37 protein-coding genes, 2 tRNA genes, 2 pseudogenes and 1 riboswitch are annotated in these 43,777 nt (G+C 29.6%); of the genes and pseudogenes, 18 read left to right on the top strand and 23 right to left on the bottom strand.

Annotated features, from left to right (window positions below; translation table 11 throughout):
• On the bottom strand, window positions 1–553 hold a 553-nt coding region (locus tag ACRC28_RS08315; protein WP_438542990.1), incomplete at its 3' end, for a TIGR01212 family radical SAM protein.
• Window positions 554–623: 70 nt separating this feature from the next.
• Window positions 624–1,685 carry a hypothetical protein gene (locus tag ACRC28_RS08310; RefSeq protein ID WP_438542989.1) on the bottom strand — a complete coding sequence of 354 codons (1,062 nt, stop codon included), beginning with the start codon at window positions 1,683–1,685 and terminating at the stop codon, window positions 624–626.
• A 132-nt stretch (window positions 1,686–1,817) separates the two neighbouring features.
• On the opposite strand from ACRC28_RS08310, the gene ACRC28_RS08305 reads away from it, so the two are divergent.
• A complete protein-coding gene (locus ACRC28_RS08305) occupies window positions 1,818–2,876 on the top strand; it encodes a YkvI family membrane protein (RefSeq protein ID WP_438542988.1) in 1,059 nt (352 codons plus the stop codon).
• Between the two features lie 22 nt (window positions 2,877–2,898).
• Here the strand turns inward: ACRC28_RS08305 and ACRC28_RS08300 are convergent, their stop codons facing one another.
• Together ACRC28_RS08300 and ACRC28_RS08295 are read right to left on the bottom strand one after the other, a co-directional pair.
• Window positions 2,899–4,137 carry a peptidoglycan-binding protein gene (locus ACRC28_RS08300; protein ID WP_438542987.1) on the bottom strand — a complete coding sequence of 413 codons (1,239 nt, stop codon included), beginning with the start codon at window positions 4,135–4,137 and terminating at the stop codon, window positions 2,899–2,901.
• 41 nt (window positions 4,138–4,178) lie between these two features.
• Window positions 4,179–7,658 (bottom strand): S8 family serine peptidase, encoded by a 3,480-nt coding sequence (locus ACRC28_RS08295; RefSeq protein ID WP_438542986.1) that lies wholly within the window; start codon window positions 7,656–7,658, stop codon window positions 4,179–4,181.
• A 136-nt stretch (window positions 7,659–7,794) separates the two neighbouring features.
• Here ACRC28_RS08295 and ACRC28_RS08290 point away from each other — a divergent pair.
• Window positions 7,795–7,870, top strand: a tRNA-Met gene (locus tag ACRC28_RS08290).
• A gap of 152 nt (window positions 7,871–8,022) precedes the next feature.
• Window positions 8,023–8,098 (top strand) — tRNA-Met (locus tag ACRC28_RS08285).
• Window positions 8,099–8,185: 87 nt separating this feature from the next.
• Here ACRC28_RS08285 and ACRC28_RS08280 read toward each other — a convergent pair.
• Window positions 8,186–9,217 (bottom strand): TRM11 family SAM-dependent methyltransferase, encoded by a 1,032-nt coding sequence (locus ACRC28_RS08280; RefSeq protein WP_438542985.1) that lies wholly within the window; start codon window positions 9,215–9,217, stop codon window positions 8,186–8,188.
• A gap of 145 nt (window positions 9,218–9,362) precedes the next feature.
• On the opposite strand from ACRC28_RS08280, the gene ACRC28_RS08275 reads away from it, so the two are divergent.
• Together ACRC28_RS08275 and ACRC28_RS08270 are read left to right on the top strand one after the other, a co-directional pair.
• Window positions 9,363–9,644 carry a hypothetical protein gene (locus ACRC28_RS08275; protein ID WP_438542984.1) on the top strand — a complete coding sequence of 94 codons (282 nt, stop codon included), beginning with the start codon at window positions 9,363–9,365 and terminating at the stop codon, window positions 9,642–9,644.
• A complete protein-coding gene (locus ACRC28_RS08270; protein ID WP_438542983.1) occupies window positions 9,637–9,963 on the top strand; it encodes a hypothetical protein in 327 nt (108 codons plus the stop codon). Before ACRC28_RS08275 ends, ACRC28_RS08270 begins: the two co-directional genes overlap by 8 nt.
• A gap of 37 nt (window positions 9,964–10,000) precedes the next feature.
• On the opposite strand, the gene ACRC28_RS08265 is transcribed toward ACRC28_RS08270, so the two are convergent.
• The 4 genes and pseudogenes from ACRC28_RS08265 to ACRC28_RS08250 form a co-directional block, all read right to left on the bottom strand.
• A complete protein-coding gene (locus ACRC28_RS08265) occupies window positions 10,001–10,813 on the bottom strand; it encodes a GNAT family N-acetyltransferase (protein ID WP_438542982.1) in 813 nt (270 codons plus the stop codon).
• A 233-nt stretch (window positions 10,814–11,046) separates the two neighbouring features.
• Complete coding sequence (locus tag ACRC28_RS08260) at window positions 11,047–11,385, bottom strand: zinc ribbon domain-containing protein YjdM (protein WP_438542981.1); 339 nt, start codon at window positions 11,383–11,385, stop codon at window positions 11,047–11,049.
• Window positions 11,386–11,587: 202 nt separating this feature from the next.
• Window positions 11,588–12,301: pseudogene (locus ACRC28_RS08255) on the bottom strand (FAD-binding oxidoreductase); the annotation flags it as partial.
• A 60-nt stretch (window positions 12,302–12,361) separates the two neighbouring features.
• Window positions 12,362–12,898, bottom strand: a pseudogene (locus tag ACRC28_RS08250) (NADH peroxidase); the annotation flags it as partial.
• A 259-nt stretch (window positions 12,899–13,157) separates the two neighbouring features.
• On the opposite strand from ACRC28_RS08250, the gene ACRC28_RS08245 reads away from it, so the two are divergent.
• Window positions 13,158–14,702, top strand: coding sequence for a DUF6056 family protein (locus ACRC28_RS08245; protein WP_438542980.1), 1,545 nt, complete (start codon window positions 13,158–13,160; stop codon window positions 14,700–14,702).
• 50 nt (window positions 14,703–14,752) lie between these two features.
• Here ACRC28_RS08245 and ACRC28_RS08240 read toward each other — a convergent pair whose 3' ends face one another.
• The 5 genes from ACRC28_RS08240 to ACRC28_RS08220 form a co-directional block, all read right to left on the bottom strand.
• A complete protein-coding gene (locus tag ACRC28_RS08240; protein ID WP_438542979.1) occupies window positions 14,753–15,508 on the bottom strand; it encodes an ABC transporter ATP-binding protein in 756 nt (251 codons plus the stop codon).
• Window positions 15,509–16,543: a FecCD family ABC transporter permease gene (locus tag ACRC28_RS08235; protein WP_438542978.1), complete on the bottom strand. Its 1,035-nt coding sequence runs from the start codon at window positions 16,541–16,543 to the stop codon at window positions 15,509–15,511.
• Window positions 16,527–17,447: an ABC transporter substrate-binding protein gene (locus ACRC28_RS08230; protein ID WP_438542977.1), complete on the bottom strand. Its 921-nt coding sequence runs from the start codon at window positions 17,445–17,447 to the stop codon at window positions 16,527–16,529. The genes ACRC28_RS08235 and ACRC28_RS08230 overlap by 17 nt, the downstream gene beginning before the upstream one ends.
• A 126-nt stretch (window positions 17,448–17,573) precedes the next feature.
• A riboswitch (cobalamin riboswitch) is annotated at window positions 17,574–17,757 on the bottom strand.
• Window positions 17,758–17,921: 164 nt separating this feature from the next.
• Window positions 17,922–19,367: an MFS transporter gene (locus ACRC28_RS08225; RefSeq protein ID WP_438542976.1), complete on the bottom strand. Its 1,446-nt coding sequence runs from the start codon at window positions 19,365–19,367 to the stop codon at window positions 17,922–17,924.
• A gap of 17 nt (window positions 19,368–19,384) precedes the next feature.
• On the bottom strand, window positions 19,385–19,816 hold the full coding sequence (locus ACRC28_RS08220) for a MarR family winged helix-turn-helix transcriptional regulator (RefSeq protein WP_438542975.1): 432 nt from the start codon (window positions 19,814–19,816) through the stop codon (window positions 19,385–19,387).
• A gap of 216 nt (window positions 19,817–20,032) precedes the next feature.
• Here ACRC28_RS08220 and ACRC28_RS08215 point away from each other — a divergent pair, with 216 nt between their 5' ends.
• Complete coding sequence (locus ACRC28_RS08215; RefSeq protein WP_438542974.1) at window positions 20,033–21,892, top strand: LTA synthase family protein; 1,860 nt, start codon at window positions 20,033–20,035, stop codon at window positions 21,890–21,892.
• A gap of 41 nt (window positions 21,893–21,933) precedes the next feature.
• On the opposite strand, the gene ACRC28_RS08210 is transcribed toward ACRC28_RS08215, so the two are convergent.
• From ACRC28_RS08210 to murI, 5 genes are all read right to left on the bottom strand, one after another.
• Window positions 21,934–22,608: a helix-turn-helix domain-containing protein gene (locus ACRC28_RS08210; protein WP_438542973.1), complete on the bottom strand. Its 675-nt coding sequence runs from the start codon at window positions 22,606–22,608 to the stop codon at window positions 21,934–21,936.
• A gap of 5 nt (window positions 22,609–22,613) precedes the next feature.
• Window positions 22,614–22,976 (bottom strand): DUF3783 domain-containing protein, encoded by a 363-nt coding sequence (locus tag ACRC28_RS08205; protein ID WP_438542972.1) that lies wholly within the window; start codon window positions 22,974–22,976, stop codon window positions 22,614–22,616.
• Between the two features lie 11 nt (window positions 22,977–22,987).
• Window positions 22,988–23,506: a peptidylprolyl isomerase gene (locus tag ACRC28_RS08200; RefSeq protein WP_438542971.1), complete on the bottom strand. Its 519-nt coding sequence runs from the start codon at window positions 23,504–23,506 to the stop codon at window positions 22,988–22,990.
• Window positions 23,507–23,788: 282 nt separating this feature from the next.
• The gene (locus ACRC28_RS08195; protein WP_438542970.1) at window positions 23,789–24,058 is read right to left on the bottom strand and encodes an STAS-like domain-containing protein; all 270 of its coding nucleotides are present in this window, start codon (window positions 24,056–24,058) and stop codon (window positions 23,789–23,791) included.
• Window positions 24,059–24,263: 205 nt separating this feature from the next.
• The gene (murI, locus tag ACRC28_RS08190) at window positions 24,264–25,034 is read right to left on the bottom strand and encodes a glutamate racemase (protein WP_438542969.1); all 771 of its coding nucleotides are present in this window, start codon (window positions 25,032–25,034) and stop codon (window positions 24,264–24,266) included.
• A gap of 320 nt (window positions 25,035–25,354) precedes the next feature.
• On the opposite strand from murI, the gene ACRC28_RS08185 reads away from it, so the two are divergent.
• The 7 genes from ACRC28_RS08185 (at window position 25,355) to ACRC28_RS08155 (ending at window position 33,137) form a co-directional block, all read left to right on the top strand.
• Window positions 25,355–27,256, top strand: coding sequence for a glutamine synthetase (locus tag ACRC28_RS08185; protein ID WP_438542968.1), 1,902 nt, complete (start codon window positions 25,355–25,357; stop codon window positions 27,254–27,256).
• Between the two features lie 128 nt (window positions 27,257–27,384).
• Window positions 27,385–28,470, top strand: a complete 1,086-nt coding sequence (locus ACRC28_RS08180; protein WP_438542967.1) for an HD-GYP domain-containing protein — start codon at window positions 27,385–27,387, stop codon at window positions 28,468–28,470.
• 14 nt (window positions 28,471–28,484) lie between these two features.
• Window positions 28,485–29,549 carry an HD-GYP domain-containing protein gene (locus tag ACRC28_RS08175; RefSeq protein ID WP_438542966.1) on the top strand — a complete coding sequence of 355 codons (1,065 nt, stop codon included), beginning with the start codon at window positions 28,485–28,487 and terminating at the stop codon, window positions 29,547–29,549.
• 188 nt (window positions 29,550–29,737) lie between these two features.
• Complete coding sequence (locus ACRC28_RS08170) at window positions 29,738–30,121, top strand: hypothetical protein (RefSeq protein WP_438542965.1); 384 nt, start codon at window positions 29,738–29,740, stop codon at window positions 30,119–30,121.
• 139 nt (window positions 30,122–30,260) lie between these two features.
• Window positions 30,261–31,232, top strand: a complete 972-nt coding sequence (locus ACRC28_RS08165) for an ABC transporter permease (protein WP_438542964.1) — start codon at window positions 30,261–30,263, stop codon at window positions 31,230–31,232.
• Window positions 31,233–31,237: 5 nt separating this feature from the next.
• Window positions 31,238–32,452, top strand: a complete 1,215-nt coding sequence (locus ACRC28_RS08160; protein WP_438542963.1) for an ABC transporter permease — start codon at window positions 31,238–31,240, stop codon at window positions 32,450–32,452.
• Window position 32,453: 1 nt separating this feature from the next.
• Window positions 32,454–33,137: an ABC transporter ATP-binding protein gene (locus ACRC28_RS08155; RefSeq protein ID WP_438542962.1), complete on the top strand. Its 684-nt coding sequence runs from the start codon at window positions 32,454–32,456 to the stop codon at window positions 33,135–33,137.
• A gap of 37 nt (window positions 33,138–33,174) precedes the next feature.
• Here the strand turns inward: ACRC28_RS08155 and ACRC28_RS08150 are convergent, their stop codons facing one another.
• From ACRC28_RS08150 to carA, 4 genes are all read right to left on the bottom strand, one after another.
• Window positions 33,175–33,420, bottom strand: coding sequence for a hypothetical protein (locus ACRC28_RS08150; protein ID WP_438542961.1), 246 nt, complete (start codon window positions 33,418–33,420; stop codon window positions 33,175–33,177).
• A 142-nt stretch (window positions 33,421–33,562) separates the two neighbouring features.
• Window positions 33,563–34,354 carry a methyltransferase domain-containing protein gene (locus tag ACRC28_RS08145; protein ID WP_438542960.1) on the bottom strand — a complete coding sequence of 264 codons (792 nt, stop codon included), beginning with the start codon at window positions 34,352–34,354 and terminating at the stop codon, window positions 33,563–33,565.
• A gap of 86 nt (window positions 34,355–34,440) precedes the next feature.
• Window positions 34,441–37,656 (bottom strand): carbamoyl-phosphate synthase large subunit, encoded by a 3,216-nt coding sequence (gene carB / locus ACRC28_RS08140; RefSeq protein WP_438542959.1) that lies wholly within the window; start codon window positions 37,654–37,656, stop codon window positions 34,441–34,443.
• 21 nt (window positions 37,657–37,677) lie between these two features.
• Window positions 37,678–38,727, bottom strand: a complete 1,050-nt coding sequence (gene carA / locus ACRC28_RS08135) for a glutamine-hydrolyzing carbamoyl-phosphate synthase small subunit (RefSeq protein WP_438542958.1) — start codon at window positions 38,725–38,727, stop codon at window positions 37,678–37,680.
• 429 nt (window positions 38,728–39,156) lie between these two features.
• On the opposite strand from carA, the gene ACRC28_RS08130 reads away from it, so the two are divergent.
• The 4 genes from ACRC28_RS08130 to ACRC28_RS08115 form a co-directional block, all read left to right on the top strand.
• Window positions 39,157–39,888 (top strand): ABC transporter ATP-binding protein, encoded by a 732-nt coding sequence (locus ACRC28_RS08130; protein ID WP_438542957.1) that lies wholly within the window; start codon window positions 39,157–39,159, stop codon window positions 39,886–39,888.
• Window positions 39,881–41,092: an ABC transporter permease gene (locus ACRC28_RS08125; RefSeq protein ID WP_438542956.1), complete on the top strand. Its 1,212-nt coding sequence runs from the start codon at window positions 39,881–39,883 to the stop codon at window positions 41,090–41,092. Before ACRC28_RS08130 ends, ACRC28_RS08125 begins: the two co-directional genes overlap by 8 nt.
• 147 nt (window positions 41,093–41,239) lie before the next feature.
• On the top strand, window positions 41,240–42,376 hold the full coding sequence (locus ACRC28_RS08120) for a betaine/proline/choline family ABC transporter ATP-binding protein (protein ID WP_438542955.1): 1,137 nt from the start codon (window positions 41,240–41,242) through the stop codon (window positions 42,374–42,376).
• Window positions 42,369–43,777, top strand: a 1,409-nt coding sequence (locus ACRC28_RS08115; protein ID WP_438542954.1) for an ABC transporter permease/substrate-binding protein, incomplete at its 3' end; no start/stop codon positions are given. The genes ACRC28_RS08120 and ACRC28_RS08115, both read left to right, overlap by 8 nt.

Raw genomic sequence — 43,777 nt, 5'->3', positions numbered from 1 at the left:
CAATATTTCTTTTCTTTACTCTCTCAATTGCATCACTATAAACAACTGTATCATATCCTCTGTTTATTTTTCTTCCTGTTTTATCAGAAACTGTTTGAAGCCCTATCTCTATCCACACATATAACTTCTTATTCATTTCCTCAATCAAATCTAAAACTTCTTCATCTAAACAATCTGGTCTTGTTGCTATAGCAAGTGCAACAACACCTTCTTGATTTATTGCCTCTTCATACTTTCTTTTAAGTTCATCAATAGGTGCATATGTATTTGTGTAAGCTTGGAAATATGCTATATACTTTCCTTCTTTCCACTTTTTATTCATCATATCTTTAACATCTATAAATTGCTTTGATATAGATATTTCTCTATCTCCAGCAAAATCACCAGAACCTCTTTCACTACAAAAAGTACAACCACCCTTTGCAACTTTTCCATCTCTATTAGGACATGTAAATCCACCATCTAATGAAATTTTAAATACTTTTTCACCAAATTTTTGTCTTAAAAAATGGTTTAGATTATTATATCTTTTACCATTCCACTCTTTAATCATTTTTCTCCTCCATGTTATAAGTAATTTTTACTTTATCATATCACAGTTGCTCCTTTTGTTAAAATTCCTATTAAACTTTATCTATAGATTTTTCTTTTAAATCAATAGTGTATTCTCCTAATAATTCCTGATAAATTCCATTAACATTCTCTCGCTTCTTTACATTTATTATTACATTTGATTTAACTGACGCTAAGTATTCTACTGTATATCTATCATCTGGAAATAATTTTTGTAAATCTATTGGTAACAATCCTCCATCAGGAATACCATATATATTTATGCCAGATGTATTATTGCTTCTTTCATATCCTACAATTAATGCATCATTTTCTTCAGAAAATATAAATTCCTTTACTTTTGCATTAGAAATAATATCGCAATATACTATTTTCCCTGCTATAGGTTTTTCAAATATCTTTTTCATATCATCTGATGTTAGCCCTTCTGCAAGGTTTGCAACTCTTGCCATAGCAGGTCTTGCATTTTCAAGTATAGCAACTCCAATAAACGTATCTTTCCCATCTGTTGTACTAAAAGCTACATAATTTCCATCAAAACTTACTCCTAATGTCTGAAACTCCTTTTTAGGGATACTGTCTTTATTTAACATAACCTCTTCATTCCTTGGATATAAAGCATTTGGGATTACTTCTAAATTTGTTACTACATCTATGTTAGACGCCCCACTATCTATCATTTTAATAGCACCCTTTGTTGCAAAAATTTCTTTATTTATTCTACTCTTCACTTCTGCTATTTTATACTCATCATTTGAATCTCTTAAAACTTTAATTATCCACATGTCTAAATCACATTTTTTATCCCCCATTTTACTCTTAACAACTGCTGTTTCTAAATAAACACCATCACTTACCTCAGTTGCTCTAATTATTTTATAAGAAACTATGGGTAAAGCCTCTTTATTTAATATAGTTTTTGAAGCAAGTTCCTTTGTTGCTATTTCATTTGCTCCTATTACATCACCCTTTTGAATTCTATAGACATATTCTATAGCTTTTAATTTTGCTGTTTCTACATTAAAAATATTGACATCATCTGACTCTATTTTCTCACAACCTATACAAAAAAATAAAACAAGTAGTACTATAACTACATACTTTTTCCTCACTCTAAAATCCTCCCTAATCTTTAACTTTTCTTAGTTTTTCATTTTAAAATCTCTATTATTCACTTTTATTAGAATATTTTTTAAGCTTTACCTATATATTGTTAAGAATACTAATTTTAAAAGGAGTTTTTTATGAGAAATTTATCTAAAATTTTTCAAATAGCAGCGGTATTTATTGGAACTATAGTTGGTGCCGGTCTTGCATCAGGTCAAGAGATAACCAACTTTTTTACATCCTTTGGACCTAAAAGCTTTATATTTATAATCTTCTGTGGGATTTTTTATATAATAATTGGTTCAATTATAAGTAAAATAAGTAGCAATAAAAATCTTCATTCTTATAATGATTTTATTAATGTTATCAGCCCCAATTTCTTTGGGAAAATAACTGGACTTACAACCACTTTTTATCTTATCTCAAGCGCTTCAATAATTCTTGCAGGTAGTGGTGCTTTAATTCATCAATTTTCAGGAATTCCAAAGCTTGTAGGTACTTTTTTGATGATAGGTGTATCTCTCTTCTTTTTATATAGAGGAACAGAAGGACTTATTGAAGTAAACTCATTTATAGTGCCAACATTAATTTTTACAATCACTGTTATAACAGGACTTTATTTATTTTTTTGTATGGACAACATAAGCATATCTTCAATTATTCAAAGCTTTCCTAAAAAAGAAGGAAGTCTTACTATCTCAACTATCCTTTACGCAGGATATAATGTACTTTGTTGCTGTGGTGTTTTAGTTCCTTTATGTACATCAGTTAAAGACCATAAAATAATGAAAAAAGGGGTTATAGTTGGAGCAGTAGGACTTACATTATTATCATTAATGATAAACTTCCTACTTTTTATAAACGTTCCTTACACCTTCCAATATGAAGTACCACTTCTTTTCGTAGCTAAAAGATTTGGAACAGTAATACAAGCTTTATTGCTTATAGTAATCCTTATGGAGATGTTCTCAACAGAAGTATCAGATGTTTATTCCATCGGAAAAACTCTAGAACAAACCCTCAAAATCCCATTTAAGAAAGCTGTTATATTAGTTTTATTAATAGCCTTTCCAATATCTCTTATAGGCTTTGGTAACTTAATTAAAACTTTGTATCCTATGTTTGGATGTCTTAGTTTAATATTTGTTTTCTTTTGCATTAAATACTATATTAAAAATGAATTCAAACGTAAATAAAGGACTGCTTTTAAGCGGTCCTTTATCCATTTAATTCTGCAATTTTAGTAACTCCTGTGTATATTTCTGATATTTTATACCAGGTTGCATAATCTACAACTCCTGTTTGATTTAATCCAAACACTCCTTGAAAAACCTTTACCTGATCCGCAACTGCCTTTCCATAGCTTCCATCTACAGCTACCTTAGGTATCAATGGATAGTTTACAGCTATTCTATTTAAAAATTGCTGTACTGTTCTTACCGGCTCTCCACTTGCTCCAATATTTAATGAATATCCTGGGTAAGATTTTGGGCTTCCCTTTACCTTTTCTGCAGTTTGCAAAACTATATTATTTCCATAGTAATATTTTAAAATTTCAAATGGTGTTTTACCTTGGTCACCTAAAGTTTTGCTCCCCCATTGGCTAAACCATGCAGGACATTTTACTGTCGTTCCATTACAATATTGTGTTAAAAGAGGTTGCTTTCTCCCTGTTCTTTTAACAAATGTAGAAAAGATTTCATCTACTGCAACACTAATGCTTTCATAAATAGTTCTTCCATAAACAAATGCATGGTCATATGCCGTAGAATTTGTTATATCAAAAGGATATCCCTTTGCTCTATACCACTCTGTGTATATTCTATTTAAAGTAAATGAAATTATACAAAATATGTTTGCTTGAATAGTAGTCTTAGGCCAAGTAGAATATATCTCACTTGATGCTACATTTTTTATATAATCTTTATAAAGTAGTTTATAATTTTTCCCTCCTTGGCTTGGATTTCCTTCATGCACCACAATATATTCAGGTACTACTGGCTTTGGAAGTACAACTCCACTTGATGGTGGTGGAAGCTTTTTCATTTCTGCTTCTGGAATTTTTTCTGGAAAATTTCCATACAACCTATTATCTAATACTGTTATTATACTTGGATTCGCAGCTCCTTTTTTAGGCTTTAAATTACACTTTTGATATGCAGTTTCTCCTGAATAAATTTGACATCCATTTACTATAAAATCTTCAAATCCATCCTTTTGAATTTTAATATCATATTGGCTATATGGAATTTTTCCTGTTGGTGTTTCACTATTTTTCTTTGGTGGTGCATCTAATTCTATAATTTCTGTAAGTCCTGATGAATCTGTACTTAACATAACTTCTCTTGCACGCTTTTTTGAGCGTCTTCCAGTAGTTATTATTGCTTTACATCCATCTAGTGGGATATAGTCCTCTCCTTTAAAACATTGTATCTTTAACCTTCCTTTTTCAGGCATAAATATACTCCTTAGTATTACTCTTATAATTAATTTATTCCTTACTCCCTTTTTGGTTCATTGTTTTTAGGAATTCTTATAAATAACTCTCCTACATCATAAGTTCTAAACATACTTTCCTCTTGTTTTTTCCTCATATTATCAAATACACCTTTCATATCTATCATTCCATATCCCCACTCTTTATTAGGATAAGAATCTCCGGGTCTCATTTTAGCTCCTCTTATTAAATAAGTTTTCATTTTAACAGAATACATAGTCGTATCATTTCCATCAATTACTCCCCATTGCATCATAAGCGCTGCACACCCTGCTACAACAGCTCCTGCAATAGATGCTCCACTTGATACTTGTGTTCCTCCTCCTGGAAGTAATGTTATTGCATCCACTCCTCCTGCTACAACATCTGGCTTTATTCTTTCATCTCTTGTATTTCCTCTTCCTGACTTACTCACTGTTGCATTATTATTTTGATTATAATACCCTACTGATATTATATTTTCTGCTGTAGATGGCATTTCTAAAGTACAATATTGGCTTGAATTTAAAAATTTTGTTCCATCTCCAATCAAGCTTCTTTGTGGTATCCATGCATCATACCTTCCATCAACAATATAGTCTCCTATAAGCTTAAACTGCCATATCCCTTCCTTTAAGTCAGTAGCTTTTATACGTATAACTTCATCTCCTGTTACTTCCTCCGGAATAAGGTATTGTATAAAAATACTTGTTTTTTCAAAAACAAATCTTATCTCTTCAATTTGTTTTAGTTTTGCTTGTATCTTTTCAATTACTTCTCCTGAAGGGGATACTATTCCTAATGAAACTTTATCTGGTTTTCTACACCAAATCTCAAAATTAAGATTACCTTGATTTTTATCTACTAATAATTCTATAGTCTTTGTATCTCCTGACTTTCTAAGCATTCCCTCTGTATGAGAATCTTCATTCCCCTCATTACCAGTGTTTGCAACAACAACAACACCTTTCTTCTTTGATAAATCATCTATATATCTCTCAATTATAGTGTTTCCATCATGAGAGCCTAAATTTGTTCCAAGTGGTACATATATAACTATTGGCATTAACCTTTCCTTTGCTATACCTAATAAATGTCTTATTCCAAGAAGTATATCTGAATTTTCATATCTTCCTATTCCTTCTTTTGTTACTCCAGCTTCTTTTAAATAATTTTCAGATGCATTTTTAAGCTTAACTATAACAAACTTACAATCTGGTGCTGCACCTATAATCTCTGGATTTTTTCCCCTGGCTCCAATTATTCCTGCCACCATAGTTCCATGTCCATTCTCATCCTTACTTTCAACAATAGTATATGGGTCTCCACCTGAAGCCTTTAAACTTAAGCTTTTATTTATATCAGCATCATCATATACCTTTCCATAATGATGCCATACTACAGGAGGTCCTTTTACAGTTTGATCCCATATTGATAGTATTCTTGTTGTATTATCTTCATTTATAAATTCTGGATTCAAATAATCAATTCCCGTATCAACTATTCCAACTAACACGCCCTTACCTGTAAGTGATAAATATGGATTATTATTAAAAAGATATGTCCCTGCAGACTCAGTTGGTGATATTTTATTTAAAGTATAAACTGGTGACGCTTCCACAAATACAATTTGCTTAATTTCCTCTAACATTTTAGCCATAATATCAAACGGTGCTTCTAATACAGCTATTCTATCATCTAAAATTATAAGTTCAGCTCCATTATATTTACTTACTTCTTTTTCTATGTCACCAAAGTATTCTACAATTTTTCTAGCTCTATCCATTCTCATCCCCCTCATTTTTTCATTATTTAAAATTTCAAACGTATTTTGAAGACATGCTACTCCATACCCCCAAATTGAATTTGGATATAATTCATCTGGTCTATTTCTTTTTGCACCTTTTACAAGATAACTTTTAAGCCTTTCCCCAAACAAAGATTTGTCATTCTTTTGAACTATTCCCCATTCCATTAACAATGCTGCTATCCCTGTAATATGAGGTGCTGCCATTGAAGTTCCCGTTTTTGTATCAAACCCATCGGGAATTAAAGACATTATATTTTCACCTGGTGCTATAACTTCTGGCTTTATTACATCATTTGAATATATAGCTCCTCTTCCACTAAATGCTGATATGTTATTCGTTACGCTATTATAGCTTCCAACTGATATAACATTTCTAACAGTTGCTGGAATTCCTATTGTAAAAAATGGGTCTGCATTTAAAAATTTTGTTTCTGGGTTTAAGCCTTCTTGTATTGGAAGCCATATATTAAACCTTCCTCTCTTTCCATCAATTGAGTTTATTTTAATTCTCCATCTTCCTTCTTGAATAAATTCTGCATTAGATACAATTGTTATTAAAATTTCCCCCATCAAATCAAATGGCTTTGGCCCTGACATATAAAAAAGAACACTGTCATTCCCCACACTAATTTTATTAAATCCTTTTTTAAGCTCCATTGTTCCTGAACTTAAATCAGATGAGTTTAACACCTCAACAGTAATTCTACTTAAAACATCTAAAAACATTGAAAATGTAATTGAACCTTCTCCTGATCCAACATTAAAATCAATTTTTTCTTCTACCCTTAAATCTCCAAATACATGATGAGATATTGAACCTTCATTTCCAGCTGCAACCACCATCGTTACTCTCTCTAAATCACAAACTGTTTCTATATATTTTTCTAACAATGAATTTCCATTATGTGCACCATCATTTGTACTTAAGCTTAAATTTATAACTAATGGCATATCTAGTTCTTTAGACTTATCTACTAAAAATTTTATTCCTCTCATTATTTGTGTACTTATACTAAACTTCCCTCTAGTCGCTTTAACCATTGCAATTGAAGCCTTTGGTGCAACTCCATATTTATCCTTTGGAATATTACCACCAGCACAAGCGATTCCTACAACATGGGTTCCATGCTCTATCAAATCATAAGATGGAACTATCTCTTCAGGATTATTTGATTTTAAAGCCATATTTATTTCTGCTTTCGTAAAAACTTTTTCAAGCTCTAAATCCCAAATATACTCAATCCTTGTTTCTCCATTTTCTTTTCTAAATCCTATATTTTTATAATCTATACCAGTATCTATAAATCCAACTAAAATACCTTCTCCATATAACTTATATGCATTTTGGACTTCAGGAACACAAATATCTCTATTACTATAAAAATCACTTGTGTACACAGTCTTTGGTAATTCTAAATATTGAAACTGACTTAAACTATTAAGTTCTTGTATTTTATCCACAGGAATAGTAATTATTCCGTACCCATATCCTAGTTTTTCATACTTTCCGCCTAAGTTTTCCACAGATTGTGAAATTTTATCCACATTATCCCCACTTATACCCACAACTTCTATGGATTGTTTCTTATCTTTCTTATTTCCTCCATTAATAAATTCAACCTTATCTGCTAAATCTCGATTACCGATTGAATTATATAATCTAATTTTTGAATCTAACCTTTCCTCCCTCATAAATCTCTCCTACATAAATTTCTTATTCTTATAATATGAAACTTATACAAAACTGCTATCATAGTAAGTTTTTGTTGACTTATATAAATATAAAGACTATACTTAGTCCATAGTCAAAAAAGAGACACCTTAATATCGCGGGGTGGAGCAGTTGGTAGCTCGTCGGGCTCATAACCCGAAGGTCGTAGGTTCAAGTCCTGCCCCCGCAACCATAAAGACTTTCTAAAAGTCTTTTTTTTATGAAAACAGTATTTTTATTCAAAATACTAAAATTTCAAACTTTTAAAATATATTCCTTGACTTCTACTGATATAAGGACTATACTTACAACAGTCGGTAAGGAAGAAATTAAAACATTTAATATCGCGGGATGGAGCAGTTGGTAGCTCGTCGGGCTCATAACCCGAAGGTCGTAGGTTCAAGTCCTGCTCCCGCAACCACAAAAGACTTTTTTATAAAAGTCTTTTTTTTATGCAAAAAAAACCACCAGTTAAAACTGATGGTTAAACTAAAAATAATTTTATTCTCTACTTTTTCACTGCAACTATAAGATTTCTGTTTATTGCTTGATCCACTCTGTGTATATATCCGTTAAATGGCTCTTCATCTAAAACTGTAAAGTTATTTTCTTCTAAAACTTCTTTTACATCCTCATACTTTAAAGTAAATTCATTAAATGAAATACATAATGCACCCTTTACTTTTAATACGTTTTGCCATGCTGGAATACAATTTTTTAAAAGCTCTAATGGACTTCTATCCATTGTAGAATCTCCTTCTGCCTTGCTTCCATGTTGCACACCATAAGGTAAATCTGATACTAATATATCGCATGAATTTCTTTTTAATAAAAGATTTGCATTTCTTGTATCTGATAAGAACAGATTAAAGTTTTGTGTATTTCCACAAGTAAAATCTTCTTTTGTACTTGCCATATCTACTATAAAGCAGTCTGCTATTTTCTTTCCTTTTATTCCTGATCTTTTTTCTTTTTGTGCTTTATGCTTATATTTTCCAAGCTTTAAATATCTAATGATATAGTTTTGAATTTCTTGTGTCCACTGTGCATTTATCTCTATTCCTGCTACATCAAACCCTCTTATAAGCCCTTCATAAAGAGTTGTTCCTTTTCCGCACATCGGGTCTATTAATTTAATTTTTTTACTTCCTGTTTTACATGCACTTAATGCTAAATTTACCATTAGTCTTGTAAATTGCTCATTTGTTTTTCCTGTGTACTTTAATATTTGAACCATACTTTCTGGGAATGTTCTAAAATCTTTTACTATAATTGGCTTTAATAAATTTCCTTCAACAATCTCAAACATTGCATAGTATATTGATGCTGTACCTATAGCCTCAAAATCTTCTTCCTTTAATTCTTCCTTTGTATTAAAGCAAATACTTGCAGGTAATCCTAAATCACCTTCAAACATTTCTTCTATATGTACTTCCCTTGCTCCTAAAATAGCCTTAAGTTCAGAGTATGCTATATTTAAAGCCGTATCAAAATATATTCTATTGTGTCCTGGATTTGCTAAAATTACGTATCTATTCATAGTTTTATCCTACCTTCTTCTTTTTGATAAGCTTAATTTTACAATACTTGATAACTAATTTCTATATCTTTTATAAAATATACGTATTTCTTCTATATCCTTTAATCATGCTATACTTATTTATAGAAAGGTTGTGATTTTATTTATGGTAGATTTAAGCAACTTCATAGATTTTACTTTTATTAAGTTAAGAAGATTAGAAATAAATCAAGGTGTTTCTATTTTAACCTTTAAAAAAGATAGAAAGGTCTCTGTTATAAAGCGTACAGATTCCTATGATGTAATTGAAGATGGTTTTTTCAAAGAAACCTTTAAAGCTTTAGATGAAAGAGGCGTTAGAAAACTTTTAAAATCTATGGTAAAAAAAGAATTTCCAAGAAGTAATAGACTTCATTTAGCAGTAATAGAAGGTGACATAAATGTTTAATATTAAAATTGACGATAATCATATATTAAAGAAATTTTTCAAAAAATTCTCTACTCATGAGGAAGCAATAATAAAAAATATCCATACTGTTCTTCCTGTTTTTATTACAGAAAAGCCTTATAAAATAAAAACTGCTCATGGTTTAAAATATAAAGGTGATATTATTTATGAATATAAGGTTGTAATTAATAAATTCACTAACTTTAGAGCAGCCTATACATTAAAAGATAATGATATCTTAATAATCTTTATCTCAGACACTACGATAAAGAGAGACTTTGTAAATTTATTATCTTCATTAAATGATGTAAGTAAGTAAAATTAAACCCACTAGCGCTTTGCTAATGGGTTTAATTTTATATTTTAAATTTCAAAAATCTTGCCTTCATACTCATTCCAGCTTTTATCTGAGCCTTTAGTGAATTATGATTATAAGCCCAACAGCCTGAAATAGGTTCTTTTCCAACCATATATGCAAGTTCTTTAAGTCTTATAAGAATTTCAGTTCCATAACCAAGTCCTCTATATTTAGAATTAACATACATTCCTATGTTAACTTGATTATTAAATAATATTCCATTTACAAAGTGACCTACCCCTATTACCTCTTCTCCATCTATGGCTAAATACACTTGCCCACTTTTTATTTCTTCCTCTAAATTCGAGTAATATCCTTCAGTTACATTTTCAATATTTCTCAAATCTTCTATCATTGCAAGCTTTAATTCTAGTCTTTCTAAATCTATAATCTTTCTTTTAGAATCTATAGAATAATAAGAATCCTTTTCCATATCCTTTGAATACTCAAGTGCAAGCCCCATAAACATTTCATCACTTGTAGTTACTGCTGCATACTGAACATTTTCAAGTCTTTTTACTTCCTCAAATATTTTATACTGTAAATGTCTATACTCTAATTCTATAGCTAAAACCATAATCATATTACTTTCAAAAATACCACAAACCCCTGAAAACTTTCCATCTACTTGTATTTCATAGAAGCTTGATTTCATAACCCTCTCTTCCCAAAATACATCTATAAAGATAGAATTTTCATTATAATATTTTTTCAAATAATCTAAAATATTTTCCTTGCTTCTTTTTAAAAATCTTATATTCATCATTCTTCCTCCACTCATAAAATCTACTAATTTTACTCTAACATACACCTATCTAAATTCAAATCTTTTTCCATTATTATCTTATGGCTAGTAAATCTTCTAAATGCTATAATTCTTTTGTTAAAAAACAAAAAAAGCGTCCATCTTCCCAAAAGTAACGCTTTTCTCTAATTCTAATTCAATAGCCCTAAAACAAAATAAACGTTCTAGGTTAAGCATAGTGTTTGCAGCACTATGCTTTTCTTATATTCTTATTTTATCAAATTTAATTTAAAAATAAACTAGATTTTCTTAACAAATTCTGATTTTAAGCTCATTGCTCCAAAACCATCTATTTTACAATCAATGTTGTGATCTCCATCAACTAATCTAATATTTTTAACCTTAGTTCCTTTTTTAAGTGCTGATGATGCACCTTTTACTTTAAGGTCTTTTACTATAGTTACTGAATCACCATCTTGAAGTATGTTTCCGTTAGAATCCTTTACTACTAGAGTATCTTCAGATGCTTCTGTACTGTTTGCACTCCATTCGTGAGCACACTCTGGGCATACTAACATTAATCCATCTTCATAAGTATATTCTGAACCACACTTTGGGCATTTTGGTAAAGCTGACATATCTATTCCTCCTAAACTTTTCATATGTAATATTCTTATTATATGTAGTTTTTATCGAGTTATATAATATCATAGTCTTTCTTTATTGGCAAATCACTGTTATTTATTGTCAATTTAAACATAAAAGGAATTTTTTTACTTTTAAAAAGCTTAGCAAAAAGATTTTCACTTTCTGCTAAGCTTTTATCTTATTTTATCTTCACTACATATCTTTTAAGTCTGCTGATGGTCCAAACATCTCATAGTTTATAGAGTCTTCTTTAACTCCCATTCCTATAAGTGTATTGTAGATGTGTTTCATAAATCCTAATGGTCCACAGAAGTAGAATTCTGCATTTTTAGGTAATGATTCTATCCATTCTTTTGACATAAATCCTTCAAAGTCATAGTCTTCACCTTTTACATCATTTTCTAATGGTGTTTGGTAGAATATTGCACTTTCTACATTTGAATGATTTTTCTTAATTTCTTCTAATTCTGATTTAAATGTATGTGCTGTTGAGTTTAATACTGCTTGTGCAAACACAACTTTTCTATCGCCTTCAGATGCTTTATATAACATTGACATCATTGGAGTAACTCCAATTCCACCACTTAAAAGAACTAATGGTCTATCATTATTTCCTTCTTTTAATATAAATTCTCCAAGAGGGCTTGTTGCTTCAATTACATCTCCAACACTTAAGTTTTCATGAATGTATTTTGATATTAAACCTTTTTCTTCTTTTTTAACGCTTATTCTATAGAAGTCTGCTCCTGGTTTCATTGAAAGACTATATTGTCTAACTTCATTAACATTTTCACCTGATTTAACTGGTTTGATTGAAAGGAATTGTCCTGCCTTATGCTCTGCTAAAGGCTTTCCATCTACTCTTTTAAAATAGAATGAAGTAATTACATCATTTTCTTGTACTCTTTTTATTAATTCAAACTTTTTAAATTCAAATGGATCTTCATTGTTATCATTATTATCTCCAAAGTATCTATCTAAAAGACCTTTAAAAGCTCTTCCATGTCTTGCTTCATCTTTACACATTTCATGAACTGTGTCATGGATTGCATCTAAGTTTAATTGTTTTGCTAAAGTAGCTAAGTCTTTTTTACCTTGACATGCACCAAATTCAGCATCAACTCTTGCTTGTAAGTTAGCTTTTGTGTCAGCTACCACAACCTCACCTAAAAGTTCTGCAAATTTAGCAGCATGCTCTGCTTCTTCAAACGCTATTCTTTTGTAAGCTTCTGCAACTTCTGGTTTACCTTCTCTATCCGCTTGTCTTGACATTGCTAAATACATTCCAACTTCAGTACATTCACCCATAAAGTTAGCTCTTAATCCTTCAACAACTTTTTCATCAACACCTTGAGCTATTCCAACTCTATGTTCATCTGCCCATTGCATTTCGCCTTCCATCTCTTTAAATTGATCAGCACCTACACCACATATAGGACATTTTTCTGGTGCCTCATTTCCTTCATGAATATATCCACAAACTACACATACAAATTTTTTCATAATCAATTCCTCCTAAACTTTTTTTCTATCTATCATTACGTTATTATTCTCTTATCTATGACTAAATTATATACCATCCAAATCAATTAATCAATAATAATTATTACTTAATAATAAAAAATTTTTATGAATCCTAAAAAAGACTTATCACTTCAAATTTGTACTCTTTTTTTACATTTTATTCATATATAGCCTTCTATTATGATGTATCATTTAAATGAAATATATTTTTAATAAATACATATGTTAGGAGATATTTATGAAAAAAAAATTATATATAGCAGTGTTTGGAATTCTGTATCTTAGAGTTTTATACCTTTTCCCATATACTGCTGATGACTTATTTTGGGGTAGTTCCGCAGGTATGAAGCAATTGCACCATTTTTTTTATGGATATAACGGTCGTTACCTAGGTAATTCTTTAGTTATGATTATTACTAGAAGTGTAGCCTTAAAGATTTTTGTTATGATGCTTTGCTTTGCATTAATCGGCTATTTCGCTTCTAAATTAATTCAAAATGAAAGAAATAAAAGCATTTTACTTCTTACTCTTGGAGCCATTTTAGTATTAATGCCACGTGAATTATTAATGCAATCCATTGTATGGACTGCTGGATTTTCTAATTATATACCACCAGTTGTAATTATATTAATTTATCTAAATATAATTAGAAAATATATATTTGATGATTCTAAAGAATGTAATTCTAAACTTACTTATGTTCTTGCCTTTATACTAAGTGTCTCTAGTTCACTGTTTGTTGAGCATGTAACTTGTTATAACGTAGCAATGTCTATTGTTATTTTAATTTTTGCAATAATTAAGTGTAGAAAACTTATTAAACTTTCTATCACTTATATGATAGGAGCTTTCTTAGGATTTTTAATTATGTTCCAAAATCCTGCTTATCATCAGATGGTTCAAGGAAACTATTCTGGTCGTGCTATTGATAAAGCTTCTATGTTTACTAAAGCAATTTCACAATTATTTGTTGTTATTTATAAGCAATTAATTTTCTTTAATGTTTTTTTAAACCTTTTATTAGCAATAATTATAACTTTAGTATTAATCAAAAAGTTTAAAGAGAAAAAACATCGTATTTTAGGAAGTCTTATAATTATTTATCTTTTCTCTTTTGTTATATTTAGTGGATACTATTACTTTACTTATTATATGGTTAAGTTTAATGGTGTTAATTATGACTGGAGTCGTGGACCTTTAGCAATGATTGGGCTTATAAGTAGTATAATTTTCTACTTTGTTTTAGTGTTAGTACCAATTATTTATTTTAAGAAAAATAATAAATTAGTAGCTTTATTCTTTATATTAAGTATTGGAGTAGTTACAATTCCTTTATTTATAGTTCATCCTATAGGACCTAGATGCTTTGCACCTATGTATATTTTCTTTGGAATGTATATAGCAACTGTTATAAATGAATTAGATACTTCTAATATAGTAAGAAACCTACTTTTAATTTTCTTATTAGCATTAAATATAATAGGATTTTTCAACTTATTTAGAGTTTATACTCCTATTCATAAACTTACTGTTGATAGAGCCAAAGTACAGGAGATTCAAGTTAAAGAAGGGAATACTAATATTTATATTCCTGATGACTTGCCTAACAATTTAGATAATGACTATGTTTGGTATTGGAGACCAAGTGTTTGGAATGAAAATTATAAAGAATTTTATAACATTCCTATGAATGATAAATTAGTTACTATGCCTTATTCACAATGGATGCAAAAATATGGTGACATAATAAAATATCCTTCTATTAAATGGCCTAACAACTAAATTTGTAATTTAAAAAGCTAGAGATAATTCTTTTATCCCTAGCTTTTACTTTATACCCATTTTTTTAACGCCTCTAGCATAAAACTTCTTATATTTATGCCATAAACTTTTTCTATATTTTCACTTTTAAGTACCTCTTCCGATTTTTCATTTAGCACTATCTTTCCATCATCTATAAGAATTGATCTTTCACTAAACATACTCACTAAATTCAAATCGTGTAAAACACCTATTACTATCTTATTTTTCTCTTTTGCCCATTTATTTATATATGTTAAAATTTCAATTTGATATTTTAAATCAAGATGATTTGTTGGCTCATCTAAAAGTATTATTTCAGGCTCTTGTGTAAATGCTCTTGCTAAATACACTCTTTGCAATTGTCCACCTGATAACTCCTTTATGCTTCTATCTTTTATATCTAAAATTCCTACTTCTTTTAATGAGCTTAATATTATTTCTTCATCTTTTTTCGTATAACTTGAAAACATATCTTTCATATACGGATATCTTCCAAGTGCCACAGCTTCATATACTGTATATTCAAAGAATATTTCTGCATTTTGGCTCATTAATGCAACCTTTTTAGCCAAATCTTTTCTTTTTAAATTTTTTCTATCTATATTTTCTATATTAACTATACCTTTATACTCAATAATTCCTGCAATAGCCTTTAATATTGTACTTTTACCACAACCATTTGGTCCTATTATAGAAATAGTTTCACCTTTTTTCACATTAAATGAAACATCATGTACCACATCATTTCCATCATATCCACAACTTAAATTTTTAATTTCAAGCATTTACTTTCCCCTCTTCTTTCCAAAATAAATATATGCAAAAAATGGTGCTCCTATTATAGCTGTTATTGCACCTACTGGAAGTTCTGATGGTGATATTACTGTTCTTGCAATTAAATCAGTTATAACCATAAATGTTCCACCAATTAAAATACTCATAGGTATTATTATTTTATGCTTTGAACCAAATATTCTTCGTACAACATGAGGAACAATTAAATCTACAAAACCAATAACACCACTAAGTGCTACTGCACTTCCAGAAAGAATTGCAACTCCTACTAGAAGTATCTTTTTAACCTTTGATGTTTCTACTCCTACTGATAATGCATACTCTTCACCAAAGCTTAAAATATCCATTTCCTTTGTATATCTTAAAATTAAGCCTATTCCTGTAATTGCAAAAGGAATTCCTGCAATAACATAGCTCCAACTTTTAAGCCCAAAGGAACCCATTTGCCACATAGCAACTGATTTTAAATCTTCACTAAAAATAGCTGTAAGAGTAGTTAATATTGCACTTGCAAAAAGTGATAAAACCATTCCTGAAAGTATCAACGTATTATTTGAAAATCCTCTATCCACTTTATTTGCAAACATTATTACTGTAAAAATAGTTATTACTCCACATACAAATCCTATTATAGGCATTGTGAAATTCCCTAAGAAAGGTATTGATATACCAAGCATTATGTATACTCCAACCCCAAGAGATGCTCCTGCTGAAACTCCAATAGTATATGGAGATGCTAAAGGGTTCTTTAATATAGACTGGGTAACAGCACCACTAACTGATAAAATCGCTCCAACTATAAATGCTAATATAACTCTAGGCAATCTTATTACCCAAATTATAGCCACGTCCTGTGCATTTATACTTTCTGGTAGTGGAATATTAAAAAGTTTATTTCCTATTATCCTAACTATATCCATTATATTAATATTGGAACTCCCTATGGAAGTTCCAATACATATAACTAATATAGCAATAGGGATACTAAGCCACATTAATTTATTCTTTTTAATCAAGTGATGCATACTCTTTAGGATAAACAGCTTTTGCTATTTCCTTTAACGCCTTTATTGAATCTTGGCTTGGACGTGATGATGCATTTTTATCTATTACAAATACTTGTTTATCTTTTACAGCCTTTATAGTATTAAATCCTGGTCTGTCTTCTATGCTCTTAACTGGATTAGGTAAATAAGTTTCATTAGTTAAGATTACATCTGGATCTTTCTTTATAACTGACTCTGCTGAAGGACTTATCCACTCTTTTTCATCTGCAAAAATATTTTTTGCTCCAACAATTTCTATCATTGAATTTAAGAAAGTATTATTTCCAAAGCTAAAAAGATTTGGGTCTGAACCTATCTCAAAATAAACAGTTTTCTTATCTTTTATAGTTTTTCCTATAGCTTCAATTTTAGCTATTTCACTTTTCATTGAATCTACCATTTCAGTGGCTTTCTTTTCTGTTCCTGTAAGTTTCCCTAGAAAATCTATATCTTCATAAATCCCTTCAAACCCTCCGCTTGTTGGTACATAAACCACTGGAATTCCAGCATCCTTTATAAGCTTAAATGGGTCTTCTTTTCCTTCTTTATTATGAGTTGATGCTATAACTATATCAGGCTTTAAAGCTATAATAGCCTCTGCATCAGGATTTCTAAAATCAATCTCTGGTATTCCTTGCTTTATTCCTGGAACATCCTTTGAATATTTATCTATTCCTACAATTTTATCACCTAAACCAAGTCCTACTAAAATTTCAGTATTTGATGGTGCAGTTGATATTATTCTTTCAATTTTTTTAGGTGCCGTAAATTCATTTCCAGCCCTATCTTTCATAGTTACTTCTTTATTTCCACATCCTACTAAAGCCCCTATAACAAGAGTAAGTGCTGCGAAAACAACTAATAGTTTTTTAAAGTTTTTCATTATTATATCTCCCTTTTAATTATTCAGGGTACTTTGATTACTACGCAAAAAAATACGCATCCTATAAAGGTATGCGTTAAATACGTACTTTTTATACATACTATCATTACCCAACCCTCAGAAGGTAACAATACTCATATAAAGGCAGGTATCCCGGCTCAGAATCATCCTCAGTCTAAACCTTCCCACAAAAATCATGCAGTGGCATATAAAAAGACTTCGTCATCCATACGGTTACTGGGGTAGCTAAGGCATTTAACCTTATTCCCTTTTAAGTTTTTATAAAAAACACCATTTATAAGTTAATCTCCCTAATTCTACTTTCAACTTCACCAAAAGTCAATAATTTATTCACACTTTATTTTAGTTAAGAGTTAATAGGTTAGAAGTAACAGTTAATTGAATTCCCAATTCTAAATTTTTAATTTCAAATTCTAAATTAAAAAGACGTAACTCTCGCTACGCCTTAAATTTCTATCTGTTTCCTTCTAATTTTCTCTCTTTATTAATCTTAAGTATTATACTTAAAACAATTAAAACTCCAACAAAACAAATTCCTGCTCCTATTAAAAGAACTATATCCATTGAACTTACAAAAATTTTTCCATGCCCTGGAACAAATCCTCTAACTACAAAACCTAATTTTCTACTCATTAAATCATATAAAAGTGATGTTCCAAATGTAATTCCACAAACCATCCCTAGATTTCTAACAAGTCCATTCATACTACCTGCTATTCCAAGTTGTGTTCTATCTACTGATGACATTACAATAGCATTCATTGGTGCTTGGAAGAATCCATTTCCAAATCCCATTATGAAAAGATATAGAATCACTAGTAATATATTTGTTTCTGGCTTCAATGTACTAATTAGTAAAAATCCAATTCCACAAATTATTAATCCTATAAAAGGTAATATTTCTCTTCTCATTTTATCAGAAAGACTTCCTGCAAGTGGTGATGAAATTGATAATGCTACTGGGAACACAATCATTAGAATTCCACTAACTCCTGGTGATATTCCTCTAACTGATTCATAGTAAAATGGTAATAATATTGAATAACTACTTGTAGCTGTAAATACTAAAAATGATGCAAATACTCCTTTTGAGAATCTGTGATTTTTAAATATTTTTAAATTTAAAACTGGTGATTTAAATTTAACCTGAGTAATCATAAATACTATAAATCCTACAATTGCTATTACGAATGATAATAATATATATTTATTTGTAAATCCATAAATACTACCTTCAGTTATTGCAATAACTAACGCAGTTATTGTTATCATAAATAAAACTGTTCCTATTAAGTCAAGCTTTGGTCTATTTTCTTTAGGAACCTTACTGCTTGGTAAGATTTTAAATGCTAATATAAGAGCCACTATTCCTATTGGAATATTTATAAGGAATATATCTTCCCATTTAAATTCTGATATAATTCCCCCAAGTGCTGGACCTATCATCGTTCCAAGTGCAACTACAAGTCCCGATATACCAAGTGCTTTTCCTCTTTCTTGTGGACTAAATGCAGCTGTAATTATACCTTGGCTATTTGCCATAGTACATGCAGCTCCAAGACCTTGTATTCCTCTTGATATTATTAAAAATGTTATGTTATGTGAAAGACCACATAATAAAGAACCTACTGTAAATATAATAATTCCAATTCTAAAAACTTTAGTCTTTCCTATAATATCTCCAAGTCTTCCAAATGTTAATATAAGACCTGAAATTACGATTAAATATGTAGTGATAGCCCATTGAATACTCGACATAGACACTTTTAAATCATGTGATATAACCGGCAATGCAACATTAACTATACTTGCATCAAGACATGCCATAAAAGTAACTATGACAACGCTAAATAGTATAAGCCATCTTTTACTATCTGCTACTTTTTCTTTTGTTTCCATCCTAATTTCTCCTTCGTTTACTTTTCTGTATTATCTACCATATACTCTAACTTACTCATCATTTCCATTCGCTCATCCTCTTCCATACCTTCAGTCATAATTAAAACCCAATCATTTAAAACCCTAAATATTTCTGGTTTTACTTTTTGACCTTCTTTTGTTAAAGAAACTTCACAAGCTCTTTTATCAGTTTCACTCTTTATTTTTTCTATAAAGCCCTTTTTCACTAAATTATTTATAACTTTAGTTGTTAATGCAGGATCTACTGATAATTTATGAGATAAATAAGTCAAATTCACGCTCTCATTATCTGGAATATTTATTATGTACATATATTCTGATGATGTTATATTATATTCCTTAAGATTATTATTTAAATAAACTAAACTTCTTCTATACAACATAGAAATATATTTTCCTATATATCTAATATTATTCTTATCTTCCACTTTACATACTCCTTCTATCATATCTATCTACTATATTTCAATTTATTTGATATGTCAAACAAATTGAAATGTCTTTTTTACCTTTTTTATTTTTAAATGTTATAAAAATACATTTTTTTTGAAATTTAAGTATGGTATCATATATCTGTTCATAAAAAATATTTTTCATTTTAATATTTTTTTATGATTATTTTTATTTTCGGGGGGGAAAATTTAATGCAAATAATAAGCTACTTAATTCCTGGATTATTGATAGGATTTTTTAGTTACTTTTTATTCGAAAAAGCTAAAACTACTAAAACCTTATTAAAGGAATTATTAACGAAACTAGTGTTTTTAAATGTAGTTTCTTTAAGTATTTTAAAATTTCTATTAGGTAAACCTAATATACTTAAAGCATCATTTTATAACACTTCTCTTATGATAAAGTATATTTTATTTACTTTATTATTAGGACTTATTTACTTAACCTTTAAAGGATTAATGTTTAAGAAACTTCATTTTGAACTTGTAACTGAAAAGAAAAATTGGAAAGTTATACTTATTCAAGTTTTTTCAGTTGTCTTTATCGCTATTGGAGCTTCCTTTATATTTTTTGCTGATTGGTTTATTGACTATTTCGGAAACATTACACCAGAGCAATTTTTATTCAATTTACACTCACCGCTTAAAGGGACAAGCACAGATATGTATGTTGAAATTTTAAATACTCCTGTATTTTCAAGTATTGCATGTATTCTAATATTTATTATAATTGTTAGTTTTAAATATAATATCTCTTTAGATTTTAAAGAACGTAATATAAAACTGATTACTCTTAAATATTTCAGAATAGCGGTTCTTATATTCAGTTTTATTTTCCTAGCTTCTGGTGTCTACTATGGTTCAAAAAAATTAAGACTTCCTGAAGTTGTAAAATCATATTTCTCAGATTCAGCATATATAAAAGATAATTATGTTGATCCACGTAATGTAAAAATGGAATTTCCAAAGAAAAAAAGAAACTTAATTCATATTTATTTAGAATCTGTTGAATCATCATATCTTTCAAAAGAACTTGGTGGATACATGGATGTTAACTTAATGCCAGAATTGACTACTCTTTCAAAAGAAGGTGTGAGTTTCTCTCATAATGACAAATTTGGTGGTCCATATCAAACTTACGGTTCAAGTTGGTCTGTTGCTTCAATGATTAATATGGGTGCAGGTATTCCATTAAAAATCCCTATGGGTGGAAACTCTTATGGTAAATCTGGAAGCTTCCTTCCTGGTGCTGTTACAATAGGTGATATTCTAGCTACTGAAGGATATAATCAAACTATTATGTTTGGTGCTGACGCTGATTTTGGTGGTTTAACAACTTACTTTGGAACACATGGAGATTTTAAAATCTTTGACCACAAATATGTTTTAAAAGAAGGTTTAGTTCCTCCAAACTACGATGTTTGGTGGGGATTTGAAGATGATAAATTATATGGATTTGCAAAGCAAGAATTGACTAGACTTTCAAAAGAAGGTAAGCCATTTAACTTCACAATGGAAACTGCAGATACGCATTTCCCAGATGGTTACCTTTCTAAACATGCTGAAAAGAAACATAAAAGTCAATATGCAAATGTTATTTCTTATTCAACTAAAGAAGCTGTAGAGTTTATAAAATGGATTCAAAAACAACCATTCTATGAAAATACAACAATAGTAGTAACTGGTGACCACTTAAGTATGGATAAAAACTTCTTTAAAAATTGGGATCCAAACTATCGTAGATCTGTATTTAATTTAATTTTAAATGCTGATCCTACAACTACTAACAAAAATGTTGATAGACTTAAAAATAGAGAGTTCTCACCAGTTGATTTTTATCCTACAATTTTAGCAAGTATGGGTGTTAAGATTGAAGGAAATAGACTTGGTCTTGGAACAAATTTATATTCTAACGAAAAAACATTAATTGAACGTGATGGAGTAAAAACTTTTGATACTAGCTTAGGTGAAAAAAGTAACTTCTTCAATGATACCTTTATATCAGAAGATAAAAATAGTACTTTTTCTAATAAATTAGTTACTTACAGATAATAAAAAGGACTTTTTCAAAACTGAAAAAGTCCTTTTTTAACTTATAATTTAATTTCTATTCTATCTAACTTTGCTATAACTTGAAGGTTTCTTACTTCAACAGTTTCAGTCATAACTGAACCTCTATTACTCATAAGAAGAACTTTAGAATTATCTAATCTTTTGATTTCTCTAACCTTATTTTCGCCCTTATGGTTTACTAAGAAGAATCCATTTGAATCTAAGTTATTTACTAAATGTGCAAAAACTAAATCTCCTTCAAGCATTCTACATCCACTCATTTCATCATTTTGGATTTTAATATATAAAACTTTATCTTGTGGATATCCTTCTACCTTATTAGAATGAATAGGTAACTCTTTACTTCCTAATACATTTTTTAAAGTATAATCATATATTGGTACATTTTTAAGAACTGATGAAAATGCACTTTCCCAAACTTCATTTTTTTCAACTTTGGTCTTTTTAGGTGCAAAACTTTTTTCATTTTTTCTTTCTTCCATTAAATCTTTGTCTGTAACAACCATGCTTATATCATTAAAATCTGCTTTTAATACCTTTGCTGCTCTATCTATAAAAGATTCCTGTGCAACTTTTCTTCCAAGCTCAACTTCATTTAAAAACTTTTCTGCAACTCCAAGCTTTTTTGCTAAAGCTTTTTGTGTCATATTTTGTTTAAGTCTCGCTTCCTTAATCTTTTCACCAACTCTACTCAAGGTAATTATCTCCCCTCTTGCATCTGCTTATGAAGTTCTCTCTCTTCCATTAAATGATTTATAAGATAGTGGAAGCTCCACATTCTTGACATAGGTGTAACCATTGCAAGAATAACTCCTGGAACAGTGCTTCTTACTTTACTTATAGTTCCTCTAGCTTCGCTATCTGCAAAGTCATGGAATAATACTACCTTTTCTTTAGGTAGCTCTTTTACAGTCTCTAGCCCTTCACCGCTATGTGTTGGGATTTGACCAATTTTTAGTTCTGCCATTTCTGGCTTTATTTCTATAACTTTTCCAAAGGCTCTTAATGCCATTCTTTCTTCTTCAGTTAGCCCATAAGCTAATAAACACTTATTTTTTTTCATAATTTCACCTATTATATTGTTTCTGGCTCTTTTGGCTCATATCCACATAAATCAACAGTTACAGTTTCCATAACTTGGTCATCATATGGTCTATCTCCTCTATCTCTTGGCTGTTTAACTATTTCATCTGCAACTTCCATTCCTTCAATTACTTTACCAAATGAAGCATATTGACCATCTAAATGTGGTGCATCTGATGTCATTATAAAGAATTGGCTTCCTGCCGAGTTAGGGCTCATTGCTCTAGCCATTGATAAAACACCTTTGCTATGTCTTAAATCATTTTGGAATCCATTTGATGTGAATTCTCCTTTTATACCATATCCTGGACCACCCATTCCTGTTCCATCTGGGCATCCTCCTTGAATCATGAATCCTGGAATTACTCTGTGAAATATTCTTCCGTTATAAAATTCTGTTTCAATTAATGAAATAAAGTTATTTACTGTATTTGGAGCTATTTCAGGATATAATTCTGCTTTTATAACTCCCCCATTTCTCATTTTTATAGTTACTATTGGATTACTCATATTAAAAATCTCCCTTCAAACTTTATATTTTTATATTATTCTCTAAAGCTAAACTTTAAATTCAAAATTTACCTTTAACAATAATATTTTTATTATATTGAAATTATATCTCATTTGTGATTTTTTATCCATAAAATAAAAAAATCCTACTATATCATTTTAATCTATAGTAGGATTTTTATATCTTATTCTATTTTCACTCATTATAATACTCCAATTAATTATTTTAATTTAAACTGCATTAAATATTAGTCCCCACATTTATTTATATACTTAAAATAATTAATTTAAGAATGTAGTTCCCATTACAACTCTTGAATAATCATTTGTATTTGTTAAGTTCTTAACAGTTATATTGTTGTAAACAACGTCTCTTCCTTGCTCATTTATTAAATCATTAAAAAGACTTGTTAAGAAAGTGCTAGGAACTCTATCAAATCCTTCAAAATCTAATACTACTTGCTCTCCACTGCTTTTTATAGTTTCTCTTAGGAATATAGCATCTTCAATACCAAAATTTTCTCCTAATAATTCTTTTACATTTACCATCATTTTGAACACCTCATTTTAATTTTAGTTATTTGTTTAAATTTTCTGACAATTTATTTTATGTCTCTATATTATCAATTTCTTTTTTCTTTGTCAACTATTTAACAAACTTTTTTAAAACTTTTTATAGATATAGTTTATTATATGTAAAGTTTCTCTCTTTTGTTCAAAAAAAATAAACTATTACATTATGCAATAGTTTTATTTTTTATACCTCTAAAAGTTTTTTGCTAAGAACTTCAATATCCTCTCTTCCACAAGAATTATAAAAATCAATTTTGCCTTTTTTCTTATTTTCATTTATAAGATTTGCTACATCAAGTCTTCTTCTAAGTTCTTTAACAGTACCCATCCCACCGTCTAAAATAGGTATGTCCCTTCCTATAACTTCTGATAAGCTATCCTTTATAAAAGGATAATGTGTACACCCTAGAACAACTGCTGCTATTTTCTCATTTTCTAATTCTTTAAATCTTTCCTTTAAGAATAATTTTAATTTATCACTCTCTAAATCTCCTGATTCTATAAATTCCACAAGACCTGGACATGGCATTGGATATAAATCTTCATCTTTATACTTTTCAATTAATCTAGCAAATTTGTTCTGTTTTATCGTAAACGCCGTTGCCATAATTATAATTTTACCTTCTCTTCTAAGCTCTACTGCAGGTTTAACCGCTGGTTCTATCCCTACAATCGGCACGTCCTTATATACTCTTCTTAATTCAGCAACTGCTGCACTAGTTGCTGTATTACATGCTACTACTATAGCTTTAACTTTTTTAGAAAATAAAAAATCTACCGCATCAAATGTTAAATCTCTTATTTCCTTCATCGGTCTATCACCATAAGGAGCATTTATTGAATCTCCAAAAAAAACATAATTTTCATTAGGCATAAGCTTTAATGCATCTTTTAAAACACTTAATCCACCAACACCTGAATCAAAAAACCCTATTGGTAACTCCTTCTTATTCAAAGCTTAATCACTCCACTCTCTTTTAATCTAATACTTATTTTATAACTTTAAAACTAATAAATCTACTAACAATTTTTAAATTATATATCTTTTTCCATTAATCTCCTAATACTTTCACTGAAATTTAATTTATTTTTTATTGACTATGAATATTTTATATAGTAAAATTTTCCTAAGATTTAGAAAGTAACGAACATTTTCTTAATAAAACTCTTATTTGTTCGATTATACAGCGAAAGGATGTGAATTTATTTTATATATATTGTTCATATTTTCGGATATTATACTAATTTATAGCAATATATATGAAATTCTAGATTATGATTGAAAATTTAATTTTTACAATATCTAAAGAAAAGCATAATGAAAATGATTTAAAGGAGATTTTAAAACAACACCCACAAATTAAGTTTGTTTCCTTAGTTGGAATTGACCTATCTGGAAATGATACAGACGAAAAAATTCCTGTTAAGTTATTTTTAGATGACCTGAACTCATTCTTAGACGGAGTCGCTGTTCAAACAGATGGTTCTTCTGTTGTTTTACCTGGAATTGCAACATTACATGATGCTAAAGTTGATATGATTGCTGATTTAGACTGCAATTGGTTTATTGATTATAATTTTGACAACCTTGATGAAGAAACAAACCTACCTATCGGTACATTGAAAATTCCATGCTTCTTACACCACAACAACAAGCCTGTAGACTCACGTTATCTATTAAAATCTTCAATCGATACCTACACTCAATCTCTTATGAATTTATTAAAAGAAAATCCACATGCATTAGACAGCATTGGAATTAAATTAGAAGATATTGAAAAGATTTTAATAACTTCTGCTACCGAATTAGAGTTTTGGGTGCAAACTCCTAACGATACTGCTAACATTGAAGCTTTATCAGCCTCTCAAGTTTTACACGAACATTATTGGACTAAAACAAAAGGAAATGTTAGAACAGCTTTAGAACAAACACTTATTTTAATGGATAAGTATGGTTTTGAACCTGAAATGGGACACAAAGAAGTAGGTGGTGTTAAAGCTAAGCTTAGCTCTAACGGAAATTATACTCATATAATGGAACAATTAGAGATAGATTGGAAGTTCTCATCTGCTCTTCAAGCTGCAGATAATGAATTATTCATCAGAAATCTTATTCAAGAAACTTATAGCAGATATGGTCTTGATGTAACATTTATGGCAAAGCCAATTGATGATGTTGCAGGTTCCGGAATGCACGTTCACTTAGGTGTAAGTGCAAAATTAAAAAACGGAAAAATAATTAATCTTTTCCATGCTCCTAAAGATCACTTCTTAAGTGAAATTGGATATGGTTCATTAATGGGGATGCTTAATAATTATGAGATAATGAATCCATTTATTTCATCAACAAACAATGCACTAAAAAGATTAAAACCTGGATTTGAAGCTCCAATTTGTACTGTTACATCACTTGGAGAATCACCAACTAATCCATCAAGAAACAGAACCATCTTAATTGGATTAATTAGAGATACCTCAAGTCCTCTTGCAACTAGATTTGAACTTAGATCTCCAAATCCACATAGTAACACATATTTAACAATGGCAGTTTCATATCTTTCAATGTTAGATGGACTTATCTATGCTTTAGAAAATAAAAAATCTCAAGATGAGCTTTTAGCTGAATTATCTAAAAAACCAGGTGAAGATGCTACTTATCTTTCTAAAGAAAGAGCTTATAGATCTGAACTTGATGTTTTTGAACATTATACAGAGGAAGAAAGAGAACAATTATTTGGAAGAGCTCCTGCTACAATCTATGAAAATTTAAAACAACTTGATGATTTTAAAGAAAAACTTTCTGTTTTAAGAAGAAACCCTGTATTTACAGATACAATTATCAATAGTTTTAGAATGGGAACTATCACAAGATGGTCAACAGAAATTGAGCATAGAGTTATAAAAAAATTCTTAAAGCAAGTAAGAGAATCAAAAAGATTGCACGACCCTTCATTTGCATCTGATATAGATATTCTTAATTGGTCTGAAATATCAAAATTAAGAATTTATATAATGAAGGATAGCTCAACTCAAAAATCTTTATTTACTAGATTAAAAGAAGCTTTCTTAAATGATAATTTATCACTAGCTTCAGACCTTTATCTTGAATTAGAAGATAAAATGAGCTTACTTAGAACTCTTTACTCAAGCTACGAGAAAAATTTACTAGATATTTAATATAAGATTAAAAATAACTGCGAAAATTTCACTGATTTTTGTAGTTATTTTTTTATATTCATTCAAATCTTTACCATTTATTATTCTTTATAGTATAATAGATTTATCTTTAGTATTGAGGTGTTTTTATGAGACTTATACCAATTGAATCAGTCCGCGAGGGTTCATTTTTAGCTAGAACTATCTATGCTGATGATGGTCGTATTCTTTTAAAAGAAGGAATTGCCCTTAAAGAAAATTTAATAAGAAAAATAAAAGAAAATAACATTCATCAAATTTATGCTGTTGATGAATATAGTTTAGAAGAAATAGAAGATATTATACGTCCTGAGCTTAGACAAAAATCTATCACTACCTTAAAAGAAGTTTTCACTAATATAACAAAAGCATATGATAATAATTTAGTTAGTGATAAGCATGCTTATCTAGATTCTGTAAATTTAGTTGCCGAAGAAATTTTAAATAATATCTTAGACAACGAAAACATTATGATATCTCTAGTTGATATTAAAACAATGGACAACTATACATACCAACATTCTGTGAATGTTGCCATAATTTCAGTCGTTATTGGCATAGGACTAAGACTTCCAAAATCAGAACTATTACATCTATGTATAGGTTCTTTATTGCATGATATTGGTAAAGTTTTTATTCCAAATGACATAATAAAAAAGCCAGCGGCTCTTACTGATGAAGAGTTTGAACTTATCAAAACCCATTCTCAAAAAGGCTATGATTATTTTTCAAACAACTATTTAATTTCATCTGCTAGTAAGCTTATAATCAAGCAACATCATGAAAGAGTTGATGGACTTGGTTACCCTAATAGACTGCACTCAAATGAAATTTTCAAATTATCTAAGATAGTTTCAATTGCAGACGTATATGATGCTCTTACATCAAATAGACCTTATAGAAAACCAATTCATCCTAATGATGCCGTAGAATACATTATGGCTCATTCTGGAACTTTATTTGATCATAAGATAGTTAAAGTGTTTTCTAAGTTTATCATTCCATATCCTACAGGCACTCTTATAGAGCTAAGTACTGGAGATATTTGCATTGTAGAATCAAATAACTATAGATATCCTCTTAGACCTATTGTAAAGATTGTTAAGGGTACTTCAGAAGATAAAAATGGAAAAATTATCGATTTACTTTATTCTCTTTCAATCGTAATTATTTCTGTAAAGTATTATATTGATTAAATTGAGGTGTTTTTATGAGAATTATTCCTGTTGATATGGTTCAAGAAGGGTCATATTTAGGAAAAACTATATTTGATAACGAAGGAAGAATCTTATTAAAAAAAGGATTTACTTTAAAACGTAGCCTTCTAAAAAAGATTAAAGAGAACGGTATTTCACATATTTATATTTCTGATAATGCAAATGATATTGAAATTAGTGATGCTTTAAGACCTGAACTTAGACAAAAATCAGTAAATCTTTTAAAAGGTATTTTTGAATCTATTGATGCTTCAAGTCCTACGCATAACATTCAATTAGATGATGTTTGTAACGTATCAGAAGAAATTTTAAATGATATTCTTAAAAATGATAATATTTTGATATCATTAATTGATATTAAAAATATGGACAACTACACATACCAACACTCAGTAAATGTTGCCGTTATTTCTGTTATTATTGGTGTTGGATTAAATTTATCCCGTGATGAACTATCTCATCTTTGCATAGGTGCTATTTTACATGATATAGGAAAAGTTCTTATCCCTAATGAAATAATAAAAAAACCCGGTGCTTTAACTGATACAGAGTTTAAAAAAATTAAAACTCACTCACAAAAAGGGTATGAATATATTTACGATTGTCCTAATATCTCAAAAAAAAGCAAAGAGATTATAAGATACCATCACGAGAAATTTAATGGTACTGGCTATCCACAAGGACTTTCAGGACATGACATCCCACTCCTAGCAAGAATTGCAGGTGTTGCTGATGTTTATGATGCCTTAACATCAAATCGTCCATATAGAACACCTATAATGGCACATGAGGCTATAGAATACATAATGGCTAATTGTGGAACTGCATTTGATATTGATATTGTTTCAGTTTTTGCAAAATTAATTGTTCCTTATCCAAAAGGAACCCTTGTATCTTTAAGTAACGGTGATACATGTATTGTAGAAGATAATAATGTTGACTATCCACTTAGACCAATACTTAAAGTTGTAGAAAGTAAAATTCGAGAAGTTAATACTACATTTAACCTTCTTAAAGAACTTTCTCTAGTTATTACAGGAATAAAATATTATATATAAATAAGAACTACTTTGCTTTGGGTAGCATAGTAGTTCTTTTATTTTCCTTTATATTCCTCTAAATCTAACTTCCTAATGCCTAAATATCTTATTATTTTCTTATTATTTTCTTATCCTTTTCTTATCGTTCCCATATAAATACATTTTTTTGATAAAATGTATTTATATTTTCAAAAGGGGGTTTTTTTATGAAATCATTTAAAATTTTAAGCATTATTGCAACACTTTGCTTTTCTATAGGCATACCAGCATTTGCCTTATCTGAAAATTCAACTAATGGAACCATTGACGAACATCACTCTTCTTGTGATAGCTTAGATGGTGAGCATTCTGTTGGTTCAAAAAGACATTATACAGGCGAGGGCACCTATGGTTATAGTTTTGTAAATCCAAGCGATAATAGTCAAGAATGTTTTTCAAGGGTACGAATAGGAAGAGTTACTTTCCCTAAGGCATTTGGAGTTGGATACGCTCAATCTCCACAAGAACTTATAATGGGTGAACATCCTGTAGGCGAAGAGCATGGTATACATGATGACTCTTGTTTAGATCTAACGCATAATCATCAATAACACAAAAATGACCTGAGATTCCCTCTAGTCATTTTTGATGAAATAAAAAATATTGAGGTAATTTATGAGACTAAAAAAATTGAGAAAAACAAAACTTTTATTGCTGTGCTTAGTTTCTTTACTACTCTTTTCATCAAATTTGATAAATACTATTCTTCAAGCTTCAGATAACTTTAATATATTGAATAATGAAAACACAAAATTTTCTTACGATATTATATTTACTGATGATTCAGATAACACTGTTATAAACAAGCATTTATCTGACTTGAAAAAGAATGATGATATGATAATTAAATATACTAGTTTACAAGGCTTTAATAATATAGGTGAAACTACGGCTATATATTTTAATGATAAGTATGATATAAATTATAACTTATTAGAAGGTAGATTTTTTATCCCTGAAGATTTTGATGTTAATGAAAATAAAGTAGTTATTGGCAAAAAACTACTTAATAAAACCATTACTGAAAATGGAAAAAAATATTTAACGAACGGTGCTACAAAATATGAAATAATCGGTGTTATTGGATATGAAAATTACAATACTCCTCTAGACACAATGATAATTTACAATTTAGATTCTATCTTAAATAGTTCAAATCCACTTTGGACTACTTCTTGGGTTATATCAAGTAATTCAAATAATAGTTATGTAGAAAGTTATTTTAATAACTCTGGCATAAAGTATTCAAAGCCACAAAGTACATCTGCTAACCCTATACAAATGTCTATTGCTCAAAATTCTGATTTAGCAATTACAACTGCATTTATAATTTTAGGGATACTTATAACCTTCTTTACTTGTTTAACTCATTGGTTTAACAGCTTGAAACAAGAAATAGGAGTTCGTAAATCCTTTGGTGCTAGTGAAAATGATATATTTAAAGATATTTTTATTAGATATATCTTATTAACTTTTATCGCTAGTGTTTTAGCTGTAATTCTTCAACTTCTTGCTTCTAAATTAGGCTTGCTATCTTATAATATAAATCTATTAGGTATACTACCATGTAGTTCATTCTTAATACTATTTGGATTAGTTTTCCTATTTATATTGATTTATAAATTAAAATCTGTAAAGGTACAATATTTATTAAAGGAGTAAGAGAAATGAATTTTAAATATGCTATAAAAGGTATGAAAAGAAATCTAATATTTAATCTACTATTATTTATCCAAGTTTCTCTGGCATTTACAGTTATATATAAAGGGATTGAGATTGATACGAGAATAAATGCTGAAATTGATAAAATTTTTAACTTCTTTAAAGATGATAAAATTTACACTATAAAAGATATAGGTAGTCCTGGAGATGAATATATAAACCATGATGAAATGGTAAATTTACTCCATAAAATCAATAAAGAAAAAAATACCACCTTCACGCAACAAGTTGACGTTGGTGAAGTCATACACTGCTTTGACGGTTATGAAAAATTCTTAAGGTATGAAGGCATAGGGGCTTATGCTGCAGAAGGGGTTCAAGTGTTTCAAGTTAGAAATCTTTTAGTTAATGAAAATTTTCTAGAAACCTTTAATGTTAAGCTAGATTCAGGAAAGTTTTTCGAGGCTGATGATTATAAAAGGTCTAGCAAAGATTCTAAGACTTCCCCTGTAATATTAGGATATGATTTTAAAGAACACTTTAAGATAGGTGACATAATAAAAACTACTCGTAATGATTCTTTAGAAGTTATAGGCTTTGCAGCGAAAAATCAAGTTACACCTTACGTAATAGATGGTTCTGACAATTATATAAATCTTAATAAATTTATGATACGTCCGTATACTTATCCAAGGGTTGAATATTGGTACAACTTCTTAATGTTTGATAAATTTAAATCTGATGAAGAAATAGCAAAATTTATATTTTCATTACAAAAAGATTTTCAAGAAAAAATTGGAGTTCGTGTTGATATAGAGGATTTAAGCACAATTATAAATGAAAATTTAGATATTTATAAAATGCAAAAAGATTTATCAAATACAGCTATGGTAAGTATTATTTTCTTTTTACTTTTATCATTAATTGTAACTAACCTAAACTTAATTATAAAAAGAAAAAAAGAATTTGGAATTCATATTTTAAATGGTGGTTCCCTAAAAGATATTGCTACAAGAATATATCTAGAAACTTTCTTAGTTTTATTTAGTGCATTTACTGTATTTATTCTTGGTATTCTTTTAAGAGGTCAGAGTTTAGACACCACAGGAATACTTTGTGTCCTAGTAGTAGCTGTTCTTATTTCAATAGTTGTTACTATTATTCCAATTATTAAAATAATGAAGTTAAGTATACCATCTATAATTAAGGGGGATGAATAATATGAGTTTAATTGAAATTAAAGATTTATCAAAGAGCTTTACTGTAAAAGATTCTGTAACAGTTGCATTAGATAATGTGAGTGTAAAAATAAATGAAGGTGAAATGATTGCTATTATTGGAACCTCTGGAGCTGGGAAAAGTACATTATTAAATATACTAGGGCTTTTAGATGAACAAAATTCAGGTGATTATATTTTAGATGGATTAGATGTTAAAAACACTTCTAAAAAAGGTTTATCTAAATTAAGAAACAAATACTTTGGATTTGTAGTTCAGCATTTTGCTTTAATAAAAGATTATACAGTTTATGAAAATATAGAGATACCTTTAGAATATGCAGGCATAAAAAAGAAAGATAGAAAAGAAAAAATAGATGCTGTTCTTAAGGATTTAAATATATTAGAAAAGAAAAATGAAATGAGTCGTAACCTTTCAGGAGGACAAGCACAGAGAGTTGCAATTGCTAGAGCAATTGTCCATAATCCTAAAATAATCCTTGCAGATGAGCCAACAGGTGCCTTAGATAAGAAAACAAGTAAAACAGTTATGGATATCTTAACTAACTTAAATAAGGCTGGAAAAACTATAATTATAGTTACTCATGATATGGAAGTTGCAAGAAGTTGCCAAAAAATATTTGAAATAGAAGATGGAAAAATTAAATTATTAGACCACCCCAATTAAAGAAAATGGAGCTACACTAATGCTGTAGCTCCATTTTTTACATTATATTTGCTGAATATCCCTTATTATTCATAAAGGGATTATTATTTACTATTTCTTCTGCCTCTTTAAAATCCTTTGCTTTAAAAACGATTGTCCATCCATTCTTATCGTATTTTCCTGCACACATTAGGTATTTATTCTCTTTTCTTCCATATGAGCACTCCCTGTCTATTATAAGACTTCTTGACTCACTTATGCTTTTACAGTTTAACTTAACAAATACTTCTGAACTTGATTTCATAAAAAATACACTCCTTTTAACCGAACAAACGTTTGATTTAATTTTATCGAACATCCGTTCTTATGTCAACATAAAATTTTCTTATGTTAACAATATATTACTTTAATTGAAAATATATTCTTAAATCTAGATATTTTTTTCTTTATCTATAAAGTACCCCTATTATCTCATATCCATTCATATTATTTTCTAAATCTATTAAGCTCCACATGCTTTCCTTATTAGTTATTGCACCTTTTCTACTAAACTCGCCTGCTGTTTGTCTTGATGTTATATATTTCATTTTTAATCCACTGGCACAAGCTAAATTTATTAAAGAAGTTTGGTTATAAAAGAATATATGGTCTCTCTCAGTGTATAAATTACTATTTATATTCGCATTTTGATAATCTATAGACTTTGCATTTGGAACACTAAATAAAATAATTCCATCATCTTTTAACTTCTCTTTTACCTCTTTCAAAAACTTAACTGGATTATTTATATGCTCTAACACATGGGCAAAAAATATTACATCAAAGCTTTTATCATTGAATAAATCCTTATTCCACACGCTATTAATTACATCTATCTTTAATTCATTTTTTATAAAATCACACGACTGTTTAGATGGCTCAAGACCAACTACACTCCACCCACTTCTTTTAGCTAAAGATAAAAACTCTCCTGTTCCTGAACCAATTTCTAAAAGCTCTCCTCTTCCTACCTTTAAAAACCTTAATATCATCTCATAAAACATTGCATGATCTATCATAGTTCCATCAAACACACCTTGTCTCATAGACACCCATCCTGAATCATAAACTTCATTTATCAACTTTCCAGTATCAATTTCCAGAGGATTTTTTCTAAATAACCCTTGGCACATAGTACATCTATCTAACTCATTATTTACAGAAATAACTGTTTCATTTCCACATATAGGACATAACATAAAAAAACTCCTTTTTCTATTTTTAATTTATTTTATGTAAAATAGAAAAAAAGGTTTCCTAAAAATTTTTAGGAAACCTCTCTTGATTAAATTTCTGCTATATTGAAGACTTCTAAGTCTTTATTTTCTTCTAAGGCTTTTTTCTTAACATTTATGATTGCTTGAAGAGTATCTAAGGCTGTTATAACACCTATGTTTCTCTCTACTGCTGCTCTTCTTATTAAGAATCCATCTCTCTTTGAATCGTTACCTTTTGTTGGTGTGTTGATTACTAAATCAACTTCTTTCTTTTTCACAACATCTAAGATGTTCGGCTTTTCTTCATTTAACTTTCTAACTTGTTCTGCTTTAATATCATTTTCTCTTAACATTTTACATGTTCCTTCTGTTGAGATAAATGTATATCCAAGCTCTGCAAGTTCTTTAGCCATTTTTAAGAATTCTTCTTTATCATGTTTTTTAACGGTTGCAAGAATTTTTCCTTTCTTCATTCCTGGGAACATACTTCCTGCTAAGAATCCTTTATATAATGCCTCTTCTAAAGTTCTTCCTACTCCTAAAACTTCTCCTGTAGATTTCATTTCTGGCCCTAATGATACTTCTACGTTTGGAAGCTTTTGTGTTGAGAATACTGGAACCTTTACTGATATTAATTCAGGCTCTTTATAAACATCTACACCGTATCCTAAGTCTTTAAGTTTTTCTCCAAGCATTACTCTTGTTGCAAGTTCAACTATTGGAACTCCTGAAACCTTACTTATATATGGTACAGTTCTTGATGCTCTAGGGTTAACCTCTATAACATAAAGCTTTCCTTCAAACTCTATAAACTGAATGTTTATCATTCCTTTTATTCCTATTTCAAGAGCTAACTTCTTAGTATAATCTAAAACATCTGCTTTTATATTTTCACTTATATTTTGGCTTGGGTACATAGTAACACTATCCCCTGAGTGAACGCCTGCTCTCTCTAAGTGTTCCATAATTCCTGGAATTAAGATTTCTTCCCCATCTGAAATTGCATCTACTTCAATTTCTCTTCCCATTAAATATTTATCTATAAGAATTGGATTTTTCTTATCTTTTTCAAAAGCATTTTTTAAGTAGTAGCTAAGTTCCTCATCATCATGAGTTATTTCCATACCTTGACCACCAATTACATATGAAGGTCTTACAAGTACAGGATATCCAAGCTCTTTAGCTTCTTTTAATCCTTCTTCTAAATTCCATACACCTTTTCCTTTTGGTCTGCTTACTCCAAGCTTTTCAAGTAATTCATCAAACTTTTCTCTGTCTTCTGCCATATCAATTTGGTCAGCAGTTGTTCCAAGTGTTGGAATATTTTTCTCTTTCATAAAGTTTGCAAGTTTTATGGCAGTTTGCCCTCCAAACTGAAGAATAACTCCATCTGGATTTTCTTTTTCTACTATATTTAATACATCTTCCTCTGTTAAAGGTTCAAAGTATAATTTATCTGATATATCAAAGTCTGTACTTACTGTTTCTGGGTTATTATTTACTATTATAGTTTCTACATTAAGCTTTCTTAAAGCCTTAACACAGTGAACTGATGCATAGTCAAACTCTACCCCTTGACCTATTCTAATTGGTCCTGAACCTATAACTATTACTTTCTTTCTATCATTAGAAACTACAACTTCATCAAATTGCTCATAAGTTGAGTAATAGTATGGTGATAATGCTTCAAATTCTCCTCCACATGTATCAACCATTTTATAAGTTGGTTTAATATTCCATATATCTCTTAATCTATTTATATCCTCTGGACATACATTTAAGAAGTCAGCTATTGCCTTATCTGAAAAACCTTTTTTCTTTAAGTTTAACAACCACTCTTTATCTAAATTTTCTATATGACTTAATTTTAATCTTTGTTCTTCATTTACTATCCACTTTATTTTTTCTACAAAGAATTTATCTATTCCTGTTATTTCAGAAACTTTCTCTACTCTATAATCTCTTCTAAGCATTTCTGCTAGAGCAAATATTCTTTCATCATCAGGAGTTACAACTCTCTCTTTAAGTTCTTGAATACTTAAATCTCTAAACTTTTTAAAATCTAATGAATATCTACCAATCTCTAAACTTCTTATCCCTTTTAAGAAAGCTTGCTCAAAGTTGGCACCTATAGCCATTATTTCACCTGTTGCCATCATCTTAGTTCCAAGTGCTCTATCTGCACTAAAGAATTTATCAAAAGGCCACTTTGGTATTTTACATACTACATAGTCTAATGTTGGTTCAAAACAAGCATATGTTTTTTGAGTTACAGCATTTTTAATTTCATCTAATCCATATCCTAAAGCAATTTTAGCTGCAAGCTTTGCTATTGGATATCCTGTTGCTTTTGATGCTAATGCTGATGACCTTGAAACTCTTGGATTTATTTCAATTACTGCATACTCAAAACTATGTGGATTTAATGCAAACTGAACGTTACATCCACCTTCTATTCCTACTGCATTTATTATATTTATTGATGCAGTTCTAAGCATTTGATATTCTTTATCTGAAAGAGTTTGAGATGGTGCAACAACTATGCTATCCCCTGTATGTATTCCAACAGGATCAATATTTTCCATGTTACATACTGTAATACAGTTTCCATATGAATCTCTCATTACTTCATATTCTACTTCTTTCCAACCTTTAACTGATTTCTCTAGTAGAACTTGTCCTATCGTACTTAATTGTAGTCCTGATTCTAAAGTTTCTCTAAGCTCCGCTTCATTATCAGCAATTCCTCCACCAGTTCCTCCTAGTGTATATGCTGGTCTTACTATAACAGGATATCCAATTTTAGCTGCATAATTCATTCCTGCTTCTAAATCTGTTATTATTTCACTTTGAATTACAGGCTCATTTATTCTATTCATCATATCTCTAAATAGCTCTCTATCTTCACCTTCTTTAATAGATGCTATTGATGTTCCGATTACTTTTACATTATATTTTTCTAAAATTCCAGCTTCATGTAAATCAACTGCTAGGTTTAGTCCTGTTTGACCTCCCATTCCTGCAATTAAACTATCTGGTCTTTCTTTAGCTATTACTTTTTCAACAAACTCTATTGTTAATGGCTCTAAGTAAACTTTATCTGCAACTTCTTTATCAGTCATTATTGTTGCTGGATTTGAGTTTATTAAAACAACTTCCATTCCTTCTTCTTTTAAAGCTTGACACGCTTGTGTTCCTGAATAATCAAACTCAGCAGCTTGTCCTATGATAATTGGACCTGAACCTATAACTAAAACTTTTTTAATATCTTTATTTAATGGCATAATAAATTCCTCCCGTTAATCCTATAGTGCATATTCTAAAAATCTATCAAATATATATTCGCAATCCTTTGGCCCTGCTGATGCTTCTGGATGGAATTGAACTGAATATATTGGTAATGTTTTATGCTTTAAGCCTTCAATCGTTTCATCATTTATATTCATATGTGTAGCTTCAACGTCCTTTGGTAACTCTTCTACAACATATCCGTGATTTTGTGATGTTATATGAACTCTTCCTGTCTCTAAATCTTTAACTGGGTGGTTACATCCTCTATGCCCAAATTTAAGTTTAGTAGTTTTCCCACCTAAACTTAGTGCTAAAAGTTGATGTCCTAGACAAATTCCTACTATTGGTTTTTTACCTATGATACCTTTTATTGTTTCTATAGCATAATCTAAATCTTCTGGGTCCCCAGGTCCATTAGATACAAATACTAAATCTGGATTTATACTTAAAATTTCTTCTGCTTTAACCCTTGCTGGGAATACTGAAATTTTACAGTTTCTCTTTTTAAAGTTTCTTATTATATTTTGTTTTATTCCATAATCTATTATTGCAACGTGTTTTCCTGTTCCATCTATCTCGTATTTTTCTTTAACGCTTACTATTTCTACTGCTTCTTTATTTGAAAAAGCTTCTAATCTATCTTTTACTTCTTCTAATGTAGAATTTTCTAATGCAATGATTCCTCTCATTGTTCCGCTATTTCTTAAAACCTTTGTTAAGGCTCTTGTGTCTATTTCTTCTAATCCTATTATCTTGTTCTGCTTTAAATAATCATCTAAAGTTAATTCGCATCTAAAGTTATTTGGCATTGTACATTTTTCTCTAACTATAAAACCTCTAACTTGTGGCTTACTTGACTCCATATCCTCTAGATTTATTCCATAATTCCCTACCAAAGGATATGTCATTGTTACTATTTGTCCATAATATGATGGGTCTGTTAATACCTCCTGATATCCTGTCATACCAGTTGTAAATACTACTTCACCAACACTTTCCTTAAGGTATCCAAATGATTTACCTTCAAAAACCATACCATTTTCTAATATAAGCTTTGCTTTCATGCTTAAGCCCTCCTTCAAAATATATATGTTTGAAGCTAAAAATACACTTTAAAGTTCATTTTAATAAAAAAAGGACAATAAGGAGACCGTTTTATACTTTAAATCGCTCTCTTTACCATCCTTATATGTTCAATATTTAAATTAACCTTCAAAGACAATTCTATGATATTACCTAAATCTGTAACTAACATAGTGCATACTTCCTTTCTGGCCTCACAGGACCAATTTAAAGTGTACCTTAACTCTAAATTTTATTCTTTTTATTTATTGTAGTGTATGGTTTTTTACATGTCAAGAAAATTTTTCAATTATCTAGAAAATATTACAAGTTTAAAATTACTTTATAAAGTGTTATTTTAAATTTATTTACTAATTTCTTTAATATGTTATAATTTCCTTATATTTCAATTTTATAAAAGGGGAAAATTTATGATTAAAATTACAAATCTAACAAAATCATTCAAAAAAGATGTTGTAGTTAATGGTCTTTCCTTTACTGTTAATCCAGGTGAAGTTGTTGGCTTACTTGGAGAAAATGGTGCTGGAAAAACTACTACTCTTAGAATGATTTCCACTATGCTAAAGATAACCTCAGGTGAAATACTTGTAAATAACATTTCTGCTAAAGAAAATCCAGTAGCTGTTAGAAATGAAATTGGAATTCTTTTTGGTGGTGATGTAGGTCTTTATGACAGGCTTACTGCTAAAGAAAATATTCGTTATTTTGCAAATCTTTATGGAATGAATGATAAAGATGCAGATAAAAGAATTAATGAACTTTCAAAAAGGCTTGGTATGGATGAATATATAAATAAGAGAGTTGCCAAGTTTTCTAGAGGTATGAAACAAAAGGTTTCCATTGCTCGTTCTATCGTTCACAATCCAAGCGTTATGCTTTTTGATGAACCTTGTACTGGTCTTGATGTAACTGCTGTCAGAGTAGTTCATGAATTTATTCGTGAATGTAAGGCTGAAGGAAAAACAGTTTTATTTTCAAGTCACTCCATGCAAGAAGTTGAAAAACTTTGCGATAGAGTTCTCATTATAAATAAAGGTGTACTTTTAGAAGATTCGTCAATTGCAACTCTTAAAGAAAAATATTCTAATAATGATTTAGAAGATGTTTTTGTTTCTTTAGTGGGAGGTGGTTCTAATGAATAATTTCTTAGTAGTTTTAAAAAAAGAACTTAAAGATATTTTTAGAGATAAGAAAACTGTTCTTTTTACAATTATTCTTCCTATTATACTTTTCCCTGTTATGTACAAGTTAATGGGCTATGGAATGGAAAGCTCTATGAAAAGTGCTTCTGAAGAAATAAAAATTTCTATAACAGGTGAGCAAAATTCTTCAATTTATAATTTGCTGCAAGGTCAAAAGAATGTAACCTTTGAATCACCAGAAGATCCTAAACAAGCTCTTAAAGATGGTGATTTGCAACTTATTATAGATGTTCCTAAAAACTTTGATGCTGAAATTAAAAAAGGAAATAATCCTAAATTAGATATTCTGTATGATGATTCTTCTAATAATTCTTCAATTGCACTTTCCTTTGTAGAAAGTTTAATATCTGGGTTAGAAGATAGTATTGTTAGTGATAGACTTAAAGCTCAAGGAATTGATACATCAATCTTAAAGCCAATTGAATTAAACGTGAAATCTAGTGCCTCACTTGATGGCGAAGAAGTTAATCCTATGGCAAGAACTTTAGGTGGAATGATGCCTTCACTTATTATTGTATTTATGTTTGCTCCTATCTTAGGAATTGCTGCAGACTTAGGTGCAGGAGAAAAAGAAAGAAATACATTTGAGCCACTTCTTTCAACATCTTGCGATAGAAACTCACTTTTATTTGGAAAAATTATTGCTATAAGCGTAGTGTCTGCCTTAACTATGATTGCAAGTTTAATTTCTATGTATGTAGGACTTCAAGGCTTTATAAAATCCATGGCTAGTATGGGTGGACATGAAGGTTCCTCAAGCCTTTCATTTGATTTAAGCTTTGAATCTATAATTTTAATGATATTCTTGTTATTGATACTTTTACTTGCAATTTGTGCAATTCAAATAAGTATAAGTATATTTGCAAGGTCAACTAAAGAAGCTGGAACTTACCTTTCAGGCGTTATAACTCCTATAATGATAATCTCTTACATCCCTATGTTCATGGATGCTAAAGATATTTCATCATTTGTTTTCCATCTTCCTATTGCAAACTCAGTTGCACTTATGAAGGAATTTATGGTTGGTATAAGTAACTTTAATCACGTTGGAATAGTATTCTTTTGGAATATAATCTATTTGATTTTAGCTATACTTGCAACAAAATATATGTTCTCAAGAGAAGAAGTAGTGTTTAGATCATAACTGTTATTAAGTTGAAATTCTTTTTGAATTTCAACTTATTTTTTTAAATTATTTCCTAGTATTTCGAACATCTCACTTATTTTATACCAATATATGGTATGATTAACTTAGTTAAATGAATTATTTTATTTAACTAAAGGGGGATTTATGATAGAAATTAAAAATGTAAGAAAAAAATTAGGAAATAGAATGATTTTAGATGATATATCTTTAACCATTGAAAAAGGTACTATTGTTGTTCTTATAGGTTCAAGCGGTTGTGGAAAAACCACCACCTTAAAGCTTATAAATAAACTTATAACGCCAACATCTGGAGAAATTTTTATAGATGGCATGCCTCTATCAAAAGAAGATACCATAAAGCTAAGGAGAAATATAGGTTATGTAATTCAAAATACTGGTCTTTTCCCACACTTAACTATAGGCGAAAATATCGAACTTATTCCTAAGCTAAAAAAAGAAAACTCATTAGATGATATAAATAAATCTACAACTGAATTTTTAGAAATGGTAGGTTTAGACCCTTCAATATTCTTAAACAAATACCCATCAGAGCTTAGTGGTGGCCAACAACAAAGAGTTGGTGTTGCTAGAGCCTTTGCAACCAATTCAGATATAATCTTAATGGATGAGCCATTTAGTGCTTTAGATCCTATAACTAGAACTTCCCTTCAAGACGAATTATTAAACTTAAATCACGAATTAAATAAAACTATAATCTTTGTAACTCATGATATGGATGAAGCCTTAAAAATCGCTGATAAAATCTGCATAATGAATAATGGAAAGATTGCACAGTTTGATACACCTGAAAATATTTTAAGAGAACCTGCTGATGAGTTTGTAAAAAGCTTTATTGGTGAAGATAGGGTTTGGAATAACCCTGAATTTATTAAAGCAAAGGACATAATGATTCAAAACCCTATAAAGGTTAGACCATATAGAACAATTCTTCAAGGTATAGAAATTATGAGAACACATAAAGTAGACAGCCTTTTAGTCTCTGAAAAAGATAATAGCCTCGTAGGAATCGTCACCTTAAAAACTATAAAATCTTCAACAAACAAATCTACACCTTTATCAGAAATCATGACTAAAGAAGTTTTATTTATTAATGAAAATGATAATCTAATTGATATCCTAGAAGTAATGAATACTCATTCTGTAGGCTATATTCCTGTTGTTTCTGATGATAAAAAGCTTGTAGGTCTTATAACTAGAAGTAGCTTACTTTCTATTTTAAGTGGACAATTTCTTGATATGGAGGTGAGTATTCTTGGGTAATTTTATTGAATTTATTTTTTCTCAAAAAGAGCAAATCTTAAAACTAACAATTCAACATATGACTTTAACTATTATCGCTATATCTATAGCTATAATAATCGGTATTCCTTTAGGTATTTTTATTTCTAGAATTCAACTTTTGAAAAAACCAATAGTTGGTTTTATAAACCTTGTTCAAGCTATCCCTTCAATGGCTCTTTTAGGAATATTAATTCCCTTTTTAGGCATAGGTAGTACACCTGCTATATGTATGGTTGTTATGTATTCCCTTTTACCTATAGTAAAAAATACTTGCACAGGAATTTCAGGAATAGACCCTGTTGTGTTAGAATCTGCTAAAGGAATTGGTCTTACTAAAAATCAAGTCTTATTTAAAATTCAACTTCCATTAGCACTTCCTATGATAATGTCAGGTGTTAGAATTTCTGCTGTAACCTCTGTTGGGCTAATGACACTAGCTGCCTTTATAGGTGCTGGCGGGCTTGGATATCTTGTATTCTCAGGTGTTCAAACTATCAATAATAATATGATTTTAGCTGGAGCTATTCCTGCTTGTATACTTGCCTTATTGGTAGATTATATTTTTGGTAAAATAGAACTTTTAGTTACGCCAAAAGGTCTAAACCCTTCTTCTCCTAAATCTAGTTTTTTAGGACTTAAAGTTATTAGTACAGTCTTAGCAGTATTATTTAGTATTTCCATTATTAATTCAGTAATAAATAACAATAAAGATTCAGTAACTATAGGCTCTAAAAACTTTACTGAGCAACTTATTCTTGGAAATATTTTTGCACTCATGGTCGAAGAGCACACTGATTATAATGTAAATAAAAAATTTAACCTTGGAGGTTCTTCAGTTGCCTTTGCGGCTTTAGAATCTGGAGAAATAGATTTATATCCTGATTATACCGGAACTATTCTTTTAAATGTTATGAATCAAGAGCCTATAAAAGATTCAAAAAAATCCTATGATCATATAAATGAATTTTTAAATACTAATCATAATTTAATGCTTTTAGAACCTCTTGGTTTTAATAATACCTATAACCTTGCAGTTACGAAGGATTTTGCAAACAAATATAATTTAAATACAATCTCTGATTTAGCTAAAATAAGTTCAGACTTAACACTTACACCTACTTTAGAGTTTGAAAATAGGTCTGATGGACTTAAAGGATTATCAAAGCATTATAATTTAAAATTTAATAAAGTCAAAGCAATGGATGGAAGTCTTAGATACAGTGCTCTATCCCTTGGAGAATGTGATGTTGTAGATGCCTTTACAACAGATGGTCTTTTGAAAAAATTTGATTTAAAAATATTAGAAGATGATAAAAACTTCTTCTCACCTTATGATACTGTTCCAGTAATAAATAAAGCCTCTTTAGAGAAATATCCTGA

The sequence above is a fragment of the Clostridium sp. genome, assembly GCF_051650885.1.
GTDB lineage: Bacteria > Bacillota > Clostridia > Clostridiales > Clostridiaceae > Clostridium.
This window is presented reverse-complemented; position numbering and strand designations above follow the sequence as displayed.

Coding starts and splice junctions, on each gene's coding strand:
- ACRC28_RS08175 (WP_438542966.1), top strand. CDS start 28,485: ATGAGAATTATTCCTGTTGATATGGTTCAAGAAGGGTCATATTTAGGA.
- ACRC28_RS08240 (WP_438542979.1), bottom strand. CDS start 15,508: ATGCTTGAAATTAAAAATTTAAGTTGTGGATATGATGGAAATGATGTG.
- ACRC28_RS08145 (WP_438542960.1), bottom strand. CDS start 34,354: ATGTTATGTCCTATATGTGGAAATGAAACAGTTATTTCTGTAAATAAT.
- carA (WP_438542958.1), bottom strand. CDS start 38,727: ATGAAAGCAAAGCTTATATTAGAAAATGGTATGGTTTTTGAAGGTAAA.
- ACRC28_RS08260 (WP_438542981.1), bottom strand. CDS start 11,385: ATGTCAGCTTTACCAAAATGCCCAAAGTGTGGTTCAGAATATACTTAT.
- ACRC28_RS08235 (WP_438542978.1), bottom strand. CDS start 16,543: ATGCATCACTTGATTAAAAAGAATAAATTAATGTGGCTTAGTATCCCT.
- ACRC28_RS08205 (WP_438542972.1), bottom strand. CDS start 22,976: ATGAAAAAAAATAAGTGTTTATTAGCTTATGGGCTAACTGAAGAAGAA.
- ACRC28_RS08275 (WP_438542984.1), top strand. CDS start 9,363: ATGGTAGATTTAAGCAACTTCATAGATTTTACTTTTATTAAGTTAAGA.
- ACRC28_RS08295 (WP_438542986.1), bottom strand. CDS start 7,658: ATGAGGGAGGAAAGGTTAGATTCAAAAATTAGATTATATAATTCAATC.
- ACRC28_RS08180 (WP_438542967.1), top strand. CDS start 27,385: ATGAGACTTATACCAATTGAATCAGTCCGCGAGGGTTCATTTTTAGCT.
- ACRC28_RS08195 (WP_438542970.1), bottom strand. CDS start 24,058: ATGATGGTAAATGTAAAAGAATTATTAGGAGAAAATTTTGGTATTGAA.
- ACRC28_RS08300 (WP_438542987.1), bottom strand. CDS start 4,137: ATGCCTGAAAAAGGAAGGTTAAAGATACAATGTTTTAAAGGAGAGGAC.
- ACRC28_RS08230 (WP_438542977.1), bottom strand. CDS start 17,447: ATGAAAAACTTTAAAAAACTATTAGTTGTTTTCGCAGCACTTACTCTT.
- ACRC28_RS08280 (WP_438542985.1), bottom strand. CDS start 9,217: ATGAATAGATACGTAATTTTAGCAAATCCAGGACACAATAGAATATAT.
- ACRC28_RS08170 (WP_438542965.1), top strand. CDS start 29,738: ATGAAATCATTTAAAATTTTAAGCATTATTGCAACACTTTGCTTTTCT.
- ACRC28_RS08130 (WP_438542957.1), top strand. CDS start 39,157: ATGATTAAAATTACAAATCTAACAAAATCATTCAAAAAAGATGTTGTA.
- ACRC28_RS08270 (WP_438542983.1), top strand. CDS start 9,637: ATGTTTAATATTAAAATTGACGATAATCATATATTAAAGAAATTTTTC.
- ACRC28_RS08200 (WP_438542971.1), bottom strand. CDS start 23,506: ATGAGTAATCCAATAGTAACTATAAAAATGAGAAATGGGGGAGTTATA.
- carB (WP_438542959.1), bottom strand. CDS start 37,656: ATGCCATTAAATAAAGATATTAAAAAAGTTTTAGTTATAGGTTCAGGT.
- ACRC28_RS08185 (WP_438542968.1), top strand. CDS start 25,355: ATGATTGAAAATTTAATTTTTACAATATCTAAAGAAAAGCATAATGAA.
- ACRC28_RS08150 (WP_438542961.1), bottom strand. CDS start 33,420: ATGAAATCAAGTTCAGAAGTATTTGTTAAGTTAAACTGTAAAAGCATA.
- ACRC28_RS08245 (WP_438542980.1), top strand. CDS start 13,158: ATGAAAAAAAAATTATATATAGCAGTGTTTGGAATTCTGTATCTTAGA.
- ACRC28_RS08160 (WP_438542963.1), top strand. CDS start 31,238: ATGAATTTTAAATATGCTATAAAAGGTATGAAAAGAAATCTAATATTT.
- ACRC28_RS08125 (WP_438542956.1), top strand. CDS start 39,881: ATGAATAATTTCTTAGTAGTTTTAAAAAAAGAACTTAAAGATATTTTT.
- ACRC28_RS08225 (WP_438542976.1), bottom strand. CDS start 19,367: ATGGAAACAAAAGAAAAAGTAGCAGATAGTAAAAGATGGCTTATACTA.
- ACRC28_RS08120 (WP_438542955.1), top strand. CDS start 41,240: ATGATAGAAATTAAAAATGTAAGAAAAAAATTAGGAAATAGAATGATT.
- ACRC28_RS08155 (WP_438542962.1), top strand. CDS start 32,454: ATGAGTTTAATTGAAATTAAAGATTTATCAAAGAGCTTTACTGTAAAA.
- ACRC28_RS08215 (WP_438542974.1), top strand. CDS start 20,033: ATGCAAATAATAAGCTACTTAATTCCTGGATTATTGATAGGATTTTTT.
- ACRC28_RS08305 (WP_438542988.1), top strand. CDS start 1,818: ATGAGAAATTTATCTAAAATTTTTCAAATAGCAGCGGTATTTATTGGA.